Genomic DNA, 56929 nt, shown 5'->3' on the forward strand with positions numbered 1-56929 from the left:
CTTTGCGTGAAATATTTTTACTGGAGAGGCCATCTGGTAGCGTCTGAGTATGTAATTCGTATAAATTATTTCCTTCGTGTCCTCTGTGTAAATCTTGTCAGTAAAGCAACGTCTTTACCCGGTAATACCCGCCAAGCACGAGGTACTCGGATTCGCCGGAGAGGTACTTGGGCAGCAGGCCGCTGAAAAAAACGATTTTGGAGAGGGGAATCTGGACTTCCCAGGCCTTGGAGCCGAATTCCCAGGCGACCTCGCGGTCGGAGGTGAAGGAGCTCAGGTTGTTAAGCTGGATGAGCGTCTGGTGGCTGCTCTGCGGGGAGTGCCTTGAGCGCACGATGTATTCCTCCGGGTCGTGCGTGCCTCGGTAGAGCGTCTTCCAACACGCTTCCGGGAAGCGACGGCGCAGTTCGTCCTGGCAGAAGGTGTAGAGGAGATCGAGCTGCATCAAGATGCCGATCGTGCGTGCCGCGCCGCGCATCCGGTCAAAGGTGAATTGCGTGCGGGCCTCTGCGTTATCGGCCAGACGGCCGTTGTGGTAGGTGGCCAGGATGCCGAAACGGCTCTCGACCCAGGCCTTGAGGATGGCCCCCGCATGGCCGTTGCTGTCGGCCCCCCAGGCGCGCAGAAAATGGACGTAGCTGTACGAGGCCGGGGTCTTGCCGTCTTTTTGCTCGGCAAGCTCGGCGAGACCGAACTTCGCGCAAACGTAGTCGTCGAAAAGGCGCGAACGCTCCACGGCGTCGGGGATGCTATCGAGCATGTGGAAGAGGCGGCCGTCGGTGTCGCGCACGCCGTCGATTTCGATGGGGCGTGGGTCGGCCTGGAAGTCCTCGCTGCCGATGATCCAGGGAGGGATGTTGCAGCGGTTGATGACGCTCGTTGAACGAGAGTCGTCCTCCGCGATGTTTTTGTGGTAGAGGCTTTCCGGGAGGTGCATGGGATTGGGGGGAGATCCTAAAATGCTTGATCGGAGAGGGCGAGGAGCTGGGGAACTTGGCTGTGAATGGCGGCGGTAACTTTCGGGTCGATTTTCTTAAGCCACCGGTTCGGGATGCTCATGAAGCCGTAGAGCGCCCCGGCGAGCTGCCCCGCGATGGCTCCGGTGGTGTCGGCGTCGCCGCCGCGGTTGACCACACGCACGACGCATTCTTCAAAGCTGCCGGTGTTGAAAAAGCCGTCGAAAACGGTCTGTACCGTATCAACGATGTAGCCGCTGCTGTTGCCGGGCCACGGTTTAAAGCGAAAGGCCGGGTGGGCTTTTACCAGGTCGGCGGCGATCTGGTTGCAGTGGGCTTCCTCGCCGTGGAGGATCAGCTCGCGCGTCATCCGGGCCAGTGCCACGGTGCCCGCGTCGGATTGCGGGTGGTTGTGGGTCAGGTGGGCCTGCTCCACGGTGCGCTGGATGAGGATCTCGTCGCTCTGGAGCGTGGCCAGCACGGTCGCCACGTTGCGCATGGCCGCGCCGTTGCCGCCGTCGGCGTCGCAGGGAGGCGCGGCGACGGTGCCGTCCAAAAGAAAGCGCCGAATGCCCCGCCGACAGGTGTTGCCGATGTCGATGGGCAGGCTGCGCATCCACTTTACAAAATGGTTGCCGATGGTGCAGAGATCCCAGCCGCCGCTCTCGATCAAGGCCGCGCCGAGGGCGAGGGCCATCTCGGTATCGTCCGTAACGCGGCCCGCCTTGATGCCCAGCCAGCCGCCGCCCACGATCTGGTTGTGGACCTTGTATTGACCGGCAATCTCGCGCGCGGTCATGAACTCCACCGTGGCCCCGAGCGCGTCGCCGATGGCCACGCCAAAGAAGGCCCCCAACGCCCGATCCATTACGGTTGGACTCAGGATGGGGTGGCTGGTGTCGGAACTCATTGCGGTGCGATGGGCGTTTGGGATGGACGTATTATAAAGGGGGCTACCGGCTGGCAGCAAGCGCGTTGCGGCCTCGGTTGGGGAATATCGGAAGCTGGTCCGGAGTGTAAAGCGGGAATGACGAATGACAATCACAACTACCATTCGGTGCCTTTTTCGGCCAAAATCATACCAAAATGTATGGAATGGGGGAGGGGCCGAGGGCGCCTCCGGAGGGTAGGTAAAAAGATCCTGATTTTATGCGGCTGCGTAACTCGCTGATAATGCGATGGTTGTGTGGCGTTGAGTAGGATCGGTTATGCGGATTTTTTGCCCTGGCACGGCCTCTGCTAAATGCCCTTCCCGTAGATCAGAACCCGTGCGGCATGCAAACGCATCAGCGCCGCGGGACCATCCAAAGAAACCAACTAAACATGACACGCAAAGTAGCATTTTACGGCAAAGGTGGCATCGGCAAGTCCACCACTCAACAGAACACAGCGGCGGCCCTGGCTGCCGTTCACGGCAAGAAGGTGTTCATCCACGGGTGCGATCCCAAGGCGGACTGCACGCGTCTGGTCCTCGGCGGCAAGCCGCAGGAGACCATCATGGACACGCTGCGTGAAAAGGGCGAGGACGCCATCACCATCGAAAACGTCGTCAACACCGGTTTCTCCGGCATCCGTTGTGTGGAATCCGGCGGCCCAGAACCCGGCGTCGGCTGCGCCGGTCGCGGCGTTATCACCTCCATCAACCTGATGGAAGAACTTGGCGCGTATAACGAAGAGCTCGACTTCGTGCACTTCGACGTCTTGGGCGACGTGGTGTGCGGCGGTTTCGCCATGCCGATCCGCGAAGGCAAGGCCCAGGAAGTCTACATCGTCGCCTCGGGCGAGATGATGGCGACCTATGCTGCCAACAACATCTGCAAAGGCTTGCTCAAATACGCCGACCAGTCGGGCGTTCGCTTGGGCGGCATCATCTGCAACAGCCGCAAGGTCGACAACGAACTCGAAATGATCCTGGAATTCTGCGAAGCCCTCGGCACGCAGATGATTCACTTCGTACCACGCGATAACATCGTGCAAAAAGCCGAGTTCAACAAAAAGACGGTCATCGATTACGATCCGAACGTCAACCAGGCGCACGAATACGCCGAGCTGGCCCGCAAGATCATCGAGAACGAAATGTTCGTCAAACCGAAGCCCCTCACCATGCCGGAGCTGGAGAAGCTGGTCGCCCGCTATGGTCTGATGGATTGATTTTTCAGCGCTGAACGCGGGGGCCGGGGAGCCGCAACCGGCTCCCGCACAGTGACTGAGCACTTCGCCCACATTAACCAGAAAGATTTACCATGCCTTTAAAACTATTTAAATGCGACGAAACAATCCCCGAGCGCGAAAAGCACTGCTATATCAAGGCCCCGGGGGAGGATATCACCGAGTTCCTGCCTGCCTCCAACGTTGAAACCATCCCCGGCACCCTCTCCGAGCGCGGCTGCAGCTTTTGCGGCTCCAAGCTCGTGATCGGCGGTGTGCTTAAGGACACCATCCAGCTCATCCACGGCCCCATCGGCTGCTCGTATGACACCTGGCACACCAAGCGCTACCCGAGCGACAACGGCAACTTCCAGTTGAAGTACGCCTGGTCCTCCGACTTGAAGGAAAAGCACATCGTCTTCGGCGGCGAAAAGCAGCTCAAGAAGTCCATGATCGAGGCCTTCAAAGAGTTCCCTGAAATCAAGCGGATGATCGTTTACACCACCTGCGCCACGGCGCTCATCGGTGACGATCCCAAGGCGGTGGCCGACGACGTGATGGAAGAGCTCGGCGACGTCGATATCTTCTGCTCGCAATGCGCCGGTTTCGCCGGAGTTTCCCAATCCAAGGGCCACCACGTCTTCAACATCGACTGGATGAAGGAGAAGGTCGGCACGCATGAGGTGGAGATCACTAGCGAATACACCGTCAACTTCATCGGTGACTATAATATTCAAGGTGATACCTACATCCTCGAAGATTACATGAAGCGCATGGGCATCCAGATCATCGCCCACTTCACCGGCAACGGCACCTACGATTCGCTGCGCTCCATGCATCAAGCGAAACTGAACGTGACCAACTGCGCCCGTTCCGCCGGTTACATCGCCAACGAACTCAAGAAAAAATACGGCATCCCGCGTTTGGACGTCGATACGTGGGGCTTTGACTACACGGCCGAAGCACTCCGCAAAGTCGGCATCTTCTTCGGCATCGAAGATCGGGCCGAGAAGGTGATCGCCGAGGAAATCACCAAGTGGAAGCCGAAGCTCGACTATTACAAAGAGCGGCTTACCGGCAAGAAAGTCTGCATCTGGACGGGCGGCCCGCGCCTCTGGCACTGGACCAAAGCCTTCGAGGACGATCTTGGCATGCAAGTGCTCGCCATGTCCTCCAAGTTCGGCCACCAGGAAGACTTTGAAAAGGTCATCTCCCGCGGCCGCGAGGGCACCTACTACATCGACGACGCCAACGAACTCGAATTCTTCGAGGTCCTCGGCCAGATCAAGCCCGACATGGTCCTCACCGGGCCGCGCGTGGGCGAGCTCGTCAAGAAGCTACACCTGCCCTACATCAACGGACACGCCTATCACAACGGGCCTTACATGGGCTTCGAAGGCGCGGTCAATATGGCGCGCGACATGCACAACGCCATCTACTCTCCGCTCATGAAGCTGGCCGCAATCGACATCCGGGAGCAAAAATGAAAAATTACACTGCTGAACTCTACAAGTATATTCAGGAACATTACCTCTGGCAGTTCCACTCGCGGGCCTGGGACCGCGAGGCCAACATCAACGGCGTCATCGGGTTGGCGACCCAGCTCCTGACCTGCGATGTCATCTCCCTCAACACGCCCGCCGAAAAGTGCTACTACGCCGACGCGGTGACGCTGGTGAAGGACGTCAAGCGGGACATCCCCGACTTCCTCGAACTGGGAGCCGAGGGCATTAAAGAGGTCATGAAGTCCCTCAAGGAAAAGCTCCACGAGGTCGTCATCGACAAGTGCCTCAATGCCGAGGCCAAAGTCGCCCAATACTAAACCAACTTCTGCCAAGATTTAGATATGCCTATCAACATCAAAGAAAAAACCCGGACGGGTGTGATCAATCCGATCTTTACCTGCCAGCCCGCCGGGGCCCAGTACGCCAGCATCGGCATCAAGGATTGCATTCCTCTGGTGCATGGCGGCCAGGGGTGCTGCATGTTCATTCGGTTGCTCTTCGCGCAACACCTTAAGGAAAACTTCGACATCGCCTCCTCCTCGCTGCACGAGTCGGCGGCCGTGTTCGGCGGCGTTCCCCGCATCGAGGACGGCGTGATGACGCTGCTTCAGCGCTATCCGCACATCCGCACCATCCCGATCATCACCACGTGCTCCACGGAGACCATCGGTGACGACATCGAGGGGACCATCCGCAAGCTCGACAAGCGCATCAAAGAGCAGATGCCCGGCCGCAAGGTGAAGCTCGTGGCCATGCACACGCCGAGCTACAGCGGCAGCCAGGTCACCGGCTACAACGAAGCGGTGGAAGCCCTCGTGCGCACGTTCGCCACGGCGGGCGTGAAGAATGAGAAGATCAACGTCTTCACCGGATGGGTCAACCCGGGCGACGTGATCGAGATCAAGCACCTCCTGGCCGAAATGGGAATCGACGGCAATGTCTTGATCGACACTGAGACGTTCGATGCCCCGACGATGCCCGACAAATCCGCCTTCACCTATGGCAACACGACCATCGAGGATCTGACGGACACGGCCAACGCCAAGGGCTCCATCGTGCTCGCGAAGTACGAAGGCGGCAGCGCGGCGGATTACTTGAAGAGCGAATTCGACGTGCCGGTCGCCATGGGGCACCTGCCGATCGGTATCAAGAACACGGATGCCTTTATCGCGAACCTGGCCAAGCTCTCCGGCAAGCCGGTGCCGAAATCCCTCGTGGAAGAGCGCGGCCGCGCGATTGACGCCATGGCCGACCTCGCTCACATGTTCTTCGCCGACAAGAAGGTCGCCCTCTATGGCGATCCCGATCTGGTCATGGCGCTCGCGGAATTCTGCCTTGAGGTGGAACTTAAGCCGACGCTGCTCCTCTTCGGCGACGACAGCAAGCAGGTTGCCAAAGACGGCCGTCTCAAGGAACTCGGCGACAAGGTGGACTACGAGATCGAAGCCATCTGGAACGCCGACCTGTGGGAACTCGAAGAGCACATCAAGAATAATCCCGGCGATATCGACATCATCATGGGCCACTCCAAGGGCCGCTATATCGCCATTGATAACAAGATTCCCATGATCCGCGTCGGCTTCCCGACGTTCGATCGTGCGGGGGTTTGGAAAAAGCCTGTGATCGGCTACCGCGGGACGGAGCTCCTGGCGGAAACGATCGCGAATACTCTGTTTGCTGATATGGAAGCGAAGCATAACAGGGAATGGGTACTTAATACCTGGTAGGATAGAGTGGTTGTTGTTCCGTAAAAAGCGGCGGTCCGGCAGGTTGGTGGACACCTTGCCGGGCCGCCGTGGGAACGGAAAAGTTTTTCCCCCGGATGTGGGGCCTCTCGGGTTACTGGCCCGAGGTCATGAGGTCCCCAAGCAAATTTCAGAAAACACTTCCCAGTCTATGGCCGATATTTCCGAAAACGTCGTCTTCCACGGCAAGCTCAGCGAGCTTTACCGGCTGGCCAAAGAAGGCAAAATCACCACCAAGCTGCAAGGATCGCACACCCGTCCCTGCAAGTTCTGGACGGCCATGAAAATCCTCAGTGGCATTCGCAACGCGATTGTCATCGCCCACGGGCCCAGCGGGTGCGCCTACGGGGTCAAGGCGGCCTACAAGCTGACCAACAGCCGCAACAGCGGTTCGCCCTACGAATCGGTTGTTAGCACGAACGTAGACATGAAACGGATTGTCTACGGCGGCGAAAAGGAACTCAAAGGGGCCATCCTGGAGGTGGACCAAAAATATACGCCGGACCTGATCGTGGTCGCCACGAGCTGCGCCACCGGCATCATCGGCGACAATGTGGATGCGGTGGTCGACGGCCTCAAAGACCAGCTCCACGCCCAGACGCTCATCATTCACTGCGAAGGCTTTGCCGGGGAATACCGCAGCGGATTCGATCTCGTTTTTAAAGAGCTCGTCAAGCTCATGGAAGCTCCCAACCCGGAGGAGCAAGCCCGGCTGGCCGATGCGGTCAATATCGTTGGCGGCAAGATGGGCCCGGAACGCACAGAGGTGGATACCGACGTCAAGGAACTCATGCGGCTGGTTGAGGGGATGGGGGCGCGCGTCCATTCCGTCATCGCCGGGAATTGTACGATGGAAGAGCTGCGCACGGCCGCAAGCGTGGCCGTCAACTGCACGCTCTGCCTTGATATCGGCTACGTCATCGGGCGCGAAATGCTGAGCGTTCACGGCACGCCGCTGAACTCGACGATCCTCCCCTACGGCATTGCCGCCACGGAAAAGTGGATCCTGGAGGCGGCCAGGTATTTGAAGAAAGAGGAGGAGGCCAAGGCGCTGATGGCGCGCGAGTACGAGGCGATCCGCGTGGAGTTTGAGGAGGCCAAATCGCATCTGGTCGGCAAGACGGCCATTGTGGAAGGCCACGACGCGGTCAAGTCGCTCTCCATCGCCCACATGCTGGAGCATGACTTCGGGATGCGCGCGATCATTTTCAATTTTCACCCGTGGGATACCGGCGCCCGCGAGACGAGCATCGACTACCTGCTCGAAACGGGCATCGATCCGGAGATCCTCATCACCAAAGGGACGCTGGCGTTCGGCAAGTATGAGTCGATGCAGCAGACGGAGGAGGAGCTGCTCAAATTCCTGGGCGGCATCGACACCAGCTCGGTGGTTTACTTCGGGTCCTCCTTGAGCTTTCCGTCGATCCCGCTCGTGGATCTCAACGCGATTTTGAACCGGCCGCGCTTTGGTTACCGTGGGGCGCTGAAAGTCGCCCAGTGCATCAACAAAGCACTCAACTACTCGTTCCGCCCCCGGAGCTGGCTTTCCAAAAAAATGGTGTTTCCAAAGAAAGCGGGCCTGGCCTCGGCGTCGTCGCTGACGCCCAAACTGAGCCAGGATCTTCCCGATTGCACCGTCTACGCAGGCAGAAGGAGGGGCAGATGCTTGAACAGCTAAAATTCGAAAACTGTAATCACAGCCGCGACCCGATCGTCAGTTGCGCGTTGGAAGGCGTGGCCAGCGTGATCGCGGGCATCCAGGACGTCAGCATCGTGATCCATTCTCCGCAAGGATGCGCGGCCACGGTGGCGGCGGCTTACGATGCGCACGAGACGGATTTCACCAAGCGCAAGGTGGCCTGCACGCGGCTCTTTGAGTCGGATATCATCATGGGGGCCTCGGAAAAGCTGATGGATCTGATTCGCCAGGCGGACAAATCTTTCGGCGCGAGCGTGCTCTTTATCGTGGGCACCTGCTCGGCGGATATCATCGGCGAAAACCTGGAGGGAATTTGCGCGGAGATGCAGCCGGAGATCAATGCCAAGCTGATCCCCGTGACGGCGGGCGGCTTCCGGGGTAACAGCTACGAGGGAATGGAAATGGGCCTCGCCGCGCTTCTGCCGATCATTAGGAAGCATGAGACCAAGAAGGAAAAGACGGTCAATTTGATCGCCCCGCAGGCGAACTTGAATCCGACGTGGTTCGCCGATTTTCACTGGGTTCGCGAGGTTCTGGGCAAGCTCGGCGTGGAGGTGCAGACGGTCTTTTCGCACGATACATCGATGGCGCAGATCGAAGCTGCCGGGGCGGCCTCGGGCAATCTGCTGCTGAGCCACGACACCGGGCACGGATTTGTGCAAAAGCTGGAAAAAACGCACGGCATTCCGCTGCTGCTGGGCGATCTGCCGCTGCCGGTGGGCGTGAAGAATACCAGCCGGTGGATTCGCGCGCTGGGGGAACAATTTGGAGCGCAGGAGGCGGCGGAAAAGCTTGTGGAGGAAGGCGAAGGGCAGGTCCTCGACGTCCTGCGCCGCCGCGCGCTGATGCTCATTCCGCGCTACCGCAACTGCAAGGTCGTGCTTTCCGCCGACGGCACCATCGGGCTCGGGCTGGTGCGCATGGTGTTTGAGGAGCTGGAGATGATCCCCGAACTGCTGCTCTTCCGCTCGGCGCTCACTCCGGCGGCGCGCGAGATCCTGGAACGCGAGTTGGATGACCTCGGCCTCAAAACCAAGGTGGCCTTTGCCGTGGACGGTTATCAAATCAAGAAAGCCGTCAATGAAGTGCAGGCCGACGCGATGATCGGCTCCTCGTGGGAAAAGTACATCGCGGAGGAGGCGGGCATCAAGATCGCGTTCGATCTCCTGAGCCCCAGCAACCGCGAGGTCTACGTCGACCGGCCTTACTTCGGCTACGAAGGGGCGCTCAACATTCTGGAAGTTTTCGCCAACGATTGGGAGCGGGCGTTCCGCTCCAAAGCCATCGACCCGGCGCTCTGTGACTGATTAGAAAATACCTATGAGTAATATTGAAAACCCGGTAAAGCTGCGTGTGGCCGTTTCCTCGGAGACGGGCCGCTTGGTGGATTCCCATTTCGGCAAGGCCAATACGTTCATGATCTACGAGGTGAGCGATGCGGAGATCAAACACATCGAGGATCGGGAGATCGACGAGGAGTGGGAGATGGGTGGCGGTGCGCCCAAATCCGCGGGCCGCGTGAAGGCGATCGCGGATTGCGACGCGGTCGTGACCTCGCGCATCGGCGTTCATGCGCAGGATTCGCTTAAGGAGCACGGGGTGCTCGGGGTCGAGTATCCTTACCAGATCGACAAGGGCCTGAAATACGCCCTGCTCCAGTGGAAAGAAGCCAACATGCAACCCAAGTATCCCTGATTTCTAGCCTTATGGAAACCGCCGTTGAAATGCCGCTTTTGGAAGACCTCGGAGAGGGACGCTACCGGATCTCGCTGCACGCGATCCAGCAACCGGGCAGCGTGGTGAAGACGAAGGATTTCCTGCTCCCGATGTTGAAAGATCCGCAGTACAAGGAGTTCGAAATCCTTTGCCATCACGTTCCCTCGTGGCTCGTGATCGAGATTATGGACTGCCGCCTGCCAGGCGAGATCGAGAAGCTCGCCGACGGCTCCATGCGCGTGAAAATCTGGCGCACGGGCGGTTGCGGGCCCGCGTTGGTTAAGAAACCTTAAGAAGCCGTAAGCACCTTGCCGGTTTCGGTGGTCTCGTATCCGGGGAGGTCGCCTAACTGCCGCTGGAAGCGCCGGGCCTGCAAGAGGTCCAGCATTCGGGCGGCGGGCGGAAAATCCAGGAGCACCTTGGGGACGACCAAGTTGAAGCCGACTTCCTGCACCGGCACGAAGTCGAGCCCGCAGGCGTCGGCCACGGCCCGCAAGCCGATGGCGACGTTGGCCAGGCCCTCGCGGATGTTCTGGGCGCAGGCGAAGTGCGTGGGGGCGGTGTTGCCGTAGCCCTGGACTTTCTCGGGCTTGATGCCCCCCTGTGCGAGGAGCGAATCGAGCAAAAGACGGCTTCCCGCGCCCGTGTTGCGGTTGACGAGGGTGACTTTCTTGCTGGTCAGATCTTCGACGGAGCGGAAGTTGAGCGGGTTGCCCCGGGGGAGCATCCAGCCCTGTTCCCAACGGGCGAACCGGACGAGGACGACGTCCATCGGCAGCTGGGCGATGGCCTGTCTCTGGCTTTCGGCGTCGGGGAAATGCACCCCGGCGATGTGGGCTTCGCCGTAGCGCAGGGCGGTGATGGCGGCGCTGCTATTGAGGTTCTGCCAGCGGATGGCCCCCTCGTCGTAATGGCGCTTCCAGAGGTCGCGCAAAATGGCCAGCGCGGGGTCGCATCCGGCCACGAGCAGGTTATTGCGGAAGTGGTCGGGTGCGCCGAGAAGCTTTACCTCGCCACGCGGGCCGTCGCGGGAGACGATCCGGCCGTCGGCCTCGCCGAATTCACCGGAATCGGGAGCGAGAAAGGGAACGGCGATCCAGCGGCCGCCGACTTCGGCTAGGCGCACGCGGTTTTGCGGAAAATCAGGGTTGGCCGAGGAGAGGGTGACGGAAACGATCTGCTCGGTCTCGGGCTTTTGGAAAAGATCGGTGATGGGGCAGCCCAGGACTTCGGAGAGCCGCAGCGCGGTGGTTACCGATGGGATCGAGAGGCCGCGCTCGATCATATTGACCGCTTGACGGGTCAGCCCCGCCCGCCGTGCGAGCTCCACTTGACTGAGATGGAGCTTCTCGCGCAGCGCCAGTACGCGGCACTCGTAGGTCGGCTCGGACACGAGGGAAAGGAAGCTCAACCGCCCCGCAATGTAAAGACTTTCTCTACATTGTTTTACGCTCGCGCCCTCAGCGTTGATCCAGGCGGAAGCGGATCGGGACGTTGATGCGGGTGGCCACGGCGATTCCGGCGGCCCGCGCCGGTTCGAAGCGCCAGCGCCAGAGGGTCTTGAGGGCTGACTCATCGAGGCCCGGGTAGCCGCTGCCGCGCAGGAGGGTGACGGCGGCGGGGCGGCCCTCGGCGGAGACTTCGACCGAGATGAGGACGACGCCCTCGTGCTTGGCCGCCAGGTCCTCGCGCGGGTAGTCCGGCTTGGGATTGCTGCGGGTGCGGGGAAGCGTGCCGCCTCCAGAGCCGTGGTTGCCGATCTGCGCGGCATCGGCGTCGGGGGACCCGGTGGTGACGTTGGCGTTCTGCCGGGGCTTGGCCTGGGTGTGGCTGGGCGTGGGCCGTGGGGCCGTGGCCGGATGAGGCGGCGGGGTCGGCTTGGGCGTGGGGGCGGCGATGACCGGGTCCGGCTCGGGCGGAGGCGGTGTGGGTTCGGGCGTCGGCTCGGGGGGCGGTTCCGGAGTCAGGGCGGGCTGGGGAGGCTCGGGGTCGGGGGTGACTTCGGCCATGGCTTCCGCGCCGGGGGCGGAATCGACCAGGTTGACGTCGACCGTCGCCGGTTCACCCGCCACGGGGAGCGGCTTGGCGGCGGTGCCCAGGCCGCAGCCGAAGAGGATCAGCGCATGCACGCCGACGGCGGCGATGAAGCTCAGCAGGAACCCCGGCGGTTTCAGTTTCATTTGGTTGCGGCGGGAAGCGGCTCCGTTTGGATCGCGATTTTGGTGATGCCGAGTTTCCTCGCCTGATCGAGCACGGCAATGGCGGTGCCAAATTCCGCTTTCACGTCGCCGTTGATGACCACGCGGGGATCGTTGTCGCGGGTGAGCAGGCCCTTGAGCGCGGCGTCGAGGGCCTCGTTGTTGACGGGCTCTTTGTTGAAGTAGACGCCGCCCTGGGCATCGAGCGAGATGGTGTTGGTTTCGGAACGCTCCTGGGGCGCGGCGGTGGCGGCTTTGGGGAGGTTCACGGCGATGCCGCTGTTGCGTACCATCGAGAGGGAGACCATGACGAAGGTGGCCAGCAGAAAGAAGATGATGTCGATCAAGGGGATGATCTCGATGCGGGCCCGCTTTTTGCTTCGAGGCGAGGAGATGGCGATCATGGCTGTTTAGAGGATTAGGCGAAGTTGGATTGTTTCTCGGCCCGCATGAGGAGCAGTTCGAGCTTGGCTGCGGCGGTCTCGATCCGCTGGCGGGCTTCCTCCAGCCGAGTGGTCAGGAAGTTGAACGGGAGTAGTGAGGTCATGGCGATCAAGAGGCCGAAGGCGGTGGCGATGAGCGCCTCGGCGATGCCGCCGGTGATGGCCGTGGGCGCGCCGAGCTCGCTTGCACCCAGGAGGCCGAAGGCGTGGATCATGCCGGTGACGGTGCCGAAGAGGCCGAGCAGCGGGGCGAGCGTGACGACGGTGTCGAGGACGGAGATGCCCCGGTTGAAGCGCCGCAGTTCGTCGTTGGCGGCTTTGAGCAGCGCGTTGCTAAAGGAGGAGTCGCGGTGCTTGAGCGCGTAGGTGAGGATGCGCGCGAGGTAATCGCGGGACCCGGCCCCGGCGGCCTGCGCGGCCTCCAGGTTGCCGTGGTGGGCTTCGCTGAAGATTTTGCTGACGATTTCCGGATCGCTCCGCCGCCATTCGATGAGCGTGAAGACCAGGCGCTCCAGGATGACGGTGAGGGCGAGCAGCGAGACGGCCAGGAGCGGCCACATTACGGGGCCACCTTTGATAAAGAGATCGATCATATGATTAAGTAGGTTGGAATGTTAAAACAAGGCGTTCGACGATCCGGCCGCATTTGAAGTGGCTCTCGATGATTTCGTCGGCGTCGGCCACGGTCAGCGCGCCGTACCAGACGCCCTGCGGGTAGACGACCACGTTCGGCCCGCGCCCGCTGATGCCGCAGCGGAAGCAGTCGGTTTCGTTGACGTGAATGGGGAGGCCTTCGTCGCGGGCTCGCTGGCGCAGGTGCTCAAGGATGGCGATGGAGCCTCGGCTGTGGCAGGTGCCTTCCTTGCCGTCGGCTTTGTGGCCCGTGCAGACGAAGATGTGAAAGGTTGGTGCGGGTTTCATAAAAGGATGGGGGCGAAGGTTTCGCGTGGCTTGCCCTCGTGCTCGAAGCGGAGGCGCTTGAGCGGGACGCCGTAGAGGGCCTGCAAATTCGCTTCGGTGAGGACTTCGCTCGCAGGGCCGAAGCGGCATTCGCTCGCGCTGTTCATGAGGAGTGCGTGGTCGGCTACCGCCAGCGCCTGCGAGGGCTGGTGGGTGGTGAAAAGAACGGTCATGCCGTCGTGGCGCGCCAGGCGGAAGATCCATTCCAGGATGACGCCCTGGTTTTTCAGGTCGAGCGCGGCGGCTGGTTCGTCGAGGAGGAGGATGTTGGCCTGCGAGACCAGGGCGCGCGCAAAGATGGTCATCTGGCGCTGGCCTCCGGAGAGTTCGTGGAAGGGGACGTCGGCCATTTCCGCCAAGCCGAAGCGGGCCAGGGCCTCGAGGGCGGCGGCTTCGTCGGCGCGGGTCGGCTGGCCGAAAAGCCCGACGCGCTGGGCGCAGCCCATGAGCACCATGTCCAATACTGAGTAATCAAAGCTGACTTGGAAGAGCTGCGGGACAAAGGCGATGCGGCCAGTGGTGGCGATGTGGCCCTCGGTCGGCTTCAATACGCCCAGGAGCAGCTTGAGGAGCGTGGTTTTGCCGCGCCCATTCTGGCCGAGGACGGCGAGGATCTGCCCCGGGCGGGCGCAGGCCGAGTAGTTCTGAAACACGGGGCGGCCCGGGTGGTAGGCGAAGCCGAGCCGCTCGAAGGCGACGGTGGGGACGCTGGAAGGAGTGCTATTCACGGGCCCATCCTTTCGTTTGGGTTTTCCAGAACATCAGCGCGAAGACGGGCGTGCCGACCAGCGCGGTGAGCAGCCCGATGGGCAGTTCCTGGCGGGTGATACTGCGCGCGAGGTCGTCCATGGCCAGCAGGTAGAAGCCGCCAATCAGTGCCGAGGCGGGGAGCAGCCGCCGGTGATCCGGGCCGACGAGCATCCGGGCGAAATGCGGCACGACGAGGCCAACCCAGCCGACGCCGCCGCTCACGGAGACTTGCGCGGCGACGATGAAGGAGACAATGCCGATCAGCGTCCAGCGCAGCCGGGCCACGGGCGCGCCGAGGGAGGCCGCGTCGAGGTCGCCGAGCGAAAGGAGGTTGAGCCGCCAGCGCAGGCCGATGAGGATCGCGCCGCCGATCACCGTCGGCACGGCGAGCATCCATATTTTTTGGCCGTCGGCTCCGGCGAAGCTGCCCATGAGCCAGTAGACGATGCCGGGGAGCTTGGTCTCCGGGTCGGCCAGGTACTTGGCCAGCCCGACGAGCGCGCTGAAAAAAGCGCTGACGATGACGCCGGAAAGGATCAGCGGCAGGACGTCCGCGCTTTTGGAGAGCCGCGCGAGGCCGGAGGCGAGGACGAGCGCGAGGAGCCCGCCGCCAAAGGCGCAGCCGACGATGGCGGTTGGCGCGAGCCCGAAAAGGATGGCGAGCACGCCGCCGAAAGAGGCCCCGGATGTGATGCCGATGAGGTCCGGGCCGACGAGAGGATTGCGCATCATGCCTTGCAGCGAAGCCCCCGCGAGGCCGAGGCCCGCACCGGCCAGCGTGGCCAGGAGGATGCGTGGCAGGCGCACGAGAATGACGACGATGTGCTCCTTATCGCTCACGCCGGGGAAGGGCGAGCTGCCCGGCCAGAGCGAGCCGAGAGCGGCGGAGGCCACGTGCGAAAAGGAGACGGGATAGGCTCCGATGCAGAGCGAGAGGAGCATCGTGACGAGCAGCGCGGCGGCAAAGAACCAGAGCAGCGCGTTTTGCCGAAAGGCGGATGGATGCGGGAGCCGGGTCATGGTTTGCAAAAGCGTTCGTAGCCCGCCGAGCGGCTGTTTTCCTTGAGGAAGAGGCGGGCGTCGGTTTCAGCGTCGCTCATCGCGTAGTTGAAATCAGAGAGGTAATAGGCCTGGAAAAGCTCGCGCAGGCGGGGGCTCAGGCGGTCGGGATGGAGCAACTCGGCCAGCCAGCGGCAGTAGAGCGGCGCGGCGATGAGGTTGGAGAAGGCGGGCGGTTCGCTATAGACGCGCCGGGTCTGGATGGCCCGCAGCGGCTGCCACTCGGGCCGGGCAAAAAGGGCCTCGGGCAGCGGCTGATCTGGGCGCGAGGAAATGAGAATGACGTCCGGGTCGAGCAGGAGGAGGCGTTCGATATCCAGCGCCAACCAGGAGCCGGGGGCTTCGATGGCGGGCGCGCCTCCGGCCTGTTCGATGAACGCGCTGAAGAGCTGGCCCTTGCCGACGGCGTTGTAGCCCCCCTCCGGCGGCATCCAGAGCCGCAGCACCTTCGGGCGCGAGGGGAGCGTGGCGGGGCGGAGTTCGCGGGCCAGCGCGGCCTTGGACTCACGGTAAGATTCAGTCATTTGTTGAGCGCGCTCCGGGAGGCCAGAGACCTCGGCGAAAATACGCGGGGTCTCCACGAGCCAATCCTCCCGGCGGGCGTGACTGAGCGCCACGACTGGGAGACCGATGCGCTCCATCTGCGCCTTGTAGCCGGTGTATTCGCGCCAGTGAATGACGACGCCGGGGTCCAGGGCTAGCAAGGCTTCGAGATTGGGCTGGGCGAAGGTCGCCCCCGAGATTTGGTTGCGGATGGCGGCCATCCCGGGGAAGAGTTCGCGAAGGAGGTCGTGGCCCTCGCGGAACGCGCCGGGCGAAAGCTCGGCGGCGGCCGCCACGTCCCCCGGAGAGCGGGTGACGGCGAGGTACTCCGGCAACATGAAGCAGTAGAGAGCCACGCCGCGCGACGGGTGCGGGATCTCGACGCGCGCTTGGGTTGTATCGACGACGGTTCGGGCGGGGGCGGTGGCGAACGCCGTGCCGATGCCGAGGCATCCGCAGAGGACGAGCCGCCGTCCCCAAGCCCTTTGTTTCCCTCGATAACCGTGTGCCTTTAAAAGCATGACTCTTTATCTCTTTGCTTGCGCGGGTCCTAGAACTTCACCTCCGCGGAGAAGGCGACCGTGCGCGGGTTGCCCAGGTAGAGGATGCCGCTGCGGGTGGTCCAGTAATCCCGGCCGGTCACGTTGTCGACGTTGACGCGGAAGGTGAATTCGCGGTTCCAGAATTTGCGTTGGTAGCGGGCTCCCACGGCGCCGAGCGTGACGCTCGGAATGGAGAGGGTGTTGGCGGCGTCGACCCATTCGCGGCCCGTGTAGGTGATGCCGCCGGTGAGGGCGAAGCCGGTGACGTAGGGCACGGCGTATTCCAGGTAAAGCTTGGCCATTTCCTTGGCCACGCCCTGCGGGACCTTGCCGACGAGGGCTGAGCTGCCGGATTTCTCCACCGTTGGGTCAAGGAAGGTGAAGCCGCCGAAGAGCGTCAGGTCGGGAGTGATCTTGCCGGAGGCCGAAAGCTCCACGCCGGTGTGCACCTCGCGGCCGTCGTCGGCGTAGAGGTTCGTGGTGGTGTTGGTGTAGGCGTAGGGCTGGTCGACGCGGAAGAGGGCGGCATTCAAGTTGACGCCGTAGATTTCCGATTTCGCGCCGAGTTCATACTGGTTGCTCTTGTAGGGGGAGAGGATTTCGTAGGCGTTTTTGGCCGTGGCGGGGGCGGTGTCGCCGCGTTGCAGGGCCTGGATGTAGGAGACGTAGGTGGTGACTTTGTCCGTCGGTTTGTACATCAAGGCCACGCTCGGGGTGGCGGCCCCTTTTTCGTTTTCCGGGTTTTCAAGCCACGTTGAGGAGCTCCAGGTGCGGGTGTCGACGCTGGAGTAGTTGCCGCCCAGCATGAGGGACCATTGCTTGGTTAGCTCGATCTGGTCGGCCAGGAGCACGGAGTTGAAGTTGGACTCTTCGGTTTTCCGGTAGGGCGAGCCGCTGCTGAGCACGTGGGCCAGCTCCACGGGGGGCTTGGCGGTGAGCAGGTTGGAGGGGTAGACGGTTTTTCCGGTGACGGAAGTGAGGCCGTTGGGGTACGGGGTCAGGACGTCAATATAGTCATCGCTCACACCGAGGGTGACTTTGTGCGAGAGCGGGCCGGTTTCAAAAACGCTGTCCAGGTAGACGTAGCCCTGGGTGGTGGTGGTAATGTTCTGCCCGGCGTAGTCGGTGCGGATCGTGTAGTCGCCCTTGTTGTTTTGCCAGACTTCGCGGAACGTGGCGTAGGAGCGCTGCTGGTCGGTGTATTGGAAGGAGGAGCGCAGCGTGAAGGTGTCGCTCAACTTCGAGACGAAGTCGGTCCCGATCTTCTTGATCTCATCTTTGCCGTAGGAGTAGTCGGGTGAATAGTTCTTGGTGGTGTCGGGTGCGCTAGGGACGATCGTGGCCTTGCCGATCATGAAGAGGGGCTGGTTGTCCTCCAGGTGGCGCTTGAAATAGGAGGCGTCCACGGACCAGATAGTGTCTTCGGTGATGTGCCAGTCCACTGCGCCGCTGGCCAGGAAGCGGCCGTTCTTTTCGTCGTCAACGCCGACTTCGCCCGGGGCAACGCCGACCAGGTTTAGGCGGTAGGCGACTTTGCCGGCCTTGTCGAGCGGGCCGCCGAGGTCGAGGTGTGTGTAGTATTGATCGCCGCCGTAGGTGCCGACGGTGAGGTCGTAGAGATAGTCGCTCGTGGGCCGCTTGGCGACGTAGTTGATCATGCCCGCGGGCGAGGTGATGCCAAAGAGGAAGCTGTTCGCGCCGTTGAGGACTTCGATGCGCTCCTTGTCCTCGATGGGGACCACGGCGTCGTAGCAGCGCAGACCGTCAATCGAGGTGTTGTAGCTCCACACGGAGCTGGAGAAGCCCCGGATGGTGTAGTAATCCGTGAGGCGGCTGCCGCCCGTCTGGCTTTGCACGGTGGGGACGTATTGTAGCGCGGAGGCGACGGACTGGGCCTGGGTGTTGGCGATGAAGTCGGCGGAAACCGATGTGATGGAGTAGGGGACTTCGAGAACGGAGGTGGAGCCCAGCGGCCCCATGGAAACGTAGTCGGTGCGGTATCCCACGGCTTGCGAGCCGTCCTTGGTGATGCCGGTGACGACGACTTCGTCAACGACGGCGGTTTCGGTGCCGGAGGTTTTGGCGGCGGTTCCGCTCGTTTTGGTGGTGCCGGTGGTCTGCGCCTGGGAGTCGGCGGCGAGGGCATGGCTGGAGATGAAGCCGATCACCAGAGCGGGGAGCAGCGTGCGAAAGAGGGGGAGCGTGGCGTTTTCCAAGGGGCGCCGAGGGAATGCGTTGGGACGCAGGGAAACGTTACGAAGCGACATAGGTGAAGTAAACGGTTCGCCGGAACGCCCGTTGGTCGGTTTGCATTCCGCGCGTGAGGTTATTGTTATTTTGCGCCAGCGGTGAGCCCGAGAGGTCCGCTGCGGACGCTTTCACCCAGTTTGTCTGATGTGCGCTTGCGTAATTAGCAAGTGGTATGCCATTCCGTCACATCCCCGTTTTTCGGCTGAAAATACTGTGCGGCTGCGGGTTTCCCCGGGCTCCGCTGTAGAAAAACGCCCGAGGAAATGGTTGTTTTTATTCAGTGTGCCCCGGCCCGCTGAAGACAGATCATTTTTTAACAGGCCGCCAGCAGGCCCTGGTCTTCGAGCGGATTTTGCACCAGAAGCGGGATGCACGCTTTGATTTCCGTGCCGCTCTCGTTGAGGACGGCGGAGAGCCGGACGTTGACGCCGTAGGTTTCGCGCATGTTTTCCTCGGTGATGATTTCCTCGGCGGTGCCGGTTTTAAAAATGCCGTGGCGCTGGATCAGGATGACGCGCGAGGAGCAGAGGAAGGCGTGGTTGGGGACGTGCGAGGTCATGACGATGCCGATGCCCAAAGCCGCGAGCTGGCGCACTTTTTGCAGGACGCGCACTTGGTTGCCAAAGTCGAGGTGCGCGGTCGGCTCGTCCATGACGAGGAAGCGGGGCTCCTGGGTCAGCGCGCGGGCGATGAGGACCATCTGCTGTTCGCCGCCGCTGATCTCGGTGTAGACGCGGCGGCTCAGGTGGGCGATGCCGAGGGTTTCGAGTGCTCGCGCGGCGATTTCGCGGTCGTGCTTTTTGGGCGAATCGAGGAAGCCGATCCGCGCGGTGCGGCCCATCAAAACGACGTCGAGCACGGAGAAGGGGAACGGCGGAATGTGGGCCTGCGGGACGTAGCCGATGGTGAAGGCAAGCCGTTTGCGCGACCAGCCTTGCACGTTCTCGCCGTCGAGGGTGATGCGGCCCGCGTGGAGGTTCAGAAAGCCGAGCAGCGTTTTAAAGAGCGTCGTTTTGCCGACTCCGTTGGGGCCGAGAATGCAGAGGATTTCGCCGGTGGTAACTTCGAGGGAGAGGTTTTCCAAAATCGTCTTTCCCGGGTAGCCGCAGGCGACGTTGTCGAGTGAAAGCTTCATGTCCATCCTTTCTTCCCCTTGACGAGGAGGTATACGAAAAACGGCGCGCCAATAATGGAGGTTAAAATGCCGATGGGGACTTCGACGGCGAAGGCGCATCGCGCGACGTTGTCCACGATCAGCAGGAACAGCCCGCCCAGGAGCGCGGAGACGGGCAGGAGAATGCTGTAGTTGGGCCCGACGAGCATCCGCGCCAGGTGCGGCACGATGAGGCCGACCCAGCCGATCATGCCGCTGATGGATACCGACGCGGCGGTGAGCAGCGTGGAGCAGACGATCAAGAAGATGCGTAGGCGGGAGGTTTCGAGCCCCAGGGCGCGCGCTTCTTCGTCGCCAAAGGAAAGGACGTTGAGCTTCCAGCGCAGAAGCAGGATGGGCACGAAGCCGATGGCCATTGGAATGAGCGCGATGCGCAGATCCCGCGCGCCGACCGACGAGAGGCCGCCCATGAGCCAGAAGGTGATGGCGGGGAGCTTCTCCTCGGGATCGGCGACGTATTTGGAAATGGCGATGAACGAGGAGAAGAGCGTGCTCACGACCATGCCGGTGAGCACCAGAGAGAGGCCGGAGCTGCGCCCGTCGCGTTCCACGATCGAGCCGACCAGTAGCGTCAGCACTACGGCCGCGAGGCTGCAAATGAAGGAGGAGACCTGGATGCCGGTGAGCCCGAGCGAGAGGAGGATGGCGGCGGCGGCGCCAAACCCCGCGCCGGAGGAAGCGCCGAGGATGTCAGATGAAACCATGGGGTTACGGAATAACCCTTGGTAGGTAGAGCCCGCCACGGAGAGAGCGCTGCCGATCAAGAGCGCGGCGAAGATGCGCGGCATCCGAATATTAAAGACGACCGACTCCATGGCGGCGGGCAGTCCGCTCGGGACGCCGGTGATTTTGGCTTCGATGACGCGGAAGAGTTGCCCTAAGGAGATCGGGTAACGCCCCCAGGCGAACGACGCGGCGAAGAGGGCGAGCAGGAGCGCGATGAGGACGAAGAGAACCAGCGCCGAATTTTCTTCGGGCAGTTTCTTAGGGGCCTGGAGGCTTTCTTCCGTGGGCTGCATCGGGTTTACTTCGGAGGATTGAGGATTTCGTTGGCTTCGGCTTCGCTCAGCTCGCAGCCGTAGTAAATTTGGTAAAAGTGCCGGACCTCGGCGTTCATATCGAGATCCGGGAAAAGCTCGGGGTGGATGACTTTGGCGGCCCACAGATTTTGCAGCGCGGTTTCGGCACTACGCACGCTCCATTGATAAACGCCCACGGGGCTGACGTAGACGCGGCCGTTGCGGACGGCGTTGACTGATTTCCATTCCGGCCGGGCGAGAACGGCTTCCTTGGCCGCCACGCCCATGGTGATGATGACGTCCGGGTTCCATTGGAGCACGTCTTCCATGGTGATGCTCGCCCCTAGGGCCTGGATGCCTGCGGCGGCCACGACGTTGATGCCGCCTGCTTCTTCGATCCACGAGGTGGTAATCGTATTGCCGCCCTCGCTGGTGAGGCCGTTGATGCCCCCGGCGCGGTAGACTTTAAGCCGCTCTCCGCAGGGGAGGGGAGCGATCTTCGCGCGGATGCGGGCCAGGATGGCGTCGTATTCCTGGCAAAACCGCTCGGCATTTTGGCGCTCTTGCGGGCCGAGCGTTTCGCCGACGAGCCGCACGGCCTGCTTCATTTCCTCGGGGGTGCGCAAGTGGACCTGGATGACCGGGATGCCTGATTCCTGGAGCTTCGGCAGGCTCTTGAAGGAGGAGTGGGTGCCGGAGTTGTCGATGAGGAAGATGGCGTCCGGCTTGGACTTGATGAGCTCCTCCATATTGACGTCGGAGCCGGAGAATGGCGCAGCGGCCTCGGCGATGCCGGGGTAGACGCGACGCATCCAGCGGTTGTCGCGGTTGGCGGGGCTCACGACGGTGAGCTTCCACGGCGTGCCGAGCATGAGGACCATTTGGTTCACCGCGCCGGTGCTGCCGACGCGGTTTACCGAATAGGGGATGGAGACGACTTTCCCGTTCATATCGGTGACGGTTCGGCTGGCGGGATCGGCGGGAGCGGTTTGAGGCAGGCCCAGCCCAAGCGCTCCCGCCGTCAACAGCAAGCGGAGCGCGGCGCGGAGGGAAAAGGGAAGTGGTTTCATGGCGTGAGAGGTCTAGAACCAGGCGAATTCAAACGAGAGCGAGTAGGTCCGCGGCTGCCCCAGTGCGAGGCCGCTGCCGGTGGCCACCCAGTAATCTTCGCCGGTGAAGTTTTCGACGTTGAAGCGGGTCGTCATGGCGTGCCCGTAGATCCTTGTTTCGTAGCGCAAACCGACATTGCCGGTCATGCTCCAGGGGACTTCCAGCGTGTTGCCCGCGTCGACGTAGGCCGCTCCGGTGTAGAGCGCGCCCGCGTTGACGAAGAGGCCGGAAACGCAAGGGATGGCATACTCGGCGAACAGGCGGCCGATCTGCCTCGGAACCCCCGCCGGAATGACGCCTTCGAGGGCGACTTTTTTCCCGCCCGCGCCGGTGACCTTGGTACTGCCGACGCCTTCAACGGTGGCGTCGAGCAGCGAGAAGCCGCCGTTGAGAGTGAGGTCGTGGGTGACTTTGCCCGTGGCCGTGAATTCGATGCCGTTATGGGTCTCCTGGCCTGCTGATTTGTAGACGTTGTCCGTTGGGTCTGTGAAGGCGTACGGCTTGGTGATATGATAGAGTGCGGTGGTCAGGCTGATGCGTTCGCAGAGTTGGGTCTTCACTCCGAGTTCAACCTGGCGGCTGATGTAGGGTGCAAGGACTTCATTCGCATTTGCCGCCGTGGACGGGGCCGTGCCGCCCTCCTGCAATCCCTCGATGTAGGAGAGATAGGTGGTGACGTTTGAGGTGGGCTTGTACATTAGCGCCGCGCCCGGAGTGAAGGCTCCCTTTTCATTGACCGGGTTGTCGGTGACGACGGTCGGTGAATTGTAGGTCCAGGTCTTGTCCTGGATTTCCGCATAGTTGCCGCCGAGCATCACGGACCACTGATCAGTGATCGTGACGGTGTCGGCAAAAATGAAGGAACTGTTGTTGATCTCCTGGGTGGTTTTATTGGGGTTGCCGACGGCGTCGCCCGCGACATCGGTGGCGTAGGGCGTGCCATTGTATAGGTTGTACAAGCCATAGTTGATATTTTGGTTCTTGTACGGGTAGGCATACTTCACCTCGGTATAGTCATCGACGACGCCGAGGGTGACTTTGTGGGCGAGGAAGCCGGTCTCAAACGTCCCGTCCAGAAATACATTGCCTTGGTAGGTGGTCGAATTCTGGTCGTAGTAATTACGGGTCAGCCAGTAATCGCCCGCGTCATCCAGGAGCAGATCGGCGGCGCGGTGGCGATTGCGCTCCCAGGTGGTGTAGGCGAAGTTGCTCCGCAGGGTGAAGTGATCGTCGAGTTTCTGTGTGATGCCGGTTCCCACGCGGTCGGAGAAATCGCCCGCACGGCTGAAGGCGGGCATGTAGTTGGCGGTGGCGTCCGGTACGGAGGGGAGCTCGGTGAGGCCCGCATAGGTTATCTTGCCTTTTTTAACCGAGCCGAGCTGGACGCTGAACAAGTCCGCGCCGTGATCGACTTTGGTTTCGTAGTGCGAGTAATCGAAGGTCATGCGGCCCTCGGGGGCGTAGTTCCAGTCGAGGGCGACGCTCTCCATGTTGCGCGGGTTGCTCAGGTCGTTGATGGCGAGTTCGCCTGCGTTGACGTAGAGCAGGTTTAGGCGGTAGGCGAATTTTCCCTGGCGATCCAACGGGCCGCCGAAGTCGCCTTTCCAGTACATCTGTTCGCCGCCGGTAATCCCCATTGTCAGCGTGGCCAGGGGCGAGTAGGTCGGGCGCTTTAGCACGAAATTCAAGGTGCCCCCGGGGCTGCCGACACCAAAGAGGAAACTAGTGGGGCCGTTCATGACTTCGATGGCTTCCTTGTCCTCCACGGGGAGATTGGCAAGGCTGGGAGCCCGCATGCCATCAATGGTTTTGTCGGTGTCGGTAAAGCCCCGAATGGCAAAACTGGCACCGCCGCCGACGAGGTTCATCGGTGAGGTTGCGGCCACGGTCGGGTTGTATTGCACGGCCTTTTGGATGGTCATGGCCTGCGTGTTTTTAATGAGGTCGCTGGAGGTGACGTTGATGCTGTAGGGCGTATCCTGGAGATTCTGGCAGCCGAGCGGGCCGACGCGGGCGGCGGTGACGCGGTAGCCTGCTTCCGCCGAACCTTGTTTGACGAGCGTGCCGGTGACTTCGACTTCTTCGATCTGGACAGTCTCGGTGGTGCCGCTGACGGCGGGTTTGTTTTCAGCCGCGAGGGCTGGAAGCGCGACCAGGCAGGCGGCGAGCGAAGCGTTCAGCGCATGGACGCGCCGACGGATAAGAGATGGCAACATAGGTGAAATGGAAGAACGCCGGAATGCCCGTTGGTCGGCTGCCATTCCGCGCGGTGAGGTTGTTTACTTGCTGCGGATTTGGGGACGGCATGAATACGCCCACCCAACCGCAATCACCCAGTTTGTCTGATGTGCGGCTTCCCATTAGCAGATGACGTGCCACGATCGGGGAGGGGCGGGATGTTTCTGCGCTCAAGGCCCATTCCATGCGGCTTGCGGGGGATTGGTTATCTGTTGGGCGCGGAGTTTTCCTTAATGACTAGTGATCATTTTGAAAATCCATTGTAGGGAAATGCCCGGCAAGGTGGCTGTTTCCCTACAGTTCGCTGGTATTAGCTAATAATACGCTCCAGCTCGTCGAGGCGGTCGCCGCGCCGGATGCGTTCGCGGAGCTGGCCGAGGGCTTTGTCAATGGATGCGAGTTCGCGGCAGGCTTTGCGTTCCTGCGCGGAGGGGGTGATGACGTCCCGCACGGCGCCGCCCGCGATGACGAGCCGTCGCGTGCCGGAGAGGGCCAGGAGCGGATCGTGCGTGGAGAGGAGGACGATTTTTTCTTTTTCGACAAATAGCTCCAGGGCGCGCAGCCGGTCCACGCCCGCGTTTTCGATTTCGTCGATCAGGACCACGGGCTTGGGGCTCAGGAAGGCGGCGTCGGCGATCATCAGCGCGCGCGACTGGCCGCCGCTGAGCTGCGTGAGCGGCGTCTCGGGCCCGAAGGGTTCGCCCGCCATGCCGACGGCGGCTTCCAGCACGCGCTGGAGCGCCGTTTGCGGCGAGGCGAGCGCGCGGCTCTCGGCGTGCATTTCGAGGAATTCGCTTACCGAGAGGTCCATGACGAAGTTCATGTTCTGGCTGATCTGCGCGACGATTTTGCTTTCGACGGAAAAGCGCAGCTCCGGCACGGGCGGCTGGCCGTTGATCCGCACGGTGCGGCCCGTGGGGGTGTCGCCCTGGGCCAGGCATTCGATGTCCGCGAGGAAGCGGCTCTTGCCCGAGCCGGTGGGGCCGACGATACAGATGACGTCGCCGGGTAGCAGGCAGAGGTCGTGGGCTTCGGGCGCGCCGGTCTTGTCGCGGCCGTGGAAGATCTCCAGCGTCTGGAGGACGAGGGGCGCTTTGGTTTTTCGCGAAGGGTCCAGGCAGGCAGCCAGCTCGGCGCGGAGCGCTTCGAGGGTCCAGGCGCCGTTCTCGCGCTGATCCCACGGGAGATGGTGCCAGTAGGCTTCGAGCGTGGCGTGGCCGCCGGGGGGCGGGAGGTGGTTGGTTCGCAGGAATTCCGCGCAGGCGGGATCGGTCAAAGGGAGATCGCTTTCCATGTCAATTGGGAGCGCTGGCGGCATCCTGAATGCGGATTTTGCGAACCATTCCGCGCTGGAAGGCTTCGCCGATATTGACCTCGCCGAAGCAGTAGGAGCAGACCGAGGAGGGGACCGAGAAGCGCAGCCGCCCGCCGGTGAGCGGGGCCTCCTCGGGGGCGTCTTTCCAAAGGCGGCTGACTTCCCATGAGCCCTGCCCGGTGATGCCGTTGACGAAGAGGATGTGCGCCCGGGCGTTGACCTTGCGCACGCGGAAGGCGAAGACTTCCCGCTCGGCCTGGCTGACGATATCCCCCTTGGTAATAATGACGAGGTCGGCGGTTTTCAGCATCGGGCCGATTTTGCGCGGCGTATCGACGCCCGCGAGGTTGTCCAGGACGCAGACGGCGTAGAAGCCCTGGATGTGCGGGGCGCAGCGGTTGCAGAGGCCCGCGCTTTCGCTCACCAGCAGGTCGAGGCCCTGTTCGGCACCCCACGCGGCGCAGTCCTCGATGTTGGTGATGAAGTAGTGGTCCGGGCAGAAGTTGGCCGAGGTGCCGGTGATGACGGGGAAGCCGTGGGCCTTGAAAATATCGCCGTCGCGGCTGGCCAGGCAGTCGAATTTGACCACGCCGACTTTGAGGCCCTCGTCGCGCAGCCACCCGAGGGCCTTGAGGATGACGGCCGTTTTGCCGGAGGAGGGCGGGCCCGCGACGGTGAGCAGTTTCATGGGCGGTATCCTTTTCTAAACGCGCCTCCGAGCGGTTCGCGCAGCGCCTCCCAGTCGTGCGTGGCGAGGTAATCCCAGCCGAGCCACTTCAATTTACCGGGGATGGGGCCGCCCGCCGGGTTCGCCGCAAAGCCGATCCGCGAGACCATTCGGGCCCATCCCGGCCCGGCCAGAAAATCAGCGATACGTTTCGCGGCCGGACCGGGATTTCGTTTCCCGATAAAGTAGAGCGGAACGGTCAGCAGGCCGTCCTCGGGCCACACCAGCGCTGTGCGGTTGCGGTGCGGGTTATTGATGGCGAGGAACCACGGCAGGACGTAGAGCGCCGCGCCGTCGGGGTGGCCGCTGCCCGCAGCCTTGGCCATTTGCGCGCCGTGCCAGAATTCTTTGACGTTCCGGCCGAGGGCGGTGAGGCCTTCTTTGCCGAATTCCTTGTGAAAATTGTAGAGGATGACTTCGCCGGGCCGCTCGTGGACGCCGCCGATGATGAGATCGCCCCGGTAGCGGGGATCGAGCAGATCGGCCCAGCGGCGGGGGAGGGGGCGAGAGCCGAGCTTTTGCAGATCGGCCAGGATGACGTAGGGGAGTGCGCCGTAGACGTGAAAGAGGCCGCTCGGGTCGGGGAACCCGGCTTCGCGGAATTCCGGGCGCGTTTGGTAGTCGCCCATCGGGGCGTATTCGCCGCTTTCGGTCCACTGGCTGCGGAAAGCCGTGCTGAAAAAGTCGCCGTTGCCGAAATCGGAAATCAGCTCGGGAAGCGCGCTCGCGTCATCGGTGCGCCAGAGGTCTTTGGTTTGCCCGGTCTCGCCGGACCCGATGGGCACCTCCCATTCGGACAGGCCGCCGTCGGCTCGCCGCAGCCCTTGTAACAAGCGGCTGACCTGGGTGCGCAGCTCTTTTTGCAGCGGGCAAGGCGTGTAGCCCAGGTAATCCAACCCCGTCGGAGCGAAAGCGCTGGCGGCGGGCTTGAAGTACGGGCTGGAGGAAAGGGTGGGTTCCGCAATCAGAGTGTTCATGTGATGACGAGGGCTGCTTCGGGCTGCGGAGGCAGTCGGAGAAGCTGCTTGGCGGGAAGCGGCCGTTGGTCGGCTCGGTTGCCCCGCTTTTGACGGTATGCATCCACTTGGCCAAAAGCCCCGGACGGGCTTTCCCAAGTCACCCAGTTTGTCTGATGTGCGAAGGATCCAATAGCACCTCATGTGCCATCGGAAAGGCGGTCCTACACCTTGGGGCGCGGAAGGTGCCGCTCGAAGCGGATCTTTTCCAGCTTGCGCACCTCGACGACTTCGCCGTCTTTCACGGTGAGCTGGACTTCGCCGTGGCTGAGGCCGCGGATCATGCCACGAACCACCTTTACCCATTGCCCCGAGACGGTTTTGCAATAGCTGGCCGGTGGGTCAACGGGCGTTTTCGCAGGAGGAGGAAGTGAATTCACGGTAAGCATGGTTTCAAGTGTTTTCGTTTCCCTGAACGCAAGTTTCGCGCCAAGTAGGCTTTACAGTGTGTTTCCTCTAGGTGACAGAGTTTCCGGCTGGTGAATTTTGGACATTCTGAAAAGAAACCGCCGAATTCTCTGTGAAAATGTGCTCAAAAAGGGGGCGGAGAGGGTTCGCTATCCGGCAGGGCTTTCATTGCCCCTTTTTTGCGCGGTTACAGTGGAGGCGCAAGATCCGGGGGGAGCAGAGCAAAAAAAGATATAGACACATAAATACCTACCGCGCTACTAGGTAGATATGCATCATCGAACATTCCCTGTTAAGTCGGCTGAATTTTCTTCATTCGGGCTCGTGGTGGAATAGCGGAGGAGGCAAAAAAAAAGTGACTTCGAAAGAAATTATTGCGAAAACCCTCCGGCTGGAAAAAACCCCGCGCGTGCCGGTCTCTTTGCTCTCTTCGGGAGCTTGGACGCTCAACCGCGCCGGGCTGACGCTCGAAAAGGCGCTCGACGTCACCCCGGAGCGCTTCGCCGAGGTGATCGCCACCACCAACGATTCGGTGGGCTGCGACATCGTCTGGCCCGGGTCGGGCTACCACAACCTGGCGATCCGCGGTGTGGGCGGAAAGATCAAATTCCGCATCAAGGGAACGCCGGATGTGCAGGAATCGGTGATCACCGACGCGGCGAAGATCGATCCCAATTTGTACAAGCGCGTGGCGGATGACAAAGGCATCGCGTTGCTCGTGGAGACGGCGCGGATTCTCTCCCGCGAGATCGGCTCGCACACAGTGGTGGGCACCAGCCAGTGGGCCCCCTTCACCCTGGGCGGCCTGGCCTACGGCGTGGAAAAACTGATGCGCGGCATCTACAAGGACAAGGCCGCCGTGCACGCGGTGCTCGACTTCGCCGCCGACCTCTGTTTCGCCTACCTGGAGCCATACATCGAAGCGGGCGTTTCGATGATTTCGCTCGCCGACCCGACCTCCTCGGGCGACCTGATTTCGCGCAGTCAGTTCATTGAATTTTCGCTCCCCTACCTGCAGCGCGTGGCCGCCAAGATCAAGGCGCGCGGCGTTTGGGTGACGGTGCACATTTGCGGCAACACGACCAACCGGCTCGACCAAATCCCGATTGCGGGAGCTGATCTCATGTCGGTGGATTACAAGGTCAACCTCAAGGAGGCGCGCGGCATTTTGGGCGGCAAGATCGCCTTTGCGGGGAACATGAACCCCGTCACGGTGATCCAGAAATCGACCCCCGAGGGCGTTGCCGAAGCCAGCCGCGAGGCGATTGCCCGGGCGGAGGGAACCAGCGGCGGTTACATCCTGATGCCGGGCTGCGACATCCCGCCGAGTTCGCCGCTGGAGAATGTTCAAACCATGGTTCAAACGGCACATGCCTACCCAGTCTGACAATTAGTATATGAGTAAATATTCCGAACGAAAAGCGCGTGCCGCTGAGCCCCCCACCCGGGGCAAGGGCACCATCTGCATCCAGGGTGGATACACCCCGAAAGTGGGCGAGGCGAGAGTGCTCCCCATTTTCCAATCGACCACCTACAAGTACGAAGACCTGGATCAGGTGGAGCGCCTCTTTGCGCTCAAGGAAGCTGGGAACAAGTACACCCGCACGGGCAACCCGACGGTGGCTGCTTTGGAGTCGAAGCTCACGGAACTCGAAGGCGGCGTGGGCGCGGTGGCGCTGGCTTCCGGCCAGGCGGCCAACCTGCTCGCCATTACCAACATCGCCAACGCGGGCGATCACATCGTGGCCGCCTCGACGGTCTACGGCGGTACCTACACGCTACTCGCCCGCACCCTGCCGCGCTACGGCATCGAGACGACCTTCGTGGACCCGGAGGCCAAGACCAAGGACCTGCGCGGTGCGTTCCGCCCGAATACCAAGCTCATCATCGGCGAGACCATCGGCAACCCGGGCCTGGGGATTTTGGATTTCGATAAATTCGCCACCCTCGCGCGCGAGTTCGACGTCCCCTTCATCGTCGATAACACCCTTGCGACGCCCTACCTGTGCACCCCGTTCCAGTTCGGTGCGAACATCATTACGCACTCGACGACGAAGTACGCCGACGGCCATGCCACGAGCTTGGGCGGCGTGGTGATTGACGGCGGCAACTACGACTGGACCAACGGAAAATTCCCCGACCTGACCCGGCCCGACGAGACCTACGCCAATACAAACTACATCGAGAAATTCGGCCGGGCCGCGTACATCGCCAAGGGCCGCGCTCAGTATCTGCGGGACTTCGGGGCGTGCCTCAGCCCGTTTAACGCATTTTTAATCAACCTCGGCCTGGAGACGCTGCATCTGCGGATGCCGCGCCACAGCGAGAACGCACTCGCGCTGGCGGAATTCCTGAGCCAGCACCCGAAGGTCAACTGGGTCGTCTACCCCGGCTTGAAGGGCAACCCGAACCGGGCGCGGATCCGGAAGTACTTTCTGCATAACGCGGCCAGCGGCGTGCTGACCTTCGGCATCAAAGGGAACTCCCAGGCGGCCCGCAAATTCGTGGCCGCGCTCAAGGTGGCCGCGCTGGTGGTGCACATCGGCGACGCGCGGACGAGCGTGCTGCATCCCGCGACCAGCACCCACTCCCAGCTCAGCCCCAAACAACAACTCAGCGCCGGGATCACCCCGGATATGATCCGCGTTTCCGTAGGCATCGAGGATGCCGCGGACATCATCGCCGATTTCGACCAAGCCTTGCGCAGCATCAGCCGATAAAGTTTATGCCTACAACCCAAACCAACGAACCGGGCACCGTGATCTATGTCGATACGGCGGCATATCTTTCGCTGAAGCCCAAGCATATTAAAGACCGCCTTTCCATCGGGCTGACGGACCACTCCTACAAGCCCCGGGTGGACGATCTGGAGAGCGACTGGGTGGCGCACGTTTCCGCGCCCGCCTTCAAGATTTTCCGCCAGCGGCGTGGCGGCGGTAAGGTCGAGTCGTTCTGCTCCGTCGGGACGGGCTCGGGGCTCGACGTGCTCTCGGCTGCGGAGGTCCTGGGCGTCGAGCGCGTGGGCCTGACCGACGTGCATCTCGATGTCGTGGACGTGGCGGCCAAGAACATCGCACGCAATCTCAAGCCCGGCTACAAACTCGCCATCGAGGCGGGCTTTGGCGATCTGCTGGAGCCGCTGCGGAAATTCGGCTCGCGCTATACCGTCATCTACGAAAACCTTCCCAACGTGCCGCTGGCCGACCCGCAGGGGCTCGCCGTGGAGCGCACCAGCTCCACCTACGTCCCGCCCCGCGCAGAGACGCTGCCCGAGCTGGTGAAGCGCCAGATGCTCGATTTGCACTACCTGGCGCTCGTTCAGGCGCGGGATTTCCTGGCTCCTGGCGGGGCCTTGCTCTCGTGCATGGGCGCGCGCGTGCCGCTCTCGGTCTACCTTTCGCTGGGCGAGCTGGCGGGCTACCGCTCGTCGTTTCTGACGTATTCGTGGAAGGTCCAGGGCGACCCGGAAGAGGTCATTCGCGATCACGCGGGCAATCAGAAAAAAGGCTTTGGACCGTTTTATTTCTACCGCGCCGAAGTACTCAAAAAAGTTTTCGCGTCCGTCGATCTGGCGGAATCAGGCCAGCGCGCGCTGGAGATCGAGGCGGAGCTGTTGCCGCATCGGCTCGACTCCGAGACCGCCTATGAGGCGTTCCGTGGTGGCGAGAAAATCGGGCACACCGTGGCCATGCTGCAATCGGAGTTATAGCCATGAGCGACTTGAATTTCATTCTCAAGCTCATCGACGTTGCCAAGTCCCATTTGCAGCGCGGCAAGGCTCACCAGGGCGCGATCGGCGACGAAACCTCCCGCGTGCTGGGGCTCCTGCAAACGGTGCCGCCGCTGACCGGGGTCTTTTCGCCCAATACGCATCCGCTGACGCGCCACCTGGAGGCGGCCTTTGGCGCGGCGAGCCCGGCAACGGCTGATCTGGTCGCGGCGATCCGCCCCGTGGCGTCTATCTTGCCCTGGACCTACGGCTACGAAAAACGCGACGACTTCCCCGGGCTGGAAAACGCCATGGGCTGGGCCGAGATCATCGGCCCGGAGGCGCCCTTTCGCAGCCAGAGCGTCTGCCTGGGCCTGACGTTGATCGGGCCGGAAACCTTGTATCCCGCTCACGCCCACCCGGCGGTGGAGCTTTACTACGTGATTGCCGGGAACGCCCAGTGGACTGCGGCCGGGGTGACCCATACCAACCCGCCCGGGACCTTTATTCTCCACCCTTCCGAGGTCATTCATACCATGAAGACCGGCGGAGAACCGCTGCTCGCGCTCTACACGTGGAGCGGCACGGACGTCAAGACTACCTCCTATTTTACCCATGAGTAACTACACCGAAAAAGAACGTCTCCTGCGTGTGCTCCACAAGGAATCCGTGGACCGTCCCCCGGTGATCTGCACGGGTGGCATGATGAATGCCGCCATCGTCGAGATCATGAAAAAAACCGGCCACACACTGCCGGAAGCCCATCTCGACGCCCAGCGCATGGCCGATCTGGCGCTCGACATCCACGAATACACCGGCTTTGAAAACATCGGCATCCCCTTCTGCATGACGGTGGAGGCGGAGCTGCTCGGCAGCCCGGTCGATCACGGTACGCTGGAGTGCGAGCCGAAGATCGCGAGCGAAATTTTCCCCTCGCTGACGCAGGTGGAATTTCGCGACATCGACCAGCTCGTTCACAGCGGCCGCATCAACGTCGTTGTGGACGCCGCGCATGAACTGGCGCGCCGCCGCCCCGATGTGCCGATCGTTGCGAGCCTCACGGGCCCGGTGAGTACGGCGGCTTCCATCGTCGATCCGCTTACCTTTTACAAGGAACTGCGCAAGCACCCGGCGGACGCTCATCGCGTGCTGGAGTACGTCACCGATTTGCTTGCCGCCTTTGCCGACCGGCTGCTCGATGGGCAGGGGGCCAGCGCGATTGCCATCGGCGATCCCTCGGCCACGGGCGAACTGCTCGGGCCGAAGATTTTCGAGGAATACGCGGTGCGCTACATCAACAAGCTTGCCGACCGCGTTCACGCCAAGGGCGCGCCGTTCATCGTACACATTTGCGGCGACGTCAAGCGCGTCAAGCCGCAGCTGGTTTCCATCCGGGCCGATGCGCTGAGCACCGACGCGATGATCAGCCTCCCGGCGCTCAAGGCCGAGTACCCGCACATCACCACCATGGGCAACCTGAGCACCTTTGCGCTCCAGTGGAACCAGGCGGAAAAAATCGCGAAGATGACCCGCAACCTCGTCGCCGACGGCATCGACATCATTTCGCCCGCGTGCGGCCTGAGCACTTCGACGCACTTGGAAAGCATTCAGGCCATGACCCGCACGGTTAAGGAAGCCGCCCCGGTTCCCCAGCCATGAGCAAGGTTTCCTTTCCCAACCTGAAGCTGACGGTGGAACTGGAGGTCGGCGGTTCGCTGCGGGAAGCCCTGCGGCGGGCCGGGGCCGACGTCGAGTTTCCCTGCAACGGCGCGGGCACCTGCGGCAAATGCCGTGTTAAGCTTGCGAAGGGCCAGGAGGCCAAGGTCCACGAGAACGCTCACCGGTTCTTGAACGAAGAGGAGCGCAAGGCGGGCTACATCCTGGCGTGCCAGGCGACGGTCCTCGGCGACGTCACGGTGGAAACCGACGTCCCGGATTCCGAGGGCGAAGGGCTGCGGATTCTCAGCGAGGGGAACTCCCTTGATGTGGAATTGAAGCCGTGGATTTCCAAGGAATTCGACGGCGCTTCGACGCACCTGCTCGCGGGGGCGGAGCGCATCGGCCTGGAGCACGGCGATACGACCGCGCACCAGTACGGCCTCGCGGTGGACATCGGCACCACCACGCTCGTCTCCACGCTGCTCGACTTGAGGACCGGCAAAGAGCTGGCCACCTCATCGAGCCTCAACCCCCAGGCGCGCACCGCGCAGGATGTGCTCTCGCGCATCAAGCTCGGCTCGGAACCGGCGGGGCTGGCGAAGCTTCAGCGTGAGATTATCGACGAGCTCAGCCGCCATGCCGCCGACGTGGCGCAGCAGGCTGGGATCAAGCCCGAGCAGATCTACGAGGCGGTTTTCAGCGGTAATACCACGATGCTTTACCTGGCCATCGGGGCGAACCCAGTTTCGCTGGGGAAATACCCCTACACGCTCACTCGCGAGGGAGCCGAGCATGTGCCCGCGGCGGAGATCGGCTTTGCGATTTCGCCCGAGGGGCTCGTCTACCTGCCGCCGGTGATGTCGGCCTACGTCGGGGCGGATATTTCCTCCGGCATCCTTGCCTCGCGCTTGGCGGAGGAAAAAGGCGTGATCCTCTTTGTCGATATCGGTACTAACGGCGAAATGGTGCTGGCCCGCGACGGCGTGTTGACGGCCACCTCCACGGCGGCCGGTCCCGCCTTTGAAGGGATGAACATCACCTGCGGCATGCGCGCCGGGCGGGGAGCCGTGGAGCGCGTGGCGCTTTCGGACGAGGGCATCGAGATCGCCACGATCCACGATGCCGAGCCGGTGGGCATCTGCGGCAGCGGGCTCCTCGACGTGGTGGGCGAGCTGGCGGCCCATGGCGGCGTGGATAAAAACGGACGCTTCCAATACAACGGCTCGTCGCCCGACAAACCATGGAAGGACCGCTGGGATTCTGTTGACGGCAAACCGGTTTTCCGGCTTTCCGGCCCGGTTTACCTTTCGCAGAAAGATGTGCGCCAGGTGCAGTTGGCCAAGGCGGCCATCCGCGCGGGCATTGAGCTGATGCTCAAGGAAAACGGCCTCACCCCCGCTGGGGTGGACCGCGTGCTCATCGCCGGGTCCTTCGGCTTCCACCTGCGCACGGAGAGCCTCATCAACCTCGGCCTGCTGCCCCGGGAGTTTGCGGGCCGCGTCGAGTTTGTTGGCAACACCTCGCGCACAGGCGCGCAGGCGCTGCTCTTAAATCATCCCCTTCGCGGCAAGCTCCACTGCGTCACTCGCGCGGTCAGTGTGCTGGAATTGGCCAAAGACCCCGCATTCGAAAAAATCTTCATCAAATCACTTCAATTTTAAAACGACTATGACTATCCAGGCAGAACAACTTCACGAACAACTCGCCACCGCTGTGGTGGAACTGGACGAGGATCGGACCAAGGAACTCGCGCACCAAGCGGTCGATTTCGGCCTTGATGCGTGGCAGGCCGTGGAACTGGGCCTCGTGGCGGGCATGGACCGCGCCGGAAAACTCTTCGATCAGGAGGAATACTTCATCCCCGAGCTGCTGCTGGCCTCCGACGCCATGTATGCCGGGCTCGAAATCCTCCGCCCCCACATCCCCATCGACACCTCGGCGGAACGGAAAAGCAAGGTCGTCATCGGCGTCATCGAAGGCGACACGCACGACATCGGCAAGAACCTCGTGCGGATCATGCTCGACGTGGGCGGCTTCGAAGTGATCGATCTCGGCCGCGACGTGCCTCCGCAGACCTTCGTCGACAAGGCCAAGGAGATTGACGCGGACATCATCGCCATCGCCTCCCTCATGACGACCACCATGGACGGCATGGCCGAGGTGGTGCGCATCCTGGAGCGCGAAGGCATCCGCGAACGCGTCAAAGTCATCGTTGGCGGTGCGCCGGTCTCGCAGGGCTTCGCCACCAAGATCGGTGCGGACGGCTACGCCTCGCGGGCTCCCGCCGCCGTCGTTCTGGCCAAAAAACTGGTCTCCGAAAAAGCGGCCGCCTGATCCGCGGCTAATCGTTTCTCATAGCGCTGAAAAAAAAGCCCGTTCCTGTTTCAAGGAGCGGGCTTTTTATTTTCCTACCAACGGCCGTAAGGCGGCGCCTGTTCCCAGTTCGCATTTTGGGATTCGTAGTAGAGCGGCGCGCCCGCGAGCCGATGAATGCCGTCGGGGCACTCCTGGCTCGTCACGGTGCTGTTGGTTCTCAACGGCGGGGGGCACGGTTCACAGTGCGTTTGAACTGTGGTGCATTCCCGCACGGGCGGGCAGCATTGGCAGCCCGTGAGCAATGCCGCCGCGGCCAGGCTAAGGCAGCCGAGGGCCAGAGGCATCGCCATGTGTTTTGGAATTTGCATAGGTTCGATAACTAGGCGGCGGCCGGGGATTTGGTTGCAACGCCCTACTGCCACCACGAACTGGGTTTCGGATTGAAATCCCGGTATGGACTCGCTCCGCACGTAGGAAATTTATCGCACGGAGTCAAAAAAAGTCCAACGGACGGCAAAAAAAGAGTAGACGTATATATACCCACCTAGTAGATAGGTGTATACGCAAGACAGGGAGACCCCCTGATTGCAAAAAAATGGAGATTTGCGGGGCCCACGGCGTTTGCAAATGGCCGATAAGAACCAGACCACTGGACTTGACAGGAACAACAAAACAAAACCTCAAGCAACCCATCAGACTACTGAAGGTTGTGTACTTCATCATCCTTAGTATTCAATGAAATCTCTCCTTGCCTATCAGACGGGCTCCGCGCGGCGGGCCGCCATTACTGCCCTGGGAGCCGTCATAGCGCTTTCTTCGCCGATCCTCGCCATCGCGGGCGACGCGTCCAAAGCCACCGTGGAAACCACCTCCGTCATTTGGGAAAAGCCAGCGTGGCTGACCGATCTCTCGCTGCGTGTCGGCGAAAGCTATGACACCAACGTTTACCTCGCGGGCGTCGCGTGGCCGGAGGGCAATCTCGTCGCGCTGCGTAACAAATCCTCGTGGGTAACGACCATTACGCCGAAGATCGGGGTTGATCTGGCCAAGTTCCTCGACAAAGACAGCTTTGTTAAGAGCTTCACGCTCGGCTACAGCCCGGACATTCTCATTTTCCATGATGCTTCCGATGAATCCTACCAGGCTCACCGCATCACGACGGGCTTCAAGGGCAAGGCGGACAATGTCACCGTCACTCTCGACAACGCCTTGACGGTGATCAACGGCGACGATGACGGCCTGCGCTACCCGGGTGGGGCCAGCGCCTATGCCAACGGCACGATTCGCGAACGCCGCAGCCAGTGGCAGGACCGCTCCAAGCTTGCGGTGAAGGTCGACGTCAACGAATCCATCTTCGTTCGTCCGACGGTTTCGTTGCTCTACTACGATCTCGGCACCAATTTCTACAAAGCCTCCGGCAACTACTCCGGCTATACCAACTTCATTGATCGCTACGATGTCAATGGCGGCGCTGATCTGGGCTACAACGTCAATAAAGACGTAGCCTTCACCCTGGGCTACCGCTATGGCCATCAGTATCAGCAGGCCTACCCGGACTATGCCTCCACGGGCGTGACTAGCCTTGGCCGCGACGCCACCAACGACTACCAGCGCGTGCTGGTGGGCGTGGAAGGCTCACCGCTCAAGTGGTTGAAGGTCGAGGCTCAGGTGGGCCCGCAGTTCACCACCTACACCGACAGCCGCCCCTACCGCGACACCGTGGCGAAGTATGGCCTGGTTGATGACAACGCGACGAGCGTCTTCGCGGAGGCTTCCGTGACGATCTCTCCGACCAAGAGCGACGCATTGGTTCTGAAGTACAAGCGTTGGAACTGGGTGGCCAGCACGGGCGTCAACGCCTATGTTGACTCGACCTTTGATGCCAGCTTCCGGCACCAGCTTTCCAAGGACCTGCAATTGGCCGTGGGCGTGCGCGCCTCGAACTCGGACTACAACCCGTACCAACTCCGCAGCGACTGGCTCTACACCACGTCCGTCGGTCTCAAGTACAACATTACCAAGAACCTCACCTGGGATCTAACCTACGCTTACGACCGCGCCGAGAACGGCCAGGTGCAGACGGCGAGCGCCTCGGGCGTCTGGTCCAATATTGACAACTCCACCCGTCAATTCGACCGGAGCATCGTTTCCTCCGGCGTGACGTGGGCGTTCTAAACTAAGGCAAGTCATCATGAAAGTTCCCATCCACCTTTCGACGGAATTCGAAATGTGGATGGGGACTACCCTTTGGGCAGTTCGCAGCGCCTCTCCTCGCATGATGCGGGGAGAGGCGCTCAAATTTGCCCGCGGCGCGGGGAAAAGCGCCGATTCTCAACCACACCGGAGACGCTGGAGTTAATACAAATACAAGGCATCCCCGGGAAAAAATATCCTTATGGCAAAATACGATAATATCCTCCAAGCCGTCGGGCGCACGCCCCTCGTCAAACTCAACCGCATCGGAGCGGATCTGGCTTCCGACATTTACGTCAAAGTCGAGTACCTCAACCCGGGCGGCAGTTCCAAGGACCGCATCGGCGTGGAAATGGTGCGGGCAGCCGAGGAGGCTGGCATCCTCAAGCCGGGCGGAACCATCGTCGAGGCGACTGCGGGCAACACGGGCGTTGGATTGGCCCTGGTGGCCGCAGTGAAGGGGTACAAATTGATCGTCGTCCTCCCGGACAAAATGAGCGGGGAAAAAATCGCCCTCCTGCGGGCCTACGGCGCGGAAGTCGTGATCACCGCGACCAATGTGCCGCCGGATTCCCCCGAAAGCTACAACGGCGTGGCCGACCGGATCGCCCGCGAGATTCCCGGCGCCTTCCGCGCGGGCCAGTTCGTCAACCCGCGCAATCCGCAGGCCCACTACCTGACCACCGGCCCGGAAATCTGGGAGGATAGCGAGGGGAAAGTGGAGGTGTTCGTGGCCGGGATGGGCACGGGCGGAACGATTTCCGGCACCGCCCGCTACCTGAAGGAGAAGAACCCCAACATTACGGTCGTGGGCGCCGACCCTGAAGGCTCAATATTATCAGGTGATACACCACGGCCTTTCAAAGTGGAAGGCATCGGCGAGGATTTCATCCCGAAAACTTTTGATCGTCAGTTGGTGGACGAAATGGTCCGCATCAGCGACTACGAGTCGTTCAACACCGCCCGGCGGCTGACCCGCGAGGAAGGCATCTTCGTGGGCGGCTCCAGCGGCACGGCTCTCGCGGCGGCGTTGAAGTACGCGCAGCGCCTGGAGCGCCCGCGCAACATCGTGGTGCTGCTTCCCGACACCGGGCGCAACTACCTGAGCAAGATCTACTCGGACGACTGGATGCGTCAGAACGGCTTCTGGCAGACGCACGAGCAGCGTTCCGTGAAGGTCGGGCAGGTGATTGGCCACAAGAAGGAGTCCCCGGCCATTATCTCCGTGGGGCCCAAGGAGAAGCTCAAGGTGGCGGTGCAGCTCTTTACGCAGCACAACATCTCGCAGCTTCCCGTGATCGAGGAGAACAACGTGATCGGGTCGCTTAACGAAGCCTCGATCATGAAGAGCCTGCACGACGGCGTGGACCTCAATAACCAGGACATCGGCGTCGTCATGGGCAACCCGCTTCCCGTGCTCGACGAGAACACCGACATCGCCGAGGCCTATCGGCTGCTGTTGGGCGGTTCGCCCGCACTCGTCGTCACCCGGAACTGCGTTCCCCACGGCATCATCAGCCGCTTCGATATCATCAACGCCCTCATCAACAAAGACGAATATGGAATTTGAAACCTTAGCGATTCACGACGGACAGGCTCCCGAACCGCGCACCGGCGCAGTCAGCGTGCCGATTTACCAGACCTCTACCTTCCAGCAGGACGGCATCGGCAAGCAACGCCTGGGGTTTGAATACTCCCGTTCTGGCAACCCGACGCGCCAGGCCCTCGAAGCGGCCCTCGCGCTGGTGGAGCACGGCCAGTACGGCCTCGCGTTCTCGTCCGGCTCGGCGGCGACGGTGGCGGCGCTCCAGGTGGTCAAGCCCGGCGACCAGATCCTCGCGGGCAACGACACCTACGGCGGCACCTACCGCATTTTCGAGCGCATCCTGCGCCCGTGGGGCGTCGATACGGTCTACGTGGACGCGACGGACATTGCCGCGTTTGAAAAAGCAATCACGCCCAAAACGAAGCTCATCTGGATCGAAACGCCGACCAATCCGCTGCTGAAGCTCGTCGACATCGCGGCCCTGGCCGAGGTGGCCGACAAGCACAAGCTCATCCTGGTGGTGGACAACACCTTTGCCAGTTCCTACCTCCAGCAGCCCCTCGACCTCGGGGCGCGCGTGGTGGTACATAGTACTACAAAGTATTTGGGAGGCCACAGCGATGTGGTCGGTGGCGCGTTCATTACGTCGGATAAGGAGATCTACGACACCGTCAAATTCTACCAAAACGCGGCGGGCGGGGTGCCCGGACCGTGGGATTCGTGGCTCGTCCTGCGCGGGCTCAAGACGCTGAAGGTGCGGCTGCGCGAGCACTCGGCCAACGCGCTCCATCTGGCCCGCATTCTGGAAAAGCATCCGCAGGTCGAGCGGGTATACTATCCCGGCCTGGAGAGCCACCCGCAGCACGAGTTGGCCAAGCGCCAGATGCGCGACTTCGGCGGCATGGTCAGCTTTGAGGTCAAGGGAGGCGTCCCGGCCGTGGAACGGCTGGTCGCGCGGTTGCATCTCTTCGTGCTTGCGGAAAGTCTGGGCGGCGTTGAATCGCTGCTCTGCTACCCGCCCCGCATGACGCATGCTGCGGTTGGTGCGGAGGAACGCGCCCGGCGCGGCATCCATGACAACCTGGTCCGGCTATCCGTCGGCCTGGAGGCGGCAGCCGACCTCGAAGCCGACTTGCTAGAAGCATTGAAACCGTAGAGAATAGGTCCGTGCCCAAGCCCAGCATTCGCACCGGAAATTTCACCGAATCGGTCATTCGCCGGATGACCCGGATCTCCAATGCCCACCAGGCCGTCAACCTGGCGCAGGGGTTTCCGGATTTCGATCCACCGGAGGCGCTTATCGCCGCCGCCGAGCACGCCGCGCGCCACGGTCCGCATCAATACGCCGTGACGTGGGGCGCGCCGAATTTCCGTGCGGCGCTGGCTCGCAAGCAAACCCGATGGACGGGCATACCGCTCGATCCGGATGCCCACATCGTGGTGACTTGCGGCAGCACGGAGGCGATGATCGTCTCGATGATGACGGCCTGCAACCCGGGCGACAAAGTCATCGTCTTTTCGCCCTTCTACGAGAACTACGTGGCCGACGCTATTCTTTCGGGCGCCGAGCCGATCTACGTTCCGCTGCGGCCGCCGGAGTTCAATTTCGACCCGGCGGAGCTGCGGCGCGCCTTTGAGCAGCGGCCCAAGGCGCTTATTCTTTGCAACCCGTCCAACCCGTCGGGGAAGGTCTTCACGCGCGAGGAACTGCTGCAGATCGCTTCGCTGGCGGAGGAGTTCGATACGTTCGTGATCACCGACGAGGTGTATGAGCATATCGTGTATGCGCCGGGCGAGCACGTCTATTTCGCGTCGCTGCCGGGGATGTTCGAACGGACGCTCTCGTGCGGGTCGCTTTCGAAGACGTATTCGATCACCGGATGGCGGCTTGGTTACGTGATCGGTCCGGAGGCGGTGATCCCGCGCGCCCGCAACGTTCATGATTTCCTGACCGTGGGCGCGGCGGCTCCGTTGCAGGAAGCGGCGGTGACGGCGCTCGAATTGCCCGACGCCTACTACCATGAGCTGCAATGCATCTACACGGAAAAGCGCACGTTTTTTCTGGAGTGGCTCGACCGCGCGGGGCTGCGCTATACGAAACCCGATGGGGCGTATTACGTGATGGTTGATATTGGCGAATTTGGCTGGGAGGACGACATAGCCTTTGCCGAATGGCTGACGCGGGAAGTGGGCGTGGCCGGGGTGCCAGGCTCCAGCTTCTTTCGCGAGCCGGTGCGGCATTTGATCCGTTTCCATTTCGCCAAAAAGCGCACGACGCTGGAGGCGGCCGGGGAGCGCTTGCTCAAGCTGCGGGAAAAGGCGGCGGCGAGGTCATGACCGAGGAATTTTTCCCCTATCGGATGGCGGGCGTCGATCTGGATGGAACACTTCTCGGGCCGGAGAAACAGCTCAGTCCGGAGAATGCCGCGGCGATCTTTGTCTTGCAGGAAATGGGCGTGCGAGTGGTGCTTGCCTCGGGGCGGCGGCATGAAAGCATGCTCGCGCTGCACCGTGAGCTGGGGCTCGATACGCCGCTGGTTTCCTGCCAGGGCGCACTCGTTAAACAGGCGCGTTCCGGGCGCGTTTTGTACGAGCAGAATGTTCCGGAAGACCTCGCGGCGGAGGTGGTGGACCTTGCGGCGTCGTCATCGAGCGGCAGCCTGCTTTATTTTCATCGCGATGCCATTTACGTCGCCCGGGAGGACCGGTTTACCGATGTTTTCAAGAACCGGGGCCGCCATCGGCTCACGGAGTGCGGTGACTTAACGCTGCTGGCCGGGTCCTCGCCGCAAAAGCTCGTCTGGGTGGATGTCCCCGAGCGAACGACCGCGAGGCTGGCTGCGTTGCGAGCGCGTTATCAGGGCCGACTGGAATTGACGATCACCAGCCCGGATTACCTGGAATTTACGGCCTCCGGAGTGAACAAAGCGGAGGCGCTGGCGGCCGTGGCGGCGAGCTACGGCGTGGACGCTTCCGAGGTGATGGTTTTCGGAGACGGCAACAACGACGTGCCGATGTTCTGCTGGGCGGGGCTTAGTGTGGCGATGTCGTCGGCGACGGCGCAGGCCAAGAGCGCCGCATCCCATGTCGCGCCGGCGGGCGATCCGCGCACGAGTTTCTCGCGGGCGGTGGCATTGGCGCTGGCGACCTCGCCGGTATTACGCGAGCTGGCCCGGCAGGCTTGATACGAGTTTCACAGTCATCCACCAATAAATGGCCTCTCTATAAAAAATATTTCACGCAAAGGCGCAAAGAAGGCAGGTGCATCTCTTCTTTGCGTCTTTGCGTGAGACTTTATGCCTTTTATCGGGGTAAATCGCAAAAGGCGGGCCCCGTTTATTCCGCCCCGGCGACGGCGCGGGTCAGGGCGTGGATGTTGCCGAGCGGCGTGGCGCTGGCTATGGAGCACGACGGGCAGACGATGTGCGTGCCGTCGGCCACGATGCGCCGGGTGACGTTCCCGATGGCGTCGGCCTGGCCGTTGTGCAGGAGAAACGTGCTGACGTTGCCGACCACCGTTAAATTCGGATGGCGCTCGCGTAACGCGGCGATGGAAACCTTGGCGTCGGGCAGGAAGCCGGTGGCGTGCAGCGCGTCGAGCGATTCCGCCGCTCGGTCCACGGCCCCGCACATGTGCAGGATCACGGGAACGCCCGTGGCCTGGAGGCGGTCGATCAGGCAGTTGAGGTGCGGCAGCGCTACGTCGGCGAAACGCTTCGGGCCGATCAATTCCGGCGTCGCCGTATCTTCGCAAACGGTCAGGACATCGGCTCCAGCCTCGATGAAGGCCCAGCCCAGGGCGGCCAGGAAATCGCCGGTGTATTCCAGCAGCGCCCCGGCCTCGGCGGGAGCGGTACGCAGTTCCTTGAAAAAAGCCACCGGCTCGACCAGCTCCGCTGCCACGCTGAGCGGCCCCAGGAGGTTGCCGACGATGGGGAGGTCGCCCGCCGTTTCCACCAGCCGCCGAATGGCCTCGATGGCTACGGGTACGCGGCCGGTTCGCAGCAGTTCCTCCACGGGGCGACGGGGAACGTCGCGAGCGTGCTGGTAGGGCTCGCGGATGATTCGGGCTTCCGTGCGCTCGTCGCCGAGCTCCACGGGAACGCCGAAGGCATCCGCTTCGAGCGTGGCGCAGAGCGGCACGCCCACCGACTCGAAGCCGGTAATGCGTGCCGCCGCGAGCGCGAGTTTGGCCATCTCTTCCGCATCGAGGTGCGCCTGGGGCAGGCTGCTGCCGGATTGGGCGACGACCTCGGCCGTCAGCGCGGTGAGGGCTCCCCCGGTGCAGATCACTGGGGGACGGTCCACCGGTTTGCGGGCGAGCGCGCTCAGCAAGCGGGCGCGGCGGCCTGTGGGAACCGGACGATGGGGAAGAGACTGGCTCATGCTATTGGATATTATTCGTATTGACCGTAGAGGCGGCCCGCTTCGACCATTGTTTTGGCGCTGAGCAGGTTGCCATGGGGTGGAAATTCGCAGCCGGTGGAGAGAATGAAGCCCCCGTCGGCCACCTTGAACGTCTCGATGTGTTCGCGGCTGAGTTCCCGCACGCCCTCCTGCGAGAGAACGTGGCCCACCTGGGCCGGATCGACGCCGCCGATGGTGACGACTTTCTTGCCCCAGTTCTCGGCATGCTCGGTCCAGCTTTTGGACCCATAGGCCGGGTAGGCATGGGAGATGCCGACCGGGTTGATGTTCTCGATCACCTTGTCGAAGTACACGCCGTCGCCGCAGTTGTGCACGATCACGGCCGCCCCTGCCTCGCGCACCGCGTCGGCAATCGCGCCGACGAACGGGCCCTCGAAACGGTTCCAGGTCTCCTTTTTCAGAATGGTGGCCGAGGAATAGAGCGGATCGATCACGATGGCGTGGGCTCCCGCGCGAACCTGCGCCACGGCGTAGTCGATGAGCGTGAGGTTGATCGTCTGCACCGCCTCCAGCACGCGCGCGGGGTGGCGGATGAGGTCTTTAAATAGCTCGGCATGGCCGCGAATCTGCGAAAGCACGCCCAGCGGTCCGTAGACAAAGCCCATGACCGGCACCGTCTGGCCGCGTGCTTTTGCAAGGCCGTGGACGATATCGATGACCGTTTTCATCCGGCGCGTTTTGGTCGGATCGACGCGCTTGATTTTGTCGTAATCGTCGGCGGATTTGAGGTACTGATCATCGAAGTCGGGATACGCCGTGCCGTTCTCCGGGAAGATGAGCTTCTGGCCGAAATCCTCCGCCTCGACGGAGAGATCCACCAGCGTCAGGAAGCCGTCGAAGCCGATCAAGTCTTGCGCGGCGACGAGGCTGGCCGTGGCCGCCTCGGCATCCTGGGACCACCGGGCGTAGCTGATGCCGGTGACGCGTCGGGATGCGCCGCAGACGAGCGGGGCCACGGGAACGCGGTCGGGTTTCTTGTATTGAAGGGCGAGCACCACGCGCTCCAGCGAGGAGAGCTGATCTTTCTTCGGGACGGGTCGGGTTGCCGTGCTCACGCTGCTACCTCCTTGCGCTTTTCGAGGAGTTGCTTGGCGAGGTAGACCGCGTGCGAAGCCTTGGAGCCGTAGCCGTCGGCGCCGATCTTGTCGGCATAGGATTGCGAAATGGGCGCGCCGCCGATGATGACGATAAATTCCTCGCGGATGCCTTCCTGGTTCAGGATGCGGATGACCTCGGCCATGCCTTCCATGGTGGTGGTCATCAGCGTGCCGATGGCGATGATTTCCGCGCCGACTTCCTTGGCCCGGTCCACGAAGGTCTGCGGCGGCACGTCGCGGCCCAGGTCGATCACCTCGAAGCCGCCCACGTCGAGCATCAGGCGCACGAGGTTCTTGCCAATGTCGTGGGTGTCCCCCTGGATGACGCCGATGACGACTTTGGCTTTGTGAGCCTCGCCGCTGCGCTTGACGTGCGGCTTGAGGATGTCGAGCCCGGCGTACATGGCGTCGGCGGCGATCAGCAGCTCGGGGATGAAGTAGACCTCCTCATCGAAAAGCTTGCCCGCGCGGTCCACTCCGGCCACCAGGCCCTGTTCAATGGTTTCCCATGCGTCGTAACCCTTTTCAACGGCTTCGCGCGCCAAGGCCGCGGTTTGCTCTTCGTCCAGATCGTTTACGGCGGTGGCCAGTTTTTCGTAAAATTCTTGCTGAGTACTCATACTCGATAAGTTGGTCTCTCGGCGAGCGAAGAACCGGCCGCCGCCCGAGAGGGGTTTTATAGTGGTTTAGTGTTGGTGAGGCCGCCTCCGGTGGTGCTGTTGGGCGGTGCAAGTCCTTTTAGATAGAGTTAAACCGATCCAGTATTCTGGTTTGAAAACGATGTATACCTACTTAGTGGGTGTATGAAAGGTATTTCTTTTTGTTTTTCGGTCGTTTTTGCCTGGACAGAAATAGCACCCACCAAGTAAGTAGGTGTAAATACAAACCAGACGACTGGATTAGCGACAACCAAGACTGACCCTGCGGATCAGACAGACTGAAGGCGGGGGGAAAGAAAAACAAAAAACCGATCGGCGGGCCCCTCGCAAGGCCCGGCTGATGATTGCTCATGAAAACCAAATTTGTACTCAGCACCCTTGCGGCCCTCGCCGCGGGGCTTCAATTCGCCGCTGTCGTCCATGCTGACGAAGTGGTCCGGGTCGGCCATCTGCCGGTCACGGGACATGCGAAATTTTTCATCGCCAAGGAAGAGGGCTTCTTTAAGGAGGAAGGCCTGGACGTCCAGCTCGTCGAGTTCGCCAACTCGGCTGACGGCCTGGCGGCGCTGCGCGGTGGCAAGCTCGACCTCGGCGCGTTCGGGACCACGGCCCCGCTGCTCCATATTTCCAAGGGAGCCGAGATCAGGATCATCGGCGGCGTTATGGGCGAGGATGCGGCGATCATCACGACGCCGGAAAATGCCGCTTCGGTCCAGAAGATCACTGATTTGAAGGGCAAAAAGCTGGCGACGGTGCGCCTGGCCACGGGCGACGCCGTGGTGCGCGGCGCGCTGGATGCCGCCGGGGTGGACTGGAAAAAGGACGTGCAGATTTTCGAGCTAAAGAACCCGCCCGCCGTGTTGGAAGCCGTGAAGTCCGGCCAGGTGGACGCCGGGCTCATCTGGGGGCCGTTTGATTTCAAGGCCGAGGAACAGGGGCTGAAGGTAACCATCCGCAGCCATGCGCTCCAGCCGGGCCACCCGTGCTGCCGCCTGACCATCAACGCCAAGGACGCCGAAACGCGCCCCGAGGTGTGGACCAAATTCATCCACGCCTTCCTGAAAGCGGAGAAATTCGCACAGGATAACCATGAGAAGACGCTCGATGATATTCAGAAATACTTGAAGCTCGACCGTGCGCTGATCGAAAAGGCCTACTACGACGGCTACCTCGACCAGGCGTCGGACCCGAACGTCGATGGCGTAGTCTCCTTCTGGAAGACGATGCTCAAGAGCGGTTTCGCGGAATCCAATCTCGATATCCGCAGCTTCATCACCACGAAGTTCTACGAGCAGGCGCTCAATCAACTGGCCAAGGAGCAGCCCAACGAACCTTTCTGGCAGCAGCGGCTCAAGACTTTCACCGACCGCGATAACCTCGCGAAGCCCCTGGCCGCGACCAAGGCGGACGACGGCTGGGTAAAGGTCGCCGCCACCAAGGCGCCGCAGGCCGAGTGCTGCCACCAGTAGATCTTTGGGCCACGGATGGGCTGCCGCGGTAATCCCGTTTTGCCGCGGCACCCATCGACTTTTTTTTAAGACATGACGCTTACGGATACTCCAACAAAGAATTCCGCGCCCGGCCGGGGCCTTGAAGTTCAAGGGCTTCGTTTCGGCTACAACGGAACAACGATTCTTTCCGAGGTTGACCTGGCCATCCACGAGGGGGAATTTATCAGCCTCCTGGGGCCGAGTGGCTGCGGCAAGACGACCCTTTTGCGCATCCTGGCTGGCCTGGAAACGCCGGGCGCAGGGGCGGTTTCATGGAAAGGGAAGGCGATCACCGGCCCCTCGCTGGAACGGGGCGTGGTCTTCCAGGACTACTCGCTCTTTCCCTGGATGAGCCTGCTGCAAAACATCACGCTCGCCATCGCGAAAGCGCAGCCCGGGATCAGCGCCAAATGGCGCAGGCAGCTGGCCGAGGATTATCTCGAAATGGTCGGCTTGGCCGGTGCGGCGCGGAAGTATCCCCTGGAGCTCTCCGGCGGCATGCAGCAGCGTGGGGCGATTGCCCGGACGCTGGCGGTGGGCTCGCCGGTGCTGCTGATGGACGAGCCCTTCGGGGCGCTGGACCCGGTGAACCGGGCCCGGTTACAGGATTTGCTGCTGGAGGTCTGGTCGGGAACGACCGCGCGCAAGACGGTGGTTTTCGTAACGCACGATGTGGAGGAGGCGCTTTATCTTTCGGACCGCGTCATCATGCTCGGGTCTTCGCCCGGGCGGGTGATCCACGAATTGCGCGTTCCCTTCGGGCGGCCCCGCGTGCGCCGCGATCTGGTCGGCTCGGACGAGTTCACCCGCCTGCGCGCCGACATCGACGCCCGGTTCCGTCGCGATGTGATCGAGCGGATCGAGGCCGACTCCACCGTTAACAGTGAAGGAGAGGGAGTATGAGTTCTACATTTTCACCCGAGGCCTCGCTGAATGGGGCCTCGTCGATTGCCGGGGAAGCGGCCACGGCTGGAGCCGTGAAGGTTCAGGGGCATCAGCGGCAGGGGCGGGTGTTTTCGCCATTACGCTTTCTCGTGGGCAAGGAGGGGATCCTCTTTTTGCTGGCCCTGGTGGCGCTTTGGCAGGTGGTCAGCGGGCTTCATTTCCGAGGCGGCTACCTGTTCCCGTCGCCGCTGGTAACGGCCCAGGCGCTGCAAAAATCGCTGCCGGAATTGCTCAAGGGCACGGTTTCTTCGTTCCTGATCTTGATTCCCGGGCTGCTGCTGGCCATTGCGCTGGGGATTTTCTGGGGGCTCTTGGTGGGGACTACCCCGTTTTTGAGCCGGATGTTCTCGCCCTTTGCGCGCTTCGCCTCGCCGGTGCCGCCGACGATCTACGTCCCCTACGCCATCGCGCTCTTGCCGACCTTCCAGACGGCGGCCGGGTTCGTGGTGTTTATCGGGGCGTTCTGGCCGGTATTCTTGAATACCGTGGCGGGGGCTTCGTCGCTGCAACAGCGTTACCGGGACAGCGCGCGCATCCTTGGGCTGGGGCGTGTGGAGTACTTGGTGCGCATTGTTTTCCCGGCCGCGCTGCCGCATATTTTCTCCGGCATCAGCGTGGGTCTGGTGTTCGCGTTCATCCTTTTGACGGTCGCCGAACTCTTTGGGGCCAATGCCGGGCTCGGGCGCTTCATTCAACTTTATGCCGACTACGCGGAGTACCCGCGCATGGTGGCGGGTATCCTTTACACCGGCGTGGTGGTCTTGATTGTTACGGAAATTGTCGAACAGATTAAGCGCCGGGCGCTATTCTGGGTAAAATGAGTAAAGATAAATTGACTCCGTTGGAACGCTTCGCGGCCTATGGCGCGGGGCGGCCGATCGATCGCCTGCCTTGTGTGCCCATTGTCGGCAACACAGCGGCCCGCGTGATCGGCGTTAAAGTTTCGGAATTTCGCGGAAATGGCAAGCTGATCGCCGATGCGCAGATCGCCGCCTATCGCCGCTTCGGGTACGACGTGATCCGGATCTTCACGGATCTCTACACGTTGGCCGAGGCGATGGGGGCGCGCGTACACTACCCCGAGGACGAGACGGCTTACCTCGAAGCGCCCGCGATCGAATCCGTGGAAGAGATCGGCGCGCTGAAGGTGGTCGATCCCTTCAAAGACGGCGCTCTGCCGCAGCATCTCTACGCCATGGAGCGAACACTCAAGGAGGTGGGCAAGGAAGTGGTCGTCAACGGCGCGCTGACGGGGCCGTTCACGAATGCCTCGTTTTTGATCGGCACGGAAACGCTCGTGCGCCTGCTGATCAAGAACCCGAAGGCGGTCCATGCCGTTTGCGAAGTCGCCTTCCAAAGCACGCTCGCCTACGCCAAGGCCATCATCGACATCGGCTGTACGCCGAGCCTCACGGACGCCATGTGCTCGTCCACGGTGATCAGCCCGCGGCAGTTCCGCGAATTCGGCGCGCCCTATTTGAAGCGCCTCGTGGATTATATCCACAGCCGGGGCCGCGCGGTGACGCTGCATATTTGCGGCAAGACGTCGCCGATCTGGGATGCGATGGTCGATACCGGGGCCGACTGCCTTTCCCTCGACAACGCGGCTGACCTCGGCGAAGCCAAGCTGAAGGTCGGCGACCGGGTGCGGCTCATGGGCAATATCCCGCCCTCCGAAGTGGTCCTGCAAGGCACCCCGGAGGACGTGCGCCAGGCCGTTTACCAGGTCGTGCGCAAGGCCCATGACAACCCCCGGGGGCTCATCGTCGCCTCCGGATGCAGCCTGCCGGTGGAGACGCCCTTTGCCAATATCGACGCCATGCTCGATGCCGTACGCGAAATCGGCTGGCCCATTTCCTCTTCGCTTTGATTTTTTATGCCTAAGAAAAACCTCACTTGTTCCGATTGCGGCACGCTGAACTGCTACCGCCGGGAGAAACAATTTCCACCCTTCTGCCAGACGCTGACCGCCCCGCCCCAGCTCCTCAAAAAAACCGTGGCGCGCTACCGGGGCCGGGGCTTGGACGCCCGCATGGCCCGGGCTGCGGCGGAGGTGGAGGGGACCTATTACGGCAAGCTGACGCGCGTGGAGGAGATCATCGCCTTTGCCAACCGCCTCGGTGCGAAGAAGATCGGCATCGCCACATGCATTGGCCTGAGCGCCGAGACCAAGGTGTTCGTCAAAATCCTGGAAACCCACGGGCTCCAGGCGCACACGGTGCTTTGCAAAGTCGGCTCGGTGGACAAAACCGAGATCGGCATCCCCGAGAACCTCAAGGTTAAGCCCGGCTGCCAGGAGTCGGCGTGCAACCCGATCCTTCAGGCGGAGCTGCTCAACGCGCAAAAGACCGATCTCAACGTCGTCGTCGGCCTCTGCGTCGGGCACGATTCGCTCTTTATCAAGCACTCCAACGCTCCGGTAACGACCCTTATTACCAAAGACCGGGTACTCGGGCACAACCCGGCGGCGGCGCTCTACACGAGCAATTTCTACTACACGCGCCTCTTTGACGGCTCGAAAAAACTGTAACTGGTTGCGTGATACCGATGGGCACATCCCGAGGAAGCGGGGTGTGCCCTTTTTTTCGGAGGTTGAAAAGGGGAGGGGTTCGGGCGTAGGTTTTCCCGCATGCTCCCGCCTTTAGTTCCCGGATTGGAAGAAATCGTCGGCAAAGAGAACGTCCTCTGGAATGCCGTCGACCTGACTGCGTACAGCTACGACGCGACAGCTGACCAGCCTCGGCAAACTCCTGACGTCGTGGTGTTTCCGACAACCGCCGAAGCCGTCCAAAAGATCGTCCACTTCGCCCGGGAACAGAAAACGCCCCTCTACCCGCGCGGCTCCGGGACGAACCTAAGCGGCGGCACCATTCCCCTGCGCAAGGGGATCGTCATTTCGTTCCAGAAGATGAACAAGATCCTGGAAATCGACGCCGAGAACCTGACGGCCACCGTCCAGCCGGGTGTCGTCATCGCTGATCTGAACGCAGCGGTGGCTCCCTTCGGTCTTATTTACCCGCCGGACCCGGGAACCGTCAGCACGGCCACGATGGGCGGTTCGGCGGCGGAGAACTCGGGCGGCCTGCGGGGGCTCAAGTACGGCGTCACGAAGCACTACGTGATGGGCATGGAGGTCGTGCTCGCTAACGGTTCGGCGGTTCGCTTTGGCGGGAAAACGGTCAAAAACGTTACGGCGTATGATTTTTCCAGCCTCTTCGTGGGCTCCGAAGGGACGCTCGGCATGATGACGGAGCTGACCGTCAAGCTGATCCCCGCTCCGAAGGCCCACCGGACTATGACAGCGGTCTTCAAGACGCTGGAGGACGCGGGCAATACCGTGGCGGGCATCATTAAGGCAAAGGTGATCCCGGCGACGCTGGAGATCATGGACCAGATGACCATCCGCACGGTGGAGAATTTTTCCAAAGCGGGCCTGCCTACCGATGCCCGGGCGCTGCTGCTGATCGAAGTGGACGGGATGTCCGAGGACCTCGTGGCACGGGAGGCGGAGGCGGTGGCGGGTGTGGTAAACGCCAACCATGGCGAGCTGAAAACGGCGGCGACCGATGCCGAACGCAATCAGCTCTGGGCGGCGCGGCGCAGTGCGCTTCCTGCCCTGGCTTCACTCAATAATACCGTGGTGCTGGAGGATGCCACCGTTCCGCGCAGCCGGATCACCGACATGCTGGTGGCCTGCGAGGCGATTGGAAAAAAGCACGGGCTCACACTCGGCACCTTCGGCCACGCGGGCGACGGGAACCTGCACCCCACGATCCTTTGCGATAAAAACAACGCAGATGAAATGGCGCGAATGCACCGGGCCGTGGAGGAGATTTTTGACGCCGCGCTCGGCTTCGGCGGGACGCTCTCGGGCGAACACGGCATCGGGATTGCCAAGATGAAGTTCCTCGGCAACGAGCTCGGCCAGAGCGGCCTGGAGCTGCTCCGGAGCGTTAAAGAAGCGCTCGATCCGGATTATTTGCTCAACCCCGGGAAGATGGTTCCCACGAAAGGAAACGCATGAGTACGCCTGAATCGCCCACCGCTTACGACGAGCTCTCCCAGATCCGGCAGGAGACCGACCGGTGCATGAAGTGCGGCAACTGCATGGCGGTCTGCCCCGTCTACGCCACGGAAAAAGTGGAGGCAGGCGTGACCCGGGCCAAGATCGCGGTGGCCGAGGCGGTCTTGAGCGGCGACCTCGCCCTGGACGACCCGAAGGTCTACCGGATGCTCTTCGATTGCCTGGTCTGCAAATCGTGCGCGGCCAACTGCCCGACCCGCGTGAACTTCGGGCGCATCATGCTGGCGCTCCGGGCGGCGCTGGTGCGCAAAAACGGGCTACCCTGGCTTAAGAAGGCGATCTTCTCCACGCTGCGGCACCCGCGGCTTTTTGACGTGGGCATGAAGGCCGGAGCGGTATTCAACGGTCTGGCGTTTCGCGGCGTGAAGGCGAAGGCGGCGATTGCGCCCCGGTCGCCGTTCGCCTGGGCGGGAGGGACCATCGGTTTTGACGGGGAGCGCCTGTTCCCGGAGCTGGCGGTCAAGCCGCTGCGCGACCGCGTGCCTGAGGTGATCTCTGTCCCGGACGCGAAGTTCAAGGTCGCGTTTTTCACAGGCGATTCGCTCAACTACTTTTACCCCGACGCGGGGGCCGACGTGATCGAAGTGCTGACCGCCAACGGCGTCGAGGTGCATATTCCCAAGGGCCAGTCGTGCTGCGGCATTCCCGTGCTGGTGCACGGCGACGTCGAAACGGCGCGGGCCCTGGCGCGCAACAACCTCGACGTGTTCGAAAAATGTGGGGCCGAATACATCATTACTGGCTGCGGATCGTGCGGCGGCGCCTGGCAGCACGACTTCAAAGAGGTCCTGGCGGATGATCCCGTCTACGGCCCCAAGGCCGCCTATTGGGCCGAGCGCACCTATGACATTTCGACGTTCTTGACCGAGGTGGTCCACTTCCGCAAGCCGACGGGCCGCGTCGAGGCTTCCGTGACCTACCATGATTCGTGTCACCTCAAAAAGTCGATGGGCGTATTCCGCGAGCCGCGCGAAATCCTCGGGAGCATCCCGGGGATCACGTTTAAGGAAATGGCGAAGCCCGACGCCTGCTGCGGCAGCGGCGGCTCCTACGTGCTGACGCATTACGAAACGGCCTCCAGCATCGGAAAGCGGAAGGTGGAGGACATTAATCGGACGGGGGCGGAGATCGTTTCCACCGGCTGCCCGGCCTGCATGATGCAGCTCCTGGATAACGTGAACCGCTTCGGCACGGGCCAGCAGACGCGCCACTACATCTCGCTGCTGGCCGAGGCCTATCGCAACGAAAAGGCGGCGTCTTAAGGGCACCCTTAAAAGCTCAGCTCGATTTTTCCGCCTGGTGGAAGTTCGACCTGGCGGAGCGTCTCGCCGTGGCGAACGAGGCAGCGCCCGCCTTTCTCTGATCTGACGGTGCATTGCCTGACGCCGCAGGCCTGCCATGCGAAGCTAAGCTCAAAGCCGCCCCGGGCGCGGAAGCCGCTCATGGAGCCGTCGGGCCAGGCATCCGGGAGGGCCGGGAGCAGGTGAAGCACGGGGAGCGCCTCGCCCGTGCTTCTATCGGGCCGGGTCTCGTGGCTTTGCAGGAGCATTTCGGCAATGGCTGCGGTGCCTCCGAAGTTGCCGTCGATCTGGAAGGGGGGATGGGCGCAGAAGAGGTTTGGGTACGAGCCGCCGCCTTCATAGGCGGTGTCATTACCGTTCTTCGAAGCCTTGTTTACCGGCGTCAGCAGGTTTTTCAAAAGCGTGTGGGCGTGGTTGCCGTCGCCCAGGCGTGCCCAGAGGCAGCACTTCCAGGCCATGCACCAGCCGGTGCCTTCGTCGCCCCGGACTTCGAGCGTTTTACGCAGCGCCTGGGCGAGTTCGGGCGTTTGGCCCGGGGTGATGGTGCTGCCGGGAAAGAGGGCGAAGGCGTGGGAGACGTGCCGGTGCTGGAGATCGACTTCCTCGTATTCCTCGGGCCACTCCAGGAGGCGTCCGTCGCTGCCCACGGCGGGCTTGGGCAGGCGGTCCTGGGCGGCCTGGAGCCGCGCCTGGAATTCGCCGTCTTCGCCGAGCTGGCTCGCCGCGCTTCGGGTGGCCTCAAAGAGCTGGGTGAGGATCTGGCTGTCCATGCTGCTGCCCGCGGAGAGCACGCCGCATTCGCCGTTAGGCAGGCGGTAGAGGTTCTCCGGCGAGGCGGTGGGGGAGACGATCAGGCGGCCCCGGGCGTCTTCGATCAGGAAATCGAGGAAAAACAGGCTGGCGTCTCTGAGGATCGGGTAGGCTTTCTTGAGGAAGGCGAGGTCGCCGCCAAAGCGGTAGTGTTCCCACAGGTGCAGCGAGAGCCAGGCCCCGCCCATGAGCCAGTAGGAGGCGGCGAGGTTGCGGTCGGTGGGGCAGGTGTCGGCCCAGAGGTCGGTGTTGTGGTGGGCCACGAAGCCGCCGCAGCCGTACATTTCCCGGGCGGTTTTGCGGCCGGACTCGGCGACGCGCTCCAGGAGGTCGAAGAGCGGCTGGTGGCATTCCGCCAGGTTGGCGACTTCCACCGGCCAGTAGTTCATCTCGGTGTTGATGTTGATGGTGTACTTGGACCCCCACGCGGGCCAGAACTCCTGGTTCCAGATGCCCTGGAGGTTGGCGGGGAGGCTGCCGGGCCAGCTCGCGGAAATCGTCAGGTAGCGGCCAAAGTTAAAGTAGAGCGCGGCCAGGGCGGGGTCGGTTTCGCCCTCTAGAAGGCGTGCCTGGCGCTGGTCGGTGGGCAGAAGGCTGCTCTCGGTGCTCCCGAGGTCGAGCTGGACGCGGTCGGAGAAGCTCCGGAAGGCGCTCACATGGTCGACCAGCAGCGTGGGCCAGTTTTTGGCGGCTGCGCGCCGGGTTTGTTCGATGCTCTGGGCGGCGGGATCAGCGTGGCGGAAGGTGGTGGCGGCGGCGAAGAGGAGGGTAACGGCGTTGGCGTTTCGCACCACGAGCGTTTCGCCGATGATGAGGGTCTCGCCGCCTTCGGGCAGCGCCTGGAGGTGCGCCGCGAAGCTGACGGCTCCTTCCCCACCGGCTTTCCCTTGGAGCAGCAGGCGGCGGTCGTCGTAGCCCCGGGTGGTATCGGCGTAGCGGGTGGAGTAGCTTTCGCGCGGGCCGCGTTCGATGCGGAGCCGCAGCGAGATGGAGGCGGGGTGGGAGGCTTCCAAGCGGAGGGCGATAACGCCGTCAACGGGGCTGGCAATGTGCGTGCGGGTGTAGTCGATGCCGCCCAGGGTGTAGGCGACTTTGGCGATCCCCTGGGTAAGGTCGAGCTCGCGGGCGTAGTGGGTCAGTAAATGGGCGTCGAACTGGGCCTCTTGATTGGAGGCGGTTTGGTCCAGGTTTGTGGCGTGTACGTCAACTCCGGCGTGTTCGAAGCTGATGAGGAGATCGGCCAGCGGTTCGTAACACCGCATGCTGTCGGGGATGCCGGCCAGGGCGTCGTTGGTGAGCGCGTTGGCTTCCGCGAGCCGTCCCTCGCGCAGGAGTTGCTGGATTTCCGGCAGGTAACGCCGGGCGCTCGGGTTGATTCGGTCGCGGGGACCGCCGTTCCATAGGGTGTCTTCGTTGAGTTGAACGCGCTCGTTGATGACGTTGCCGAAGACCATCGCTCCAAGGCGTCCGTTGCCGATGGGCAGGGCGCGGTTCCAGTCGTGGCCTGCTTCGTTGGCGTACCAGAGGCGAGCGGAAGTTGAATTCATGGGGTGCGATTAAATTTTTCAAACCGATGCCATGCAAGCTTTTCCCGGGGAATGTTACGGGATTCCATTTCCCGGAAAACGAGGCTACGCTGCCGCGATGACGAATCCCTGCCCGCTCGCCCGTGTTTACCTTGCCGGTCCGGATGTTTTTTACCCGGAGCCGATGAAGGCGGCTGCTGAAAAGAAGAAGATCCTCGCCTCAGTGGGGCTGGAGGGGGTGTTCCCCCTGGATCAGGTCATTGATTCGGCGGGGCTATCCCCTGAGGCGCTTGCGCTGCGCATCGGGCAGGCCAATGAGGCGATGATGCGGGGGTGCGATATTGTGATCGCCAATATGGAGCCATGGCACGGGCCGAGCATGGATGTCGGGACGGCTTACGAAATGGGTTACGCTCGGGCGTTGGGGAAAATCGTGCTGGGCTATACGCCGGATCGCCGCCGGTTTTCCGAGCGGGTGCAGGCGTTCCTGGGGGCGCAGGGCGCTCCATGGCCTTTCCAAGTCGAGGATTTTGGGGCGATGGCCGACAATTTAATGATGGTCAATGCCGTGACGGATTCCGGCGGGTCGCTGGAGATCCCGGCGACGTTTGAAGAAGCGGCGCGGCTGGCCCGCAGGCTCTGGGATGAAAAAGCGGCGCGGGGGAAATAAAGCGGCTCTCTTTTTGGTTGGGGCGCTTATATAAAAGGGATTACGTTTCCCTTTGAGCGATGAACGACGAACCCCCGACGCCTTTTCCGATTCCGAGCCGTTGGTTGCGCTGTTTCCCGGGGCTGGCTCTTTTTCGCGGTTATCAGCGCGGCTGGCTTTGGGCTGATATCGTGGCGGGGGTGACGGTTTGTTTGGTGATGATCCCCTCGGTGATCGCCTATGCGGGGCTGATCGGGATCCCGCCGCAGTACGGGCTCTATGCGGCGCTGGTCCCGCTGCTGGTTTACCCGTTTTTTGGCAGTTCGCGCCAGGTGATCGTCGGGCCGGATATCGCTATTTCGCTGCTGATTGCGAGCGCGGTGGGGCCGCTTGCGGGAGGGGACCCGGGGCGGGCGGCGGCGCTTTCGGCGGTGGTGGCGGTGTTGAGCGGAGGGTTCCTGTTCCTAGGGGGCCGGGCGAAATTCGGGGCGGTGGCGGATTTCTTTTCCAAGCCGGTGCTGGTGGGCTACATGACGGGGGCGGCGCTGATTTTGGTGGCCTCGCAGTTGGGGAAGCTCTTTGGGATTGAGCTCAAGCGCATGGATTTCTTCCCGCTGCTCTCGGAGTTGGTGGGGCGGTTGCCCGAGGCTCATGGGCCGACGTTGGCCGTGGGGGCGGGGTTCCTCGGCCTCATGCTCGGGCTGCGGCGCTTTGCCCCGAGGGTCCCGGCGACGCTGGCGGGGTGCGTGGTGGCGATTGCGCTTTCGTGGGCCCTGGGGCTGGAGAAGCACGGGGTGGCTGTGGTGGGGATGGTTCCCCGGGGGCTGCCGGGCTTCGCCTGGCCCGGGGTGACGCTGCGCGATGTGCACGCGCTTTTCCCCGCGTGCATCGGCGTGGCGCTGCTGACGTACACTGAGTGCATCCTGCTGGCCAAGGCGTTCGCGGAGAAAAACCGCTACGGGGTGGATTCGAATCGGGAGTTGACGGCGCTGGGCG

53 protein-coding genes (1 of these 53 cut by a window edge) are annotated in these 56929 nt (G+C 62.3%); 29 read left to right on the forward strand and 24 right to left on the reverse strand.

Annotation, left to right across the window (positions count from 1 at the left end; translation table 11 throughout):
* Positions 1-97: 97 nt before the first annotated feature.
* Both B2828_RS10530 and draG read right to left on the reverse strand, forming a co-directional pair.
* On the reverse strand, positions 98-937 hold the full coding sequence (locus tag B2828_RS10530; RefSeq protein WP_479633696.1) for an NAD(+)--dinitrogen-reductase ADP-D-ribosyltransferase: 840 nt from the start codon (positions 935-937) through the stop codon (positions 98-100).
* A gap of 17 nt (positions 938-954) precedes the next feature.
* Entirely contained in the window at positions 955-1866 is a 912-nt protein-coding gene (gene draG / locus B2828_RS10535) for an ADP-ribosyl-[dinitrogen reductase] hydrolase (RefSeq protein ID WP_479633697.1), read from the reverse strand.
* A gap of 413 nt (positions 1867-2279) precedes the next feature.
* Between draG and nifH the strand changes: the two genes are divergently transcribed.
* The 8 genes from nifH (at position 2280) to B2828_RS10575 (ending at position 10062) form a co-directional block, all read left to right on the forward strand.
* Positions 2280-3107 carry a nitrogenase iron protein gene (gene nifH, locus B2828_RS10540; RefSeq protein ID WP_479633698.1) on the forward strand — a complete coding sequence of 276 codons (828 nt, stop codon included), beginning with the start codon at positions 2280-2282 and terminating at the stop codon, positions 3105-3107.
* A gap of 92 nt (positions 3108-3199) precedes the next feature.
* The gene (vnfD, locus tag B2828_RS10545; protein ID WP_479633699.1) at positions 3200-4591 is read left to right on the forward strand and encodes a nitrogenase vanadium-iron protein, alpha chain; all 1392 of its coding nucleotides are present in this window, start codon (positions 3200-3202) and stop codon (positions 4589-4591) included.
* Positions 4588-4926: a Fe-only/vanadium nitrogenase subunit delta gene (locus B2828_RS10550; RefSeq protein WP_479633700.1), complete on the forward strand. Its 339-nt coding sequence runs from the start codon at positions 4588-4590 to the stop codon at positions 4924-4926. The genes vnfD and B2828_RS10550 overlap by 4 nt, the downstream gene beginning before the upstream one ends.
* Before the next feature lie 24 nt (positions 4927-4950).
* Positions 4951-6336 (forward strand): nitrogenase component 1, encoded by a 1386-nt coding sequence (locus B2828_RS10555; RefSeq protein WP_479633701.1) that lies wholly within the window; start codon positions 4951-4953, stop codon positions 6334-6336.
* 169 nt (positions 6337-6505) lie between these two features.
* Positions 6506-8032, forward strand: coding sequence for a nitrogenase component 1 (locus B2828_RS10560; protein WP_479633702.1), 1527 nt, complete (start codon positions 6506-6508; stop codon positions 8030-8032).
* On the forward strand, positions 8017-9360 hold the full coding sequence (locus tag B2828_RS10565; RefSeq protein ID WP_479633703.1) for a nitrogenase component 1: 1344 nt from the start codon (positions 8017-8019) through the stop codon (positions 9358-9360). The genes B2828_RS10560 and B2828_RS10565 overlap by 16 nt, the downstream gene beginning before the upstream one ends.
* A gap of 13 nt (positions 9361-9373) precedes the next feature.
* Positions 9374-9748 (forward strand): NifB/NifX family molybdenum-iron cluster-binding protein, encoded by a 375-nt coding sequence (locus tag B2828_RS10570; protein ID WP_479633704.1) that lies wholly within the window; start codon positions 9374-9376, stop codon positions 9746-9748.
* Positions 9749-9759: 11 nt separating this feature from the next.
* On the forward strand, positions 9760-10062 hold the full coding sequence (locus B2828_RS10575; protein WP_479633705.1) for a Fe-only nitrogenase accessory AnfO family protein: 303 nt from the start codon (positions 9760-9762) through the stop codon (positions 10060-10062).
* Here the strand turns inward: B2828_RS10575 and B2828_RS10580 are convergent.
* From B2828_RS10580 to B2828_RS10660, 17 genes are all read right to left on the reverse strand, one after another.
* Positions 10059-11180, reverse strand: a complete 1122-nt coding sequence (locus tag B2828_RS10580; protein WP_479633706.1) for a substrate-binding domain-containing protein — start codon at positions 11178-11180, stop codon at positions 10059-10061. The genes B2828_RS10575 and B2828_RS10580 overlap by 4 nt on opposite strands.
* A 49-nt stretch (positions 11181-11229) precedes the next feature.
* A complete protein-coding gene (locus B2828_RS10585) occupies positions 11230-11949 on the reverse strand; it encodes an energy transducer TonB (RefSeq protein WP_479633707.1) in 720 nt (239 codons plus the stop codon).
* On the reverse strand, positions 11946-12371 hold the full coding sequence (locus tag B2828_RS10590) for an ExbD/TolR family protein (protein WP_479633708.1): 426 nt from the start codon (positions 12369-12371) through the stop codon (positions 11946-11948). The genes B2828_RS10585 and B2828_RS10590 overlap by 4 nt, the downstream gene beginning before the upstream one ends.
* A gap of 14 nt (positions 12372-12385) precedes the next feature.
* Positions 12386-13003 carry a MotA/TolQ/ExbB proton channel family protein gene (locus B2828_RS10595; RefSeq protein WP_479633709.1) on the reverse strand — a complete coding sequence of 206 codons (618 nt, stop codon included), beginning with the start codon at positions 13001-13003 and terminating at the stop codon, positions 12386-12388.
* A gap of 4 nt (positions 13004-13007) precedes the next feature.
* Complete coding sequence (locus tag B2828_RS10600; RefSeq protein WP_479633710.1) at positions 13008-13331, reverse strand: (2Fe-2S) ferredoxin domain-containing protein; 324 nt, start codon at positions 13329-13331, stop codon at positions 13008-13010.
* Positions 13328-14098: an ABC transporter ATP-binding protein gene (locus B2828_RS10605; protein ID WP_479633712.1), complete on the reverse strand. Its 771-nt coding sequence runs from the start codon at positions 14096-14098 to the stop codon at positions 13328-13330. The genes B2828_RS10600 and B2828_RS10605 overlap by 4 nt, the downstream gene beginning before the upstream one ends.
* Positions 14091-15140 (reverse strand): FecCD family ABC transporter permease, encoded by a 1050-nt coding sequence (locus tag B2828_RS10610; protein ID WP_479633713.1) that lies wholly within the window; start codon positions 15138-15140, stop codon positions 14091-14093. The genes B2828_RS10605 and B2828_RS10610 overlap by 8 nt, the downstream gene beginning before the upstream one ends.
* Positions 15137-16243 carry an ABC transporter substrate-binding protein gene (locus B2828_RS10615; protein ID WP_479633714.1) on the reverse strand — a complete coding sequence of 369 codons (1107 nt, stop codon included), beginning with the start codon at positions 16241-16243 and terminating at the stop codon, positions 15137-15139. The genes B2828_RS10610 and B2828_RS10615 overlap by 4 nt, the downstream gene beginning before the upstream one ends.
* 29 nt (positions 16244-16272) lie before the next feature.
* Positions 16273-18531, reverse strand: a complete 2259-nt coding sequence (locus B2828_RS10620) for a TonB-dependent receptor (protein ID WP_479633715.1) — start codon at positions 18529-18531, stop codon at positions 16273-16275.
* 296 nt (positions 18532-18827) lie between these two features.
* Positions 18828-19649 (reverse strand): ABC transporter ATP-binding protein, encoded by an 822-nt coding sequence (locus tag B2828_RS10625; RefSeq protein ID WP_479633716.1) that lies wholly within the window; start codon positions 19647-19649, stop codon positions 18828-18830.
* Positions 19646-20707: a FecCD family ABC transporter permease gene (locus B2828_RS10630; protein ID WP_479633717.1), complete on the reverse strand. Its 1062-nt coding sequence runs from the start codon at positions 20705-20707 to the stop codon at positions 19646-19648. The genes B2828_RS10625 and B2828_RS10630 overlap by 4 nt, the downstream gene beginning before the upstream one ends.
* 5 nt (positions 20708-20712) lie before the next feature.
* Positions 20713-21777: an ABC transporter substrate-binding protein gene (locus B2828_RS10635; protein WP_479633718.1), complete on the reverse strand. Its 1065-nt coding sequence runs from the start codon at positions 21775-21777 to the stop codon at positions 20713-20715.
* A gap of 12 nt (positions 21778-21789) precedes the next feature.
* Positions 21790-24033: a TonB-dependent receptor gene (locus B2828_RS10640; RefSeq protein ID WP_479633719.1), complete on the reverse strand. Its 2244-nt coding sequence runs from the start codon at positions 24031-24033 to the stop codon at positions 21790-21792.
* A 332-nt stretch (positions 24034-24365) separates the two neighbouring features.
* Positions 24366-25349: an ATP-binding cassette domain-containing protein gene (locus B2828_RS10645; RefSeq protein WP_479633720.1), complete on the reverse strand. Its 984-nt coding sequence runs from the start codon at positions 25347-25349 to the stop codon at positions 24366-24368.
* A 1-nt stretch (position 25350) separates the two neighbouring features.
* Positions 25351-26058: a GTP-binding protein gene (locus tag B2828_RS10650; protein ID WP_479633721.1), complete on the reverse strand. Its 708-nt coding sequence runs from the start codon at positions 26056-26058 to the stop codon at positions 25351-25353.
* Complete coding sequence (locus B2828_RS10655; RefSeq protein ID WP_479633722.1) at positions 26055-27074, reverse strand: ABC transporter substrate-binding protein; 1020 nt, start codon at positions 27072-27074, stop codon at positions 26055-26057. The genes B2828_RS10650 and B2828_RS10655 overlap by 4 nt, the downstream gene beginning before the upstream one ends.
* A gap of 203 nt (positions 27075-27277) precedes the next feature.
* Positions 27278-27493, reverse strand: coding sequence for a DUF2292 domain-containing protein (locus B2828_RS10660; protein ID WP_479633723.1), 216 nt, complete (start codon positions 27491-27493; stop codon positions 27278-27280).
* Between the two features lie 383 nt (positions 27494-27876).
* Between B2828_RS10660 and B2828_RS10665 the strand changes: the two genes are divergently transcribed.
* From B2828_RS10665 to B2828_RS10695, 7 genes are read left to right on the forward strand one after another with little or no spacing between them, the layout of a single operon-like run.
* A complete protein-coding gene (locus tag B2828_RS10665; RefSeq protein ID WP_479633724.1) occupies positions 27877-28908 on the forward strand; it encodes a uroporphyrinogen decarboxylase family protein in 1032 nt (343 codons plus the stop codon).
* A gap of 10 nt (positions 28909-28918) precedes the next feature.
* Complete coding sequence (locus B2828_RS10670; RefSeq protein ID WP_479633725.1) at positions 28919-30241, forward strand: O-acetylhomoserine aminocarboxypropyltransferase/cysteine synthase family protein; 1323 nt, start codon at positions 28919-28921, stop codon at positions 30239-30241.
* 5 nt (positions 30242-30246) lie between these two features.
* Positions 30247-31230: a hypothetical protein gene (locus B2828_RS10675; protein ID WP_479633726.1), complete on the forward strand. Its 984-nt coding sequence runs from the start codon at positions 30247-30249 to the stop codon at positions 31228-31230.
* A 2-nt stretch (positions 31231-31232) separates the two neighbouring features.
* Positions 31233-31853 (forward strand): dimethylsulfonioproprionate lyase family protein, encoded by a 621-nt coding sequence (locus B2828_RS10680; RefSeq protein ID WP_479633727.1) that lies wholly within the window; start codon positions 31233-31235, stop codon positions 31851-31853.
* Complete coding sequence (locus B2828_RS10685; protein WP_479633728.1) at positions 31846-32889, forward strand: uroporphyrinogen decarboxylase family protein; 1044 nt, start codon at positions 31846-31848, stop codon at positions 32887-32889. Before B2828_RS10680 ends, B2828_RS10685 begins: the two co-directional genes overlap by 8 nt.
* A complete protein-coding gene (locus B2828_RS10690; protein WP_479633729.1) occupies positions 32886-34550 on the forward strand; it encodes an ASKHA domain-containing protein in 1665 nt (554 codons plus the stop codon). Before B2828_RS10685 ends, B2828_RS10690 begins: the two co-directional genes overlap by 4 nt.
* 7 nt (positions 34551-34557) lie before the next feature.
* Complete coding sequence (locus tag B2828_RS10695; protein ID WP_479633730.1) at positions 34558-35223, forward strand: corrinoid protein; 666 nt, start codon at positions 34558-34560, stop codon at positions 35221-35223.
* A 74-nt stretch (positions 35224-35297) separates the two neighbouring features.
* Here the strand turns inward: B2828_RS10695 and B2828_RS10700 are convergent, their stop codons facing one another.
* Positions 35298-35573 (reverse strand): hypothetical protein, encoded by a 276-nt coding sequence (locus B2828_RS10700; RefSeq protein ID WP_479633731.1) that lies wholly within the window; start codon positions 35571-35573, stop codon positions 35298-35300.
* A 367-nt stretch (positions 35574-35940) separates the two neighbouring features.
* On the opposite strand from B2828_RS10700, the gene B2828_RS10705 reads away from it, so the two are divergent.
* From B2828_RS10705 to B2828_RS10725, 5 genes are all read left to right on the forward strand, one after another.
* Positions 35941-37380 carry an outer membrane beta-barrel protein gene (locus B2828_RS10705; RefSeq protein WP_479633732.1) on the forward strand — a complete coding sequence of 480 codons (1440 nt, stop codon included), beginning with the start codon at positions 35941-35943 and terminating at the stop codon, positions 37378-37380.
* 220 nt (positions 37381-37600) lie between these two features.
* Positions 37601-38968: a cystathionine beta-synthase gene (locus B2828_RS10710; protein WP_479633733.1), complete on the forward strand. Its 1368-nt coding sequence runs from the start codon at positions 37601-37603 to the stop codon at positions 38966-38968.
* Positions 38958-40100: a cystathionine gamma-synthase gene (locus B2828_RS10715; RefSeq protein ID WP_479633734.1), complete on the forward strand. Its 1143-nt coding sequence runs from the start codon at positions 38958-38960 to the stop codon at positions 40098-40100. The genes B2828_RS10710 and B2828_RS10715 overlap by 11 nt, the downstream gene beginning before the upstream one ends.
* Before the next feature lie 11 nt (positions 40101-40111).
* Complete coding sequence (locus tag B2828_RS10720) at positions 40112-41281, forward strand: pyridoxal phosphate-dependent aminotransferase (protein WP_479633735.1); 1170 nt, start codon at positions 40112-40114, stop codon at positions 41279-41281.
* Positions 41278-42129 carry a Cof-type HAD-IIB family hydrolase gene (locus B2828_RS10725; RefSeq protein WP_479633736.1) on the forward strand — a complete coding sequence of 284 codons (852 nt, stop codon included), beginning with the start codon at positions 41278-41280 and terminating at the stop codon, positions 42127-42129. Before B2828_RS10720 ends, B2828_RS10725 begins: the two co-directional genes overlap by 4 nt.
* A gap of 151 nt (positions 42130-42280) precedes the next feature.
* On the opposite strand, the gene B2828_RS10730 is transcribed toward B2828_RS10725, so the two are convergent.
* The 3 genes from B2828_RS10730 to B2828_RS10740 are packed head-to-tail and all read right to left on the reverse strand — an operon-like array spanning position 42281 to position 45089.
* On the reverse strand, positions 42281-43330 hold the full coding sequence (locus B2828_RS10730; RefSeq protein WP_479633737.1) for a uroporphyrinogen decarboxylase family protein: 1050 nt from the start codon (positions 43328-43330) through the stop codon (positions 42281-42283).
* An 11-nt stretch (positions 43331-43341) separates the two neighbouring features.
* Positions 43342-44427 carry a uroporphyrinogen decarboxylase family protein gene (locus B2828_RS10735; protein WP_479633738.1) on the reverse strand — a complete coding sequence of 362 codons (1086 nt, stop codon included), beginning with the start codon at positions 44425-44427 and terminating at the stop codon, positions 43342-43344.
* Positions 44424-45089 carry a corrinoid protein gene (locus B2828_RS10740; protein WP_479633739.1) on the reverse strand — a complete coding sequence of 222 codons (666 nt, stop codon included), beginning with the start codon at positions 45087-45089 and terminating at the stop codon, positions 44424-44426. Before B2828_RS10740 ends, B2828_RS10735 begins: the two co-directional genes overlap by 4 nt.
* Positions 45090-45478: 389 nt before the next feature.
* Between B2828_RS10740 and B2828_RS10745 the strand changes: the two genes are divergently transcribed.
* From B2828_RS10745 to B2828_RS10775, 7 genes are all read left to right on the forward strand, one after another.
* Complete coding sequence (locus tag B2828_RS10745) at positions 45479-46597, forward strand: ABC transporter substrate-binding protein (protein ID WP_479633740.1); 1119 nt, start codon at positions 45479-45481, stop codon at positions 46595-46597.
* A gap of 72 nt (positions 46598-46669) precedes the next feature.
* Entirely contained in the window at positions 46670-47521 is an 852-nt protein-coding gene (locus tag B2828_RS10750) for an ABC transporter ATP-binding protein (protein WP_479633741.1), read from the forward strand.
* Positions 47518-48384 carry an ABC transporter permease gene (locus tag B2828_RS10755; RefSeq protein ID WP_479633742.1) on the forward strand — a complete coding sequence of 289 codons (867 nt, stop codon included), beginning with the start codon at positions 47518-47520 and terminating at the stop codon, positions 48382-48384. Before B2828_RS10750 ends, B2828_RS10755 begins: the two co-directional genes overlap by 4 nt.
* Positions 48381-49433 carry a uroporphyrinogen decarboxylase family protein gene (locus B2828_RS10760; protein WP_479633743.1) on the forward strand — a complete coding sequence of 351 codons (1053 nt, stop codon included), beginning with the start codon at positions 48381-48383 and terminating at the stop codon, positions 49431-49433. Before B2828_RS10755 ends, B2828_RS10760 begins: the two co-directional genes overlap by 4 nt.
* 6 nt (positions 49434-49439) lie before the next feature.
* Positions 49440-50093 (forward strand): DUF1847 domain-containing protein, encoded by a 654-nt coding sequence (locus B2828_RS10765; protein ID WP_479633744.1) that lies wholly within the window; start codon positions 49440-49442, stop codon positions 50091-50093.
* A 99-nt stretch (positions 50094-50192) separates the two neighbouring features.
* Positions 50193-51587 carry an FAD-binding oxidoreductase gene (locus tag B2828_RS10770; protein ID WP_479633745.1) on the forward strand — a complete coding sequence of 465 codons (1395 nt, stop codon included), beginning with the start codon at positions 50193-50195 and terminating at the stop codon, positions 51585-51587.
* Positions 51584-52909, forward strand: coding sequence for a (Fe-S)-binding protein (locus tag B2828_RS10775; protein WP_479633746.1), 1326 nt, complete (start codon positions 51584-51586; stop codon positions 52907-52909). The genes B2828_RS10770 and B2828_RS10775 overlap by 4 nt, the downstream gene beginning before the upstream one ends.
* 8 nt (positions 52910-52917) lie before the next feature.
* Here B2828_RS10775 and B2828_RS10780 read toward each other — a convergent pair whose 3' ends face one another.
* A complete protein-coding gene (locus tag B2828_RS10780) occupies positions 52918-55305 on the reverse strand; it encodes a glycoside hydrolase family 95 protein (RefSeq protein WP_479633747.1) in 2388 nt (795 codons plus the stop codon).
* A 97-nt stretch (positions 55306-55402) separates the two neighbouring features.
* Here B2828_RS10780 and B2828_RS10785 point away from each other — a divergent pair, with 97 nt between their 5' ends.
* Together B2828_RS10785 and B2828_RS10790 are read left to right on the forward strand one after the other, a co-directional pair.
* Positions 55403-55954: a nucleoside 2-deoxyribosyltransferase gene (locus B2828_RS10785; RefSeq protein ID WP_479633748.1), complete on the forward strand. Its 552-nt coding sequence runs from the start codon at positions 55403-55405 to the stop codon at positions 55952-55954.
* Between the two features lie 59 nt (positions 55955-56013).
* Positions 56014-56929, forward strand: partial view of a SulP family inorganic anion transporter gene (locus B2828_RS10790; protein ID WP_479633749.1) — the 5' portion only. The gene runs 806 nt beyond the window's last position; only the first 916 of its 1722 coding nucleotides appear in the window; it begins with the start codon at positions 56014-56016; the stop codon falls past the right edge of the window.

The sequence above is a fragment of the Spartobacteria bacterium UBA695 genome (genome assembly GCA_002298145.1).
Lineage (GTDB): Bacteria > Verrucomicrobiota > Verrucomicrobiia > Chthoniobacterales > Chthoniobacteraceae > UBA695.

Coding starts and splice junctions, on each gene's coding strand:
- B2828_RS10530 (WP_479633696.1), bottom strand. CDS start 937: ATGCACCTCCCGGAAAGCCTCTACCACAAAAACATCGCGGAGGACGAC.
- draG (WP_479633697.1), bottom strand. CDS start 1,866: ATGAGTTCCGACACCAGCCACCCCATCCTGAGTCCAACCGTAATGGAT.
- nifH (WP_479633698.1), top strand. CDS start 2,280: ATGACACGCAAAGTAGCATTTTACGGCAAAGGTGGCATCGGCAAGTCC.
- vnfD (WP_479633699.1), top strand. CDS start 3,200: ATGCCTTTAAAACTATTTAAATGCGACGAAACAATCCCCGAGCGCGAA.
- B2828_RS10550 (WP_479633700.1), top strand. CDS start 4,588: ATGAAAAATTACACTGCTGAACTCTACAAGTATATTCAGGAACATTAC.
- B2828_RS10555 (WP_479633701.1), top strand. CDS start 4,951: ATGCCTATCAACATCAAAGAAAAAACCCGGACGGGTGTGATCAATCCG.
- B2828_RS10560 (WP_479633702.1), top strand. CDS start 6,506: ATGGCCGATATTTCCGAAAACGTCGTCTTCCACGGCAAGCTCAGCGAG.
- B2828_RS10565 (WP_479633703.1), top strand. CDS start 8,017: ATGCTTGAACAGCTAAAATTCGAAAACTGTAATCACAGCCGCGACCCG.
- B2828_RS10570 (WP_479633704.1), top strand. CDS start 9,374: ATGAGTAATATTGAAAACCCGGTAAAGCTGCGTGTGGCCGTTTCCTCG.
- B2828_RS10575 (WP_479633705.1), top strand. CDS start 9,760: ATGGAAACCGCCGTTGAAATGCCGCTTTTGGAAGACCTCGGAGAGGGA.
- B2828_RS10585 (WP_479633707.1), bottom strand. CDS start 11,949: ATGAAACTGAAACCGCCGGGGTTCCTGCTGAGCTTCATCGCCGCCGTC.
- B2828_RS10590 (WP_479633708.1), bottom strand. CDS start 12,371: ATGATCGCCATCTCCTCGCCTCGAAGCAAAAAGCGGGCCCGCATCGAG.
- B2828_RS10595 (WP_479633709.1), bottom strand. CDS start 13,003: ATGATCGATCTCTTTATCAAAGGTGGCCCCGTAATGTGGCCGCTCCTG.
- B2828_RS10600 (WP_479633710.1), bottom strand. CDS start 13,331: ATGAAACCCGCACCAACCTTTCACATCTTCGTCTGCACGGGCCACAAA.
- B2828_RS10610 (WP_479633713.1), bottom strand. CDS start 15,140: ATGACCCGGCTCCCGCATCCATCCGCCTTTCGGCAAAACGCGCTGCTC.
- B2828_RS10615 (WP_479633714.1), bottom strand. CDS start 16,243: ATGCTTTTAAAGGCACACGGTTATCGAGGGAAACAAAGGGCTTGGGGA.
- B2828_RS10620 (WP_479633715.1), bottom strand. CDS start 18,531: ATGTCGCTTCGTAACGTTTCCCTGCGTCCCAACGCATTCCCTCGGCGC.
- B2828_RS10625 (WP_479633716.1), bottom strand. CDS start 19,649: ATGAAGCTTTCACTCGACAACGTCGCCTGCGGCTACCCGGGAAAGACG.
- B2828_RS10630 (WP_479633717.1), bottom strand. CDS start 20,707: ATGCAGCCCACGGAAGAAAGCCTCCAGGCCCCTAAGAAACTGCCCGAA.
- B2828_RS10635 (WP_479633718.1), bottom strand. CDS start 21,777: ATGAAACCACTTCCCTTTTCCCTCCGCGCCGCGCTCCGCTTGCTGTTG.
- B2828_RS10640 (WP_479633719.1), bottom strand. CDS start 24,033: ATGTTGCCATCTCTTATCCGTCGGCGCGTCCATGCGCTGAACGCTTCG.
- B2828_RS10645 (WP_479633720.1), bottom strand. CDS start 25,349: ATGGAAAGCGATCTCCCTTTGACCGATCCCGCCTGCGCGGAATTCCTG.
- B2828_RS10650 (WP_479633721.1), bottom strand. CDS start 26,058: ATGAAACTGCTCACCGTCGCGGGCCCGCCCTCCTCCGGCAAAACGGCC.
- B2828_RS10655 (WP_479633722.1), bottom strand. CDS start 27,074: ATGAACACTCTGATTGCGGAACCCACCCTTTCCTCCAGCCCGTACTTC.
- B2828_RS10670 (WP_479633725.1), top strand. CDS start 28,919: ATGAGTAAATATTCCGAACGAAAAGCGCGTGCCGCTGAGCCCCCCACC.
- B2828_RS10675 (WP_479633726.1), top strand. CDS start 30,247: ATGCCTACAACCCAAACCAACGAACCGGGCACCGTGATCTATGTCGAT.
- B2828_RS10680 (WP_479633727.1), top strand. CDS start 31,233: ATGAGCGACTTGAATTTCATTCTCAAGCTCATCGACGTTGCCAAGTCC.
- B2828_RS10685 (WP_479633728.1), top strand. CDS start 31,846: ATGAGTAACTACACCGAAAAAGAACGTCTCCTGCGTGTGCTCCACAAG.
- B2828_RS10690 (WP_479633729.1), top strand. CDS start 32,886: ATGAGCAAGGTTTCCTTTCCCAACCTGAAGCTGACGGTGGAACTGGAG.
- B2828_RS10695 (WP_479633730.1), top strand. CDS start 34,558: ATGACTATCCAGGCAGAACAACTTCACGAACAACTCGCCACCGCTGTG.
- B2828_RS10700 (WP_479633731.1), bottom strand. CDS start 35,573: ATGCAAATTCCAAAACACATGGCGATGCCTCTGGCCCTCGGCTGCCTT.
- B2828_RS10705 (WP_479633732.1), top strand. CDS start 35,941: ATGAAATCTCTCCTTGCCTATCAGACGGGCTCCGCGCGGCGGGCCGCC.
- B2828_RS10710 (WP_479633733.1), top strand. CDS start 37,601: ATGGCAAAATACGATAATATCCTCCAAGCCGTCGGGCGCACGCCCCTC.
- B2828_RS10715 (WP_479633734.1), top strand. CDS start 38,958: ATGGAATTTGAAACCTTAGCGATTCACGACGGACAGGCTCCCGAACCG.
- B2828_RS10725 (WP_479633736.1), top strand. CDS start 41,278: ATGACCGAGGAATTTTTCCCCTATCGGATGGCGGGCGTCGATCTGGAT.
- B2828_RS10730 (WP_479633737.1), bottom strand. CDS start 43,330: ATGAGCCAGTCTCTTCCCCATCGTCCGGTTCCCACAGGCCGCCGCGCC.
- B2828_RS10740 (WP_479633739.1), bottom strand. CDS start 45,089: ATGAGTACTCAGCAAGAATTTTACGAAAAACTGGCCACCGCCGTAAAC.
- B2828_RS10745 (WP_479633740.1), top strand. CDS start 45,479: ATGAAAACCAAATTTGTACTCAGCACCCTTGCGGCCCTCGCCGCGGGG.
- B2828_RS10750 (WP_479633741.1), top strand. CDS start 46,670: ATGACGCTTACGGATACTCCAACAAAGAATTCCGCGCCCGGCCGGGGC.
- B2828_RS10755 (WP_479633742.1), top strand. CDS start 47,518: ATGAGTTCTACATTTTCACCCGAGGCCTCGCTGAATGGGGCCTCGTCG.
- B2828_RS10760 (WP_479633743.1), top strand. CDS start 48,381: ATGAGTAAAGATAAATTGACTCCGTTGGAACGCTTCGCGGCCTATGGC.
- B2828_RS10765 (WP_479633744.1), top strand. CDS start 49,440: ATGCCTAAGAAAAACCTCACTTGTTCCGATTGCGGCACGCTGAACTGC.
- B2828_RS10770 (WP_479633745.1), top strand. CDS start 50,193: ATGCTCCCGCCTTTAGTTCCCGGATTGGAAGAAATCGTCGGCAAAGAG.
- B2828_RS10775 (WP_479633746.1), top strand. CDS start 51,584: ATGAGTACGCCTGAATCGCCCACCGCTTACGACGAGCTCTCCCAGATC.
- B2828_RS10780 (WP_479633747.1), bottom strand. CDS start 55,305: ATGAATTCAACTTCCGCTCGCCTCTGGTACGCCAACGAAGCAGGCCAC.
- B2828_RS10785 (WP_479633748.1), top strand. CDS start 55,403: ATGACGAATCCCTGCCCGCTCGCCCGTGTTTACCTTGCCGGTCCGGAT.